Here is a 57529-nt window from a genome sequence, read left to right as displayed (position 1 = left end):
CGCCCGAGAGCGCCGGGGCAATCTCGCCGATGGGCGAGTACACGCGCGTGTCCACCACCAGCCCGCTGGAGAACGTGCTGCCCCCAATGACCACCGCCGTCTGGTACGGCCGCAGGTCGCTGTCCACCAGCACATGGTCATAGGGGCTGTTGCGGCCCGCGTTGGTGTTGGTGTTGCCATTGCGGTCCGCGGGGTACGGGCTCGCGGTGTTGACCACCTGCGACAGGGTGCCGAAGCACGACTCGGAGCGGCTGCCCGTGTTCAGGTCGCCGCCAATCACCAGGTAGTCCCCCGCGGGGATGTTCGCCTGGATGCGGCTGACCAGGCTCTGCGCCTCCGTGTTGCGCGTGCTGGCGTTCGCCGTCAGCAGGTGCACGCTCACCGCCCACAGGTCCTTGGGCCCGGGGATGTCGATGCGCGCCCAGGCGAAGTCGCGGTTGCTGACCTGCGGGTCGTCCCACTCTCCCGAGGCGATGATGGGGTAGCGGCTGATGATGCCGTTGGGAATCTGCGCGCCGGACTCGCGGTAGTACGAGAAGCCCGGCCCGAAGGCGGTGTCCACGAAGCCGCGGAGGTCGGCGGCGGAGTCCGTCTTGTAGTTGAACTCCTGAATCATCACGATGTCCGCGTCCGTGCCCTGGAAGATACGGATGCCGTGGCCCGGGTCGTAGTCCTGCCCGTTGCCACTGGAGAGGTTCGCCGCCATCAGCCGCAGGCGCACGTTGGCCAGCGCGTCACCGCGCTCACCGAGCGACGTCTCCTCCGAGGGCGCGTCCGACACGGGCGCCTCGCCACCGCAGGCGGCGAGTCCCAGGAAGAACACCATGAGCCAGTGGCGCCATGACGACAGCGCGCGCGTCGAGACTGCGAGGGTGTTTCGCACGAGGTCCAGTCCTGCTCCCGCCAGTGGGAGCGGTTGAGGGTCGGCAACGAATGCTGAACGGGTGGGCCAGACAGGCTTCGCCTGGAACCACGGCCTCAACTTACCTTCCGGGACTGACGGAAATACTGGCGAAACACGATTGAAACATGACGAGACGTCGCCCTACAGGGCAGCGGCGGTGGACAGGGCGACGAACGCGTAACGCAGGCCCTTGCCCAGCGTGACGAAGACGACGAACGGCAGGGGCCTGACGCCCACCATGCCGCCGGCGATGACGAACGCGTCGCCGACGATGGGCATCCACGACATCATGAGCGCGGGCGCGCCCCAGGTGCGCAGCCGCGCCTCGACGCGCTCCATGCGCGGGCCCTCCTTCTCACGGCGGCGCGCATACCAGCGCCCCAGCGCTCCGCCTCCGCCGCGCGCCACCCACAGCCCCAACAGGTAGAGCGACACCGCGCCCAGCACGTTGCCCACCGTGGCCACGCCCGTGGCGAGCATCGGCGGAGCGCCGCCATAGATGAGCGCGGCGAGCAGCGCCTCGGAGGGCACCGGCACCACCGAGCCCGCGAGCATCGCGACGAAGAAGAGGCCTGGGAGCCCCCAGGCGGAGAGGAATGAGGCGTCTGGCATGGAGAGGTGGGTGCGAAGGACCCCGGCAGTGTGCCATGTGCACACGCAGGCTCGCAGCCTCCGCGTCCAGCCCGCCTGCCCCCACCGGGGGTGAGCCCCGGGCCCGCAGGAACTGCGTGCCTGCTCCCGGGCGCGCAGGAAATGCACGGCGCGCAGGTGGCTGGCGCCTGGGTCCCCGAGGGAGGACAGGCCTCGGCGCACGCCTTGCTACGGGGAGGGGACATCACCTCACCGTGAAGGAACCCCGTCTCATGAGCAGCAGCGACCATCCCGCATCGGGCTTGAGCAACGACCTGAGAATCGTCCCCGTGGAGATTGCTCCCGAGACGTTCTGGGTGGGCAAGCGGGAGCCGGGCAACATCTTCTACGCCAACCCCTATCTGAGACGCTTCCGTGGGACGGACGTGAAGACGCAGCGGGCCTCGGAGTTCAACCTCCTCATCGACCCGGGCTCGAGCAGCGACTTCTCCACCATCCACACCAAGGTGACGTCGCTCATCGGAGGGATGGAGCGGCTGTCGGCCGTGTTCATCAACCACCAGGACCCGGACGTGGGCTCGTCGGCGAGCATCATCTCCGCGCGCTATGCGCCTCGCGCCGGCATCCTCTGCTCGGAGGACACCTGGCGGCTCATCGTCCACCAGAACCTGCCGCGCAACCGCTTCATCGCCACCGAGAAGTTCTCGCAAGGGCTGAGCGTCCCCACCGGGCACAAGCTGCTGCCGGTGCCCTCGCCCTTCTGTCACTTCCGGGGCGCGGTGATGCTCTACGACCCGCAGACGCGCGTGCTCTTCACGGGGGATTTGTTCGGCGGGCTCACGGACGCCAACGCGAAGGGGCTGTACGCGGACGAGTCCGACTGGGCGGGCATCCGCGCGTTCCATCAAATCTACATGCCGGTGAACGCGGCGCTGGCGCGCACGGTGGCCACCATCCGCAAGCTCACGCCGGCGGTGGAGATCATCGCGCCGCAGCACGGGCGCGTCATCCGGGGGCCGCTGGTGCAGCAGTTCCTGGAGCGGATGGAGCGGCTGCAGGTGGGCCTGGACATCATGGACGAGGCCCAGGACAGGACGCACATCCAGGCCTGGAACGCGGTGGTGGACCGGGTGCTGGCGCTCGCGCGGGGCTACCTGGGCGAGTCGGTGGACGTGAAGCTGGGGGCGAGTGACGAGCTGTCGGACACGTCGACGTTCGAGGGCAACCGGCTGGTGGTGAACCGCCTGGGCAAGTGGACGGTGGAGCACGTGGTGGACGTGCTGTGCAAGGGTGAGCCGCCGGAGATCGCCGGCCCCATCATGGTGGAGGCCACCAGCGCGGCGGCGGAGTACAACCTGCCCACGCCGCACCTGGACATCGAGGGCGCGGGAGCCCCCTCGCACATCTCGCTGCTGGACCCCTGAGCCGCGGCACGGGCCAACGGACACCGAGGGAGGAGCGGTGGGCTCGACGGAAGATGACGCCGGGGGTGTGGTGTACCTCGGCGGCGTGCAGGAGACGAAGGTGACGGCGGGCACGACGCCGGCTCCCGCGCCCGAGCTGTCGTGGGGTCCCGCGCCGACAACGCCTCCGCCCCCGGTGTCCCTGGGCGAGACGCTGCGCGCTTCGACGCCCGTGTCCCCGCACGGGACGCTGCTCCAGGGAATCCCCACGCCCGCGCCGCTCCCCGCGGCGCTGGTGCGAGGGCTGATGCCGGGGCAGGTGGTGGCCCAGCGCTACCGCGTGGAGCGCTGGCTGGGCGCGGGTGGGAGCTCCACGGTGTACGAGGCGCACGACCTGCTCGAGCGGCATCGCGTGGCGCTCAAGGTGCTGGCGACGCCGCACGCGGACGCGGCGACGGTGGCGAGGTTCCGCCAGGAGGTGGAGCACGCCCGGGCGCTGGAGCACGTGAACATCCTGCGCGTCTTCGACGTGGGGATGGATGGGGAGCGGCACTTCCTCACGGTGGAGCTGTTGGACGGAATGGACTTGCGCCAGCGGATGATGGAGCGGCGCCCCACGCTCGCGGAGGCGCTGCGGTGGCTCACGCACGCGGCCGTGGCGCTGGAGCACGCGCATGGACGGGGGGTGCTGCATCGCGACGTGAAGCCGGCGAACCTGTTCATCACGCGCGGTGGGGTGTTGAAGCTGATGGACTTCGGCCTGGCGAAGAGCGCGCATGTGGCCGGGACGACGGCGCAGGGGACGGTGCTGGGGACGCCCGAGTACATGGCGCCCGAGCAGGTGATGGGCAGTCCCCCCGTGTCGTCCGCGACGGACCTGTATGCGCTGGGCATCGTGGCGTACGAGCTGCTCACGGGGCAGCTGCCGTTCCGACATTCGGACCCGGTGCCGCTGATGTTCCTGCACGTGCAGCAGGCGCCGGTGCCGCTGACGACGCTGCGGCCGAACCTGCCGGGGGCGTTCGAGCGGGTGGTGCTGAAGCTGCTGGAGAAGCGCCCCGAGGACCGCTACGCCAGCGCGACGGAGTTACGCTCGGCGCTCGCCAAGCTGTGGCCGTTCGCGCTCAAGGAGTCGCACTGAGGCTCAGGCCTCGCTCGTGGATTTGCCGGGAGCGGCCACGGCGAGCCCCAGGGCGACGACACCGGCCAGCCCGCCCGCGATGGCGAACTGCAAGGCGAAGTGGCCTCGTGCCAGAGCCAGCGCGGCCACCGTGAGCGAGCCTCCCAACAGACGCGTCGCGTAGAGGCTGCTCGTGACGATGCCCCGGTGGTGCCAGGGCGCACGCGACTGCGGGCCGATGAGCGACGTGCTCGCCGCGGGGCCCAGCCCCATGCCCAGCACCGCGAGCGAGGCGAGCGCCGCATACGTGCCCCACCCGTACGCGGCCGTCAGCGCGAGCAGCCCGGCGCCCGTCGCCGCCACGGCGAAGCCCACGCCCGCGCTGAGCCGCATACCGCCTCGCACCAGCAGCTTCACGCCGAACGTCGACCCCACGGACCATCCCAGCAACATGGGCAGCAGCGTCAGTCCGGCGACGATGGGCGTCTGTCCGCCCTGCTCCGTCATCCACAGCGGCACCCACGCGGCCATGCTGTAGAGCAGCGCGCCACCGGCGATGCCTCCCGCGACACCGCTGAGCACCGTGCGGTCCTTCACCAGCTCCATCGGCAGGAGGGGCGCGTGGGATTTGCGCTGCTGGAACACCAGCCCCGCGCCCAGCACCACCGCACCCAGGAGGCACAGCCACCTGAGCTCCGCGTGCCCGGGCTCCAGTGAGAACAGGAGCATCGCGGCGGAGGTGCCCGCGAGCACGGGCCCCCAGCGGTCCAGCTTCACGTCCGTGCGGCGCGGCGGGTCTCGGTACGAGAGATACAGGAGCAGCGCGGCGAACAGGCCCACGGGGACGTTGACCAGGAACACCCACCGCCACGACGCGTGCATCACCAGCCAGCCGCCGATGAGCGGACCCACCGCGTTGCCCGCGCCCCACGCGCCGGTGAACAGGCCCTGCACGGCGGCGCGCTCGCGCAGCGTGTAGAGGTCCGCGCTGATGGTGAGCGTGGTGGGCTGGAGCGCGCCGGCGCCGAGCCCTTGCAGCACCCGGAAGGCGATGAGCGCGTGCACGGAGTCGGCGAGCCCGCACAGCGCGGAGCCGACGAGGAACAACCCCATGCCCGCGAAGAAGACGGGCTTGCGGCCGAGCCGGTCCGCCAGCTTGCCGGAGATGAGCACGCCGACGGTGGAGGCGAAGAGGAACGCGGAGAAGACCCACGAGTAGAGGTGCTGGCCGCCCAGCTCGCGGGTGATGGTGGGCATGGCGCTGGTCACCACCGTGCCCTCGAAGGCGCTGACCACCAGGGCCAGCAGCACCGCCCCGGTGGCCGTCCGCCTCGCCACCCCGGGCCGAGCGGAGGGCACCGGCTCTACCGACACACCGCTTCCATCCATTCCGAACGTGTAACCGGGGGCTGCCCATGCGGAAATCGCAACTTCCGCATAGAGTTCTTGCCGAATCCGCATGACTCGAGACCAGCTCCAGGCCTTTCTCCGAGTGGCACAAGAGGGGCGCCTCTCTCCGGCGGCCAAGGGACTGGGACTGTCCCAGTCCGGACTGTCCCGGCAGCTCCAGGCGCTCGAGGCGGAGCTGGGCACCCGGCTGCTCGTCCGCACGCCCGCTGGCGCGGTGCTCACCGACGCGGGTGAACGCTTCCTGCCCCATGCACGACGTGCACTGGACGCACTGGCCGCGGGCACGTCCGAGCTGGAGCGATTGTCGGGGACGCCTCGCGGCCCCGTGTCACTGGGGACGTTGCACACCGTGGGGGCGTACCTGCTGCCGGACATCATCCCGACGTTCGCGCGGAGATTCCCGGAGGTGCGCCCCCGGCTCAGCGAGGGCATGAGCACGGCCCTCGAGGACAACGTGGTCCGAGGCGTCCTGGACCTGGCCATCGTGTCGTTGCCGGTGCGGCACACGGACCTGGTGGCGCAGAAGCTGTGGGAGGAGGTGCTGGTGCTGGCGGTGCCGCGTGGGCATCGCCTCACGAAGGTCACCCGGCCGCTGTCCTTGGCGGACGTGGTGGAGGAGACGTGGGTGGTCATCCCCAGCATGAGCGGGACGCGGGCGCTGGAGGCCGAGTGCGAGGCGCGCGGGGTGACGCCCAGGCTCGCGCTGGAGACGGACAACGCGGAGGCGATGCGGCGCATGGTCGAGCGCGGCCTGGGCGTGGCGCTCATCCCGGAGCTGATGGCGCGGGACCACCAGTCGCGCGGCTTCGACGTGGTGCCGCTCGTGAAGAGCGGGCTGAAGCGCCAGGTGGCGCTCGTGCATCGGGGCGAGGGCTACCTCACCGCGGCGGCGCGCGAGCTCAAGTCGTTCATCGTGGAGAGCGTGCGAGCGATGCTCGAGCCATGGGGGGCGGGCAGGCGCGCGGGAGCGGCCTCGGGCTCGCGGGTGCGGTAGCTTGGCGAGCCCATTCACGCGCCCTTTGGGCGAGAGAGGAGATTCATGCCGCTGAAGGTGATGACGTTCAACGTGTTGCAGGGAGGCGAGGAGCGGTTCGACGACATCGTCACCTTCCTCGCCCGGAACGCACCGGACGTGCTGGTGCTCCAGGAGTGCCTGGGCTGGGACGACGGCGGGAGGCTGCGTCGGGTGGCCGAGGCGCTGGACGTGCCGCAGGACGAGGCGCACCTGGTGCTGGGACAGTCCCGCTCGCGGCCCAGCGGGCGGTGCTACCACGTCGCCGTGGTGAGCCGCCCTCCCCTGCGCTCGCTGCGCATCCACAATGACCGGCACTTCCTGGGCCACTGCATCGTCGAGTGCGAGCTGGAGGCCAGCGGCCCGGTGACGCTGTTCGGCACACACTTCGACGCGCACCACGAGAAGCTGCGCTACGTGGAGGCGCGATATCTGCGCTCGCTGCTGGACGCGTCCCGGTTCCGCGAGGGGCAATATCTGCTGGTCGGCGACCTCAACTCGCTGTCGCGCAGGGACCCATATCCGGTGGACCTGGAGGACCGGCTGCGGCGGGCGGGCACGGACAAGTACGGCCATCCGCCGCGCTTCGACGTCATCGACGACATCGAGGACTACGGCTGGGTGGACACGCTGCCGACGCGGGCGGCTTCGACGCGTTGGGTGACGGCGCGGCGCAACCGGGGCGGCGTCACCATCGACTACCGCACGGACTATGTCTTCGCCTCGCCGCGCATGGCGGAGCGACTGGTCTCCGCGGAGGTCATGGACGTGGGCGACACGTCGGACCACAACCCGCTGGTGGCGACCTTCCGCTAAGAAGCGGCGCCAGGGAAACGGAGGAACACGGTGGCTCGAATGGACAGCTTCGTGGAGTACACGGTCGAGTTGTTGGAGAAGCTCGGCCCGGTGCAGGCCCGGCGGATGTTCGGCGGCTGGGGGCTGTACTTCGGCGGGCGGATGTTCGGCCTCATCGGCGACGGCCAGCTCTACTTGAAGACGGACGAAATCTCCCGACCGGAGTTCCAGGCCGCGGGCTGCCGTCCCTTCGTCTGGGAAGGCGGGGGCCAGCGCATCGAGATGAGCTACTGGACGCCGCCCGCCGACGCCAGCGATGACGCCTACGCGCTGCTGCCCTGGGCCCGTCGCGGCGTCGACGCGGCGACCCGGGCCGCGCTGAAGAAGGCGCCGAAGAAGAAGGCTGCCGCGAAGAAGACTCCTGCGGAGCCCGCGAAGAAGGCCGCCGCTCCACGCAAGGCCACCAAGACCCCGGCGAAGAAGGCTCCCGCCAAGAAGCCCTCGGCGACGAAGAAGCCCGCCGCGAAGAAGACCTCCACCGCGCGCAAGGCGAAGCCTTCGTCCCGCCGCCGGTGAGCCCGCGCGCCGCTCAGGCGGTCTTGATGTCCGCCGCCGTCTGCAACCCCAGCTCGGCGACGGAGACCTCGCGCATCCGGAACTTCTGCACCTTGCCCGTCACCGTCATCGGGAACGCATCCACGAGCTTCCAGTAGCGCGGAATCTTGAAGCTCGCGATGCGCCCGGTGCAGTGCTTCGTCAGCTCCTCCGTCGTGAGCGCCACGCCCGGCTTCGCCTTCACCCAGGCCATCACCTCCTCGCCGTACTTCACGCTCGGCACGCCGATGACCTGCGCCTCGCTCACGCCCGGGTGCGTGTGCAGGAACTCCTCCACCTCGCGCGGCGAGATGTTCTCCCCGCCCCGGATGATGAGGTCCTTGATGCGGCCCACGATGCGCACGTAGCCGTCCGCGTCCATCGTCGCCAGGTCCCCCGTGTGCATCCACCCCGCGCGGTCCACCGCCTTCGCCGTGGCCTCCTCGTTCGCCCAGTACCCCAGCATCACGCTGTACCCCCGAGTGCACAGCTCCCCCGCCGTCCCGCGCGGCACCACCTCGCCCGTCTCCGCGTGGACGACCTTCACCTCCAGGTGCGGATGCACGCGCCCCACCGTCGACACGCGCTTGTCCAGCGGGTCATCCAGCGAGCTCTGCGTCGACACCGGTGACGTCTCCGTCATTCCGTAGCAGATGGTCACCTCGCGCATGTTCATCTTCGACTGCACCTGCTTCATCACCTCCACCGGACACGGCGAGCCCGCCATGACCCCCGTGCGCAGCGTGGAGAAGTCGAACTCGCCGAAGCGCGGATGGTCCAGCTCCGCGATGAACATCGTCGGCACGCCGTACAGCGACGTGCACTTCTCCGCCTGCACCGCCTGCATCACCGCCAGCGGCTCGAAGGCCTCCCCCGGAATCACCATCGTGGAGCCGTGTGACGTGCAGGCCAGGTTGCCAATCACCATCCCGAAGCAGTGGTAGAACGGCACGGGGATGCACACCCTGTCAGCGGGGCCGTACTTCAGCGACTCCCCGATGAAGTACCCGTTGTTGAGCACGTTGTGGTGCGACAGCGTGGCCCCCTTGGGGAAGCCCGTCGTCCCGGACGTGTACTGGATGTTGATGGGGTCATCGAACTGGAGCGACGCCTCGCGCGCCTCCAGCGTGTGCCCGCTCACGTGCTTCGCGTTGGACAGGAGCAGCTCCCAGTCCTCGTCCAGCACCAGCGCCACGCGCAGCTCGGGACAGCGCGGACGCACCTGCTCCAGCATCGACTTGTAGTCCGTCTGCCGGAACCCCTTGGACAGCAGGAGCACGCTGGTGCCCGACTGGTTGAGCGAGTACTCCAGCTCCGCCGTGCGATAGGCCGGGTTCAGGTTGACCAGGATGGCGCCGATGCGCGCCGTCGCGTACTGCGTCACCACCCACTCGAAGCGATTGGGAGACCAGAGCCCCACCCGGTCCCCCTTCTCCACGCCCATGGCCAGCAGCCCCTTCGCCACCTGCGTCGTGGTGTCCCACAGCTCACGGTACGTCGCCCGGTAGCCCTGGGAGACGACCACGAGCGCCTCGCCGTCCGGGTACCGCTCCACCGTCCGCCGCAGGTTCTGCCCGATAGTCTCTCCGAGCAGCGGAGTGGAACTGGTGCCATGCACGTACGAGGGAGGCAGTGGGCTCATGCCGGCATCGTCACGCCGTCCATCGCGGTGGGCAAGCCTCACCGACCTCGCCTGCACACTCCTCATCGTCGCGCAGGAATTGCGCGGCACCTCACCGGGCCGTCGAGCGGGCGGTCCGCTTCTTCACCTCGCGCCGCGCGTCGCGTCGCTTCTCCTGGACCGCGCGAGCCTTCTTCTTCGCGACCCGAGGTCGAGGCCCCGCGTCGACGCCCTGGCACTCCGCGCAGAAGAACAACCCCCGCGCCGCCAGTTCCCTGCGTCGCACCTTCGCGCCACAGCGAGGACAGGGCTGTCCCTCGCGGCCATACACACAGAAGCGCTCCGCGCGCTTGCGCCCCGCCACACACTCCGGCACCCGCGGCGCTCCCGGCGTGACGATGTGCCCATCCCGCGACGCATCCGCCAAGAGCCGCTGGAGCACGTCCCACAGCCTCGCGAAGTCCGCCTCGCTCAGCGCGCCCGCCGGCAGCAACGGGGGAAGCCTCGCCAGGAACAGCGCCTCCGCCCGGAGGATGTTGCCCACGCCGGACAGCCGCTCCTGGTCCAACAGCGCGAGCGCCAGCGGCATCCGCCCCCGACACAGCTTCTCGCGCGCACGCTCGGGCGACGACTCCGCGCGCAGCGGGTCCTCTCCGAGCCTCGCGCGGAGCTTCGCCTCGTCCTCCGCCGTCAACAGCTCACAGGCCTGCGGCCCGGTCAGGTGCAGCGTGGCGTGGGGCGAGGACAGCCGCAGCCGACAGGCCGGGGACGGCACAGGCGCCTCGCTCCGGAAGTGGCGGATGTTCCCGAACAACCCCAGGTGCACATGCAGCCGGACCTCGCCCTCGAAGCGATAGAAGAGATGCTTGCCGTGCGCCTCCACCGCCTGGAGCACCCGCCCGGACACCACCCGCGCCCCGTCCCCGAAGCGCCCCTGCGGCGAGTCCGCCGTGAAGCGCCGGCCCGACAGCCAGCGGCCATGGACCCGCGCCACCCGGTGGATGATGTTCCCTTCTGGCATCCCCCTGGGTAACCCCCGGCCCTTCCAGGCGCCAAGGCGCCCCTGCCCCCCGCCCGGGGACCGGCCGGGGCGGCGCCCCTGTCCACTGGGCTCCTCCCCACCACCGAATCGGGCGTTCCCCTGATGCGCGCTCACCACGCACCGCATTAAAAGGGGGAGGTTCATGGAAGACTCAAACGCCAGGCTGGTCGCCGCGCTGCTGGAGGCCCGACAGCGCCACTGCTTCCCCCCGGATGTGCGGCGGGCGGCTCCCGAGTTCGTCGGACAGGTGCTCGGACTGCTGTTCCCCCACTTCGCCGAGCGCCTGGAGTGTACCGCCGCCGCCGTGCGCCGGGACGTCACCACCGTGGAGGCCAGCCTCCACCGCCTGCGCGAGACGCTCGCCCCGCTCTACCCCGACATCAACGCCAGCATCCCCACGCGCTTCATGGAGCGGCTGCCGGAGCTCTACGACTGGCTGCGACAGGACTCGCAGGCCATCTTCGAGGCCGACCCCGCCGCGCGCTCCGTGGACGAGGTCATCCTCACGTACCCGGGCTTCCTCGCCATCGCCATCTTCCGCGTGGCCAACGCGCTGCACACGCTCGGCTTCCCGCTGCTGCCGCGCCTGCTCACCGAGCACGCGCACCAGCGCACCGGCGTGGACATCCACCCGGGCGCCACCATCGGCCGCAGGTTCGTCATCGACCACGGCACCGGCGTGGTCATCGGCGAGACGACGCTCATCGGCAACAACGTCACCGTCTACCAGGGCGTCACGCTGGGCGCGCTCATGGTGGAGAAGGCCCTGGCCGACAAGAAGCGCCACCCCACGCTCGAGGACGACGTGGTGGTGTACGCCAACGCCACCATCCTCGGCGGGGAGACGGTGGTGGGGCGCGGAAGCATCGTCGCGGGCAACGCCTGGCTCACCCAGAGCATCCCCCCCAACTCGGTCGTCACCCGCCGCAGCGAGATTCGCCCCCGAGGGGCCGACGGCGCCATGGACGCCATCGAGTTCCACATCTGAACGCTCCCGAAGCACCCACCGCGCAGCCCCCGACGAGGCCCGACATGAAGGCGAACAACATCCTGGAGACCATCGGCAACACGCCGCACGTGCGTATCAACCGGCTGTTTCCGTCTCGCGTCACGGTCCACATGAAGCTCGAGCGCGCCAACCCCGGCGGCAGCATCAAGGACCGCATCGCGCTCTCCATGATTGAGGACGCGGAGAAGCGCGGCATCCTCAAGAAGAACAGCATCATCATCGAGCCCACCAGCGGCAACACCGGCATCGGCCTGGCCATGGTGGCCGCGGTGAAGGGCTACAAGCTGGTGCTGGTGATGCCGGACTCGATGAGCATCGAGCGCCGCCGCCTCATGTCCGCCTACGGCGCCACGTTCGAGCTCACGCCCCGCGCCCAGGGCATGAAGGGCGCCATCGCCCGCGCCAAGGAGCTGGTGGAGCAGGTGCCCGACGCGTGGATGCCCCAGCAGTTCGAGAACGAGGCCAACATCGAGGTGCACAAGCGCACCACCGCGCAGGAAATCCTGAAGGACTTCCCGGACGGGCTCGACTACCTGATTACGGGCGTGGGCACGGGCGGCCACATCACCGGCTGCGCCGAGGTGCTCAAGCAGCACTGGCCCAAGCTGAAGGTGTTCGCGGTGGAGCCCACCAAGTCGCCCGTCATCAGCGGCGGCCAGCCCGGCCCCCACCCCATCCAGGGCATCGGCGCGGGCTTCATCCCGGCGAACCTGCACACCAACGTCCTCGACGGCACCATCCAGGTGAACGAGGAGGACGCGGCCGAGTTCGCCCGCCGCTCCGCGCGCGAGGAGGGCATCTTCGTGGGCATCTCCTCCGGCGCCGCGCTGGCCGCGGTGAACCAGAAGCTGGGCGAGATGGCCGACGGCAGCCGCGTGCTGTGCTTCTGCTACGACACCGGCGAGCGCTACCTCTCCATCGAGACGCTCTTCCCCGCGCAGCAGTAGACGCGGGTTCAGCCGCCGAAGCCCCTCACCAGCTCCACCAGTCGGTCCATCTCCGACGGCAGGTTGTAGAAGTGGGGGGACAGGCGGATGCGGCCCCGGCGCACGGAGTGGGAGACGTGGTGCTCGGACAGGTACGCGCTGAGCGCCCGAACGTTGGCCCCTGGCGGCAGGAAGGTGAGGATGCCCGCGCGAAGCCCGGGCGTGGGCCCCACCTCGCAGCCCAGCTCGACGAGGCCCTTCTCCAGGCGCGCGAGCAACTCCTGGATGCGCGCCTCGATGTTCTCCACGCCCACCTCCTGGAGCAGCTCCAGCGCGGCGCCCAGCGCGTAGAGGCCAGGGTACGCGGCGCTGCCCTCCTCGAACTTGCCCGCGTCCGGACGCAGCTCGAAGTGGGTGCGGTTGAAGTTCCAGGCGTCCGTGGTGCTGCGCCAGCCCACGAGCACGGGGCGCACGCGCGGCAGCACCGCCTTCGCCACGTACAGCACGCCGATGCCGGAGATGCCGAGCATCCACTTGTGGCTGTCCGCGCTGAGGAAGTGGATGCGACACTTCTTCACGTCCACCGGCACACAGCCGACGCTCTGGATGGCATCCACGCAGAACAGGACGCCGGCCTTCTCACACAGCGCGCCCACCGCCTCCAGGTCCGTGCGCACGCCGGTGGCGAACTGCACGGAGGACACCGCCACCAGCTTCGTGCGAGGGGTGAGCGCCCGGGCCACCGCCTCCACCGTGACGCCGCCGGACGGTGCCTCGATTTCGCGCACCACCACGCCCCGGTCCGCCAGGTGCTGCCAGGGATAGACGTTGGAGGGGTACTCCAGCGACGTGGCCACGGCCACCTCGTCCCCGGGCTTCCAGTCGAGCCCCTCCGCGACGAGCCCCAGGCCATGGCTGGTGTTGCGCACGAAGGCCATCTCGCCCGGCTCCGCGTTCAGCAGGCGGGCCGCCAGGGCGCGGATGCGCTCGCAGTGGGCCTCCCATCCCCGCTCGTGCTGGATGCCATGGTGGACCAGGTCCTCCATCCACCCGCGCACGGCCTCGGCGGCGCGCAGGCTGGTGGGGGCCACTCCCGCGTGGTTGAAATAGAGCTGCTCCTGCAGCACGGGGAACAGGGCACGGTAGGACTCGAGAGGGCGCGTCATCCGCGCGAGTCTAGCCAGGAGCCCGGCCAGCCGGGCGGGTGACGTTGACACTCCAAGGAGCTGCCCGTTCACCCGAGAGCAGGAGCCCCCCTCCCGGGACGGTGGGTGGATGGGATAAACATCGGGCCCCGGTTCCAGGAGAGAGGGCAGCACATGCGACGCGAGGTCCGCGGTGTCGTGAGGAGCATGGTGTTGGCGAGCGTGTTGCTGGCCGGATGTGCCGGCACCGTCAAGGCGCCCTATCCCAAGCTCCAGGCGGACACCTCGCCCGCGGCCATCGCGCGCGGCGCCGCCATCTTCCACGCGAGCTGCGAGTCGTGTCACCGCGGCGGTGACAACGAGACGGCCTCCGGCGCGCCCCTGCACGAGCTGCCGTCGTACATGGGGAAGTTCCACGCCTCCAACCTGACGTCCCATCCCACGGCGGGCATCGGCTCCGCGACGGACGAGGAGCTGGCGCGCGTCATCCGGTACGCGGTGAGCCGGGATGGCCGGCTGATGGTGATGCCCAGCTACGGGATGGGGGACAAGGACCTGGCGGCGGTGCTCGGGTTCCTTCGCTCGGGGCATCCGCTCTTCACGCCGGACCCGACGCCCGCGCCCCGCTCCGAGTTCAGCTTCATCGGCGGGCTGGGCTTCCGCATCATCACCGGCAACGAGCCCATTCCCCGTCCGCCGCTGGGAATCCCCGTGCCGGAGAAGGCGGCCACGCTGGAGTACGGCCGCTACATGGCGCATGACGTCTATGATTGCGCGTCCTGTCATACGCCGGGCTTCAGCCCGCGCAAGACCGAGGGCGACGAGGTCTTCTCCGGCGGCATGTCCTTCAAGGACCCCGAGGGACAGGACGTCGAGTCGAGCAACATCACCTTCCACGGGACGGGGCTCGCGCACTGGACGCTGGAGGACTTCACCCGCGCGGTGAAGGACGGCATCGCGCCGGACGGGTCCGCGCTGCGCTCGCCCATGCCCCGCTTCCGTGGAATGGACGCGGTGGAGGCGCAGGCGCTCTATGACTATCTGCGCTCGGTGCCGCCCAAGAAGAACAACGTGGATGGCGCCCGCCCGCGCCTCACCGCCACGTCCGTGCGCCCCACCTGGGTGACGAAGGTCCATGGCGCCGATGACGGTGCGGAGGGCGATGAGGGCGCCGAGTCGACGACCGTGGCGGAGGCGGCGTCTGCCACCACGACCGGTACGGGCACGGCATCCGCTGCGCCGACGACTGGCTCCGTCGCGGGCACGACGCCGCAGGGCCCGGCCACCACCGTGGCGGGCACGGCGACTCAAGGCTCGGCCACCGCGGTGGCCTCGAACACCGTGGCGGGTACGACGTCGCAGGGCCCGGAGACAACGCGCCCCGTCGCAGGCACGCAGCCTCCCGCCACCACGCCCCCCGCGCCCCGCAGACCCCGGCCCGCGGCTCCGAAGGTGGACGCGCCCAAGCTCTTCACGCAGCTGGGCTGCGCGGGCTGCCATGCCCCCGGCGCCCGCTACCACGAGCAGATTGCCCGCGCGTCCCGCCGCTCGGACACCGAGCTGGTGCGCTGGGTGCGCAACCCGGAGCAGTTCCAGCCCGGCACCCCCATGCCCACGTACGCGGACCTGCTCGACGAGCGCACGGCGCTGGCCCTGGTCCGCTGGGTGAAGTCCGGTGGCCCCGCGACGCTGGCCCCTGTCGCCCACTGAGCCCACCGCGACGCACGGCGAAGCCACCTCGCGCCCCGCGTGCCAGCCGCGCGGCATAATTCGCGCGAAATGACCCGAGAAAGCACGCCCCCACGTATCTGGGTTGGAAGTTCCTCGGGGTGTCTTTCGACAACACCGGGGCACGCGCCACCCCGGTGCCATCCGGCCCCTGCCCCGGGGTGGCGTGTGTAATCTTCCGAGTCCTCGCTGCGCTTCCCGGACAGAGGGCTGCGTCCGGGACGCGGCTCGCATAGCGTGGACGCATGACGGAGTGCCTCCTCAACATCGACCTGGGTGAGCTGCCCGACGAGGATGAGCGGCTCTACGCGCTCGCCCACGTGGCCAACATCGCCTGCGGCGCCCACGCGGGCGACGATGCGTCCATGCGCCGCGCGCTCGCCCTGTGCGCACGGCATGGCACCCGCGCCGGCGCGCATCCGTCCTACGAGGACCGGGAAGGCTTCGGACGCCGCGCGCTCGACGTGACCCCCGAGGCGCTCCGTCGACAAGTCGCCCACCAGTGCGCCCGCCTGGCCCGCCTGGCCCGCGAGGAGCGCCTCCCCGTCAGCCATGCCAAGCCCCACGGCGCGCTCTACCACGCGGCCAATGCCTCACCCGCGCTCGCCCGCGCCGTGGTGGAGGGCATCGTCGAAGCGCTGGGCACCGGCGTCACCCTCATCGGCCCGCCCACGGGCGCGCTCGCCGACGCGGCGACCGACGCGGGCCTGTGCCTCGCGCGCGAGGGCTTCGCCGACCGAGGCACCCTCCCGGACGGCTCCCTGATTCCGCGCGGCCAGCCCGGCGCCGTGCTCACCGACCTGGCCAGGGTCCGCGAGAACACCGTGCGGCTGGTGACGGGTGGAGGCGTCGACACCGTCTGCGTCCACGGCGACACGCCCGGCGCGGTGGAGCTGGCCCGAGAGGTGCGCACGACGCTGGAGGCCCTCGCCCTGCCCCTGGAGCCCCTCGGCGACGGCGCGCTGCGCCTCGTGCTCCCCGCCGGAATCGAGCGACGCGCCGCGCGCGACGTGCTGCATGCGCTCGAGGGCGTGGTGGACGCCGTCGTCACCGAGGAGCACGCGTGCGTGTACTTCGACCCCGACAGGCCGCCCGCGGAGCCTCGACTGGCCCTCGCCCGGCTGCTGAGGGGGCCCGTGGCCACGCAAGCCGCCGCGCTCGTCACGCTGCGCGTGCGCTACGACGGCCCCGACCTGGAGAAGGTCTCCGAGCGGACGGGACTCTGCGTCGACGACGTGGCCCGGCTGCACACCGCGCGTGAGTACACGGTGCGCTGCGTGGGCTTCCTGCCCGGCTTCGCGTACCTGGGCGAGCTGGACCCGAGAATCGTCGTGCCCCGACTGCCCACGCCGCGCACGCGCGTGCCGGCGCTCGCGGTGGGCATCGCCGGAGGCCGCACGGGCGTGTACCCGTTCGCGTCCCCCGGCGGCTGGAACCTGATTGGCACGGCGCTGGACTTCACGGCCTTCCACCCGGACCGGGGCGCGGTACTGCAGCTCGGTGACAGGGTGCGCTTCGAGCGGGTGGACTGATGGCGGGCTGGTTGGACATCACGGCGATGCGGGCCCCCGCCACCGTGCAGGACGGCGGCAGGCCCGGACAGATGCACCATGGCGTCCCTCCCGGCGGAGCGGTGGTGCCGGAGCTGCTGGCGCGCGCCAACCGCGCGGTGGGCAACCGCTGGGACGCCGCCGCGCTGGAGTGCCTGGGCGCGCTGGAGCTGCGCGCGCGTGGCGCGCCCCTGCGCGTCTCGGTGGATGGCCATGAGCCCCACGCGCTCGATGAAGGCGAGGTCCTCCGCGTCCCCGCCTCCGAGCGCGCCAGCGTCAGCTACGTCGCGGTGGCCGGCGGCGTGGACGTGCCGGTGGTGCTCGGAGGCCGGGGCACCCTGCTGGTGGCGCGGCTGGGAGGACACGAGGGGCGGGTGCTGCGCCCGGGAGATTCGCTGCCTGTCGCGGACGCGCTCTCGCTCGCGATGCCCGTGGAGGGACCATGGGAGGCGTCGGGCCCCATCCGCCTGACGCTGGGCCCCGACACGCGCCACTTCGACTCGCTGATGGCGGCCTCGCTGCTGGGCGGCACCTTCACGGTGTCCAGCGCGAGCGACCGCGTGGGCATGCGGCTGCAGGGGCCCGCGCTCGCGCACGGCGACGAGGGCGCGAGGACCTCACGCCCCATGGTGCGCGGCGCCATCCAGGTGACGCTGTCGGGCGAGCCCATCATCCTCGGACCGGACCACCCCACCACGGGCGGCTATCCCGTCATCGCCACCGTCATCCGCGCGGACTGGGGACGGCTGGGAGCCCGGCGCGCGGGCACGTCCGTCGAGTTCCAGGCGGTGAGCCCGCGCGAGGCCCGCGAGGCCTGGCGCGAGCACGCGCGGCGCTTCCACGCGGAGAGCTGACATGGAGCTGCGCACCGAGCGGCTCGTCCTCCGGGACTTCCGGCGCGAGGACACCCCGAGCGTCCTCGCGTATCAATCCAAGCCCGCCTACCTGGAGCACTACGGCCACCCGCCGCCCACCGCGGACGACGTGCGCGCCTTCGTGGAGCTGCTGACCCGGTGGGCCCACGAGGTCCCCCGCGCGAAGTACCAGCTCGCCATCACCCTGGAGGGCCGCGTCATCGGCACCTGCGGCGTGCGCAAGGCGTCCGCCGGGGACACCGTCGCGGAGTACGGCTGCGAGCTGGACCCGGCGTTCTGGGGCCACGGCTACGCGCACGAGGCCTCACGGGCGCTCATCACCTTCGGCTTCACCACGCTCGGCCTGCGGCGGCTCTTCGCGCTCACCCGGCCCCAGAACCGCGCCGCCATCCGGCTGGCGCAGGCCCTGGGCTTCCACGGCGTGAGCGACGAGCGCTACGAGCGCGGCCCGGACTGACCCGGCGCGCCCGTGGGGAGCGAGAAGGTGAACGTCGTCCCCAGCCCCAGCTGACTGCGCACGCTGACCGTGCCGCCGTGGGCCTCCACGATGCCCCGGGTGATGGAGAGCCCCAGGCCCACGCCGCTGCCCGGCGCGCGCGTCGTGGGGCGCTGGAACCGGTCGAACAGGACGGGCAGCAGCTCCGGGGAGATGCCCGCGCCGGTGTCCTCGACGCTCACCTCGACGACGTTCTCGCGCACCTGCGCCATCACCGTGATTCGTCCGCCCGCGGGCGTGAAGCGCACGGCGTTGCCCACCAGGTTGGAGAACACCTGGTGGATGCGGTCCGGATCACACCACACGTCGACGTCATGGGTGTGGTGGCGCAGCTCCAGGCCGATGCCCCGCTCCTGCGCCAGGGGCCCCAGCTCCGAGGCCTGCTCCAACAGCCGCGACAGCGCCATCGACTCCTGGCTCACGCGGAAGCCGCCGCCCTCGATGGCCGCGAAGTCCAGCAGGTCATGGATGAGCCGCTCCATGCGCAGCGCGGAGCGGTTGAGCGTGTCCAGGTGATGGCGCGCGCGCCCGTTGAGCGGGGCCAGGAGCGGCGCGAGCAATGACGTCGTCATCGTGATGACGCCCAGCGGGTTGCGCAAGTCGTGGGACACCATCGCCAGGAGCTCACCGCGCAGGCGCGTCTCCGACTCCGCCGCCTTGCGCGCGCGCCGCTCCGCGTCGTACAGCCGCCCGTTGTCCACCGCGACGGCGGCGGAGTCCGCGAGCGCCTGGAGCAACGCCACCTCGCGCGCGCCCGGCATGCGCCGCTCCGCCCAGTACGCGCCGATGGCGCCCACCGGGTCCGTGCGGCGCACGGGCACCATGACCAGGCTCTTCACGAAGGTGGAGCGGTAGACGTCGTGCGGGATGCGCTCGTCCGCGTAGATGTCCTCGATGACCGCCGCCTCGCCATGGAGGATGGCCCAGCCGGAGATGCACGCGTGGATGGGGAAGCGCCGCCCCTTCCACAAGGGCGCGATGGCCTCCTCGTCCGCGTAGTGGACCATGTCCCCTTCGCGCAGCACGAACGTGACGCCGTCCGCGCCACTGAGCTGTCGGGCCGCGCGGCGCACCAGCGCCATCACGTCCTCCAGCTCCCTCAGATGGGACAGCTCCTGCACCACTTCCAACAACACCAGCGCGTCATCGAATGTCAGCGCCTCGAGTGGCAAACGTTCCTGAAACCTTCTCAAGGACGACCTCCCTGGGAGCAAGACTCAGCCAACACCTCCGAAAGGAAGGACGTTCACTCGCTCGCCGCGCCCGCCAGGGAAGCGGCCTGGCGACCTGCCTCCATCCGTCCTGTCTCCACACCCTTCCACACCCCTCGTTCCCGCAGGAACGGAAAAAGTTGCAACCGCGCGCGCCCCTGGAAGGTTCCGCTGCGCCCGTTCAGAAAAGCGAGCACCCGGGTGAGGGGAAAAAAGCGGGGGTTTCGTTCAGGGGACAGGTGCGCATCCCGGCCCGTCATGACGACGACCGGGCGCCCCTTCCGAGAGGCTCCCCGTGTCATCGCATCAGGACGTCGCCCTTCGCCTCCGCCGCTCGGACAGCCCCCATCCCCGCGGTGACGCCCGCACGCGCTGCCGCCGGCACCCCGTGGCGCGGCGCCGCGAGCACCGCCGTGCGCGAGTCTCCGTCACGCTTGCCGCGGGAGGAGCCTTTCGATGACCATGAGCTTTCCCCGGAGGATGGTCCACGTGGAGCCACGACCGAGACCGACCCAGGCCGCGGGCGCCCTGCTCGATGACGAGCTGGAGAAGCTCCGAAGGGATTTGACCCACGCCGTCGCGCGGGTCTGCCCTCCCCGCCTGGCCGAGCGGCGCGACGACCTGGTGCAGACGGCGATGATGCGCGTCATGGAGCTGCAGCGGCGCGAGCCCGAGCGCTCCAAGCTGGCCCCCGCGTACCTGTACCGCGTCGCGTACACCGCGCTGGTGGACGAGCTGCGCGGGGTGCAGCGGCGCAAGGAGGTGGCGCTGGAGGAGGTGGAGTCGCTGCCCGAGTCGCCGGTGGCCTCGGGTGACCCGGAGCGCTCCGCGGGCTCCTCGCAGATTGCCCGCGCGGTGCGCGACTGCCTCAAGCGACTGGTCCAGGACCGACGGCTGGCGGTGACGCTGTACCTGCAGGGCCACACCGTCCCGGAGGCCGCGGAGCTGTTGGGTTGGGATGGGAAGCGTACCGAGAACCTCGTCTACCGCGGACTGGGTGGCCTGCGCGCCTGCCTCTCCGCGAAGGGATTCGAGCCGTGAGCGAGCACCGACGCGACGACACCGTGGTTCCCGAGGAGGCCACCGTCGAGCGCCTGCGCGCCGTGGTGCGCGGCGAGGACGCCCCCGAGGACGCAAGCTCGCCGGTGGACCCGGACCTCATCTGGCGCGCGGTGAGTGGAGAGCTGCCGGCCGAGGAGCGCCGGGCCGTGGTGGAGCGCGTGGCGGCCGACCCCGCCTGGGCCGCGGCGTGGCGGCTGGCGCACGAGCTGAACCGCGCCTCCCGCCGGTCCACCTCCGACGAGCGCGACGACGGCCAGGGCTTTCGGGCCCGGAGGAGCCGTGGCAGGGCGCGCGACGAGCGGCGGTTCCGCTTCGCGTGGAGCCGGCCCATGTGGGGCGCGGTGGCCACCGCGGCGCTGGTGCTGGTGGTGGTGGCCGTCAGGCTCCCGGAGGACGCCGACGCGCCGAACCTGCGGGGCAGGGACACCGCGGGGCTGGTCTCGCGCGTGCCCGAGGACGCGCCGCTGCGAAGGAATGACTGTGTCCTGCGTTGGAGCGGTGGGGTCGAGGGGACGCGCTGGTCGGTGCGGCTGTCCACCGAGGACCTGGGCTGGGTGCACCGCGCGGACTCGCTGGAGCAGAGCGAGTACCGCGTGCCGGAGTCGGTGCTCGCGCCGCTGAAGTCGGGCACGAAGCTGCTGTGGCAGGTGGAGGCGCGGCTGCCGGAGGGTCAGGTGCTCAGGAGCGCCACCTTCGTCAACCGCGTGGAGTGAACTCATGGTGGGGAATCACGAAGGGGGACGCCTCATGAAGACGAAGCATGCGATGACGATGCGAGGATGGATTCGCGGGGGACTGCTGACGCTGGCGCTGGGCCTCTCCGCGCAGGCCTGGGGACAGGCGACGACGTACACGAGCGGGAGGACCCCCTCCATCGCCGGCGAGAGCGGCGACACGGTGGTGTTCTCCGTGGTGGAGAACGCGGTGCGCACCGGGGCGACCCAGTCCGTGGTGCTCCAGGTCGTCGATGCGAGCACGGGCGCGGTGCTCGCGCAGACGCAGGGGTCGGTGGGGCCGGACGCGCCGATGCGGCTGTTCTATCGGCCCTCGGTGAGTGGCCCCGTGTATGGACGCGCCTTCGCGCCCACCACCGGGCCGCAGCTCTCCGTGCCCGTCCTCACCGTGGAGCGCTGGGACCCACGCTCCCCGACGGGGTGGAGCTACCCGCAGACCTGCCACTGGGAGCTGGTCCCCATCATGCCGGAGCCGGACCGCCCCGACGGCCCCACCACGGTTCGCGTCTGCGTTCCCGATGACCCGCCCCCCACCCAGGTCCGCGCGGCCCCGTAGGGATGAGATGAGTCCGACGCGACGGCTCCGGCGCGGCACCGAGCACCTCCTCACCCTCGTGGTGGGGATGCTGCTCGTCGTGTGTCCGGCCGTCGCGTCCGCCGCGGAGGATGGGCGGGCCCCCGCGCCCACCCTCGTCGACTGCCAGGAGCGCTTCGCGGCCCGTCCCGATGAGCAGGCGGCGGTGATGTGCTTCTACGAATGCGCGCAGGTCCCCCAGGCGCGGGACACCGTCCGACGGGCGTTGATCTCGCTGGGGGAGAAGCACCCGTCGAACGGGTGGCTCGCCCTGGTGCTCGGCCACGTGGAGTTCCTGTCGGACCGCAAGGCCGCCGAGGCGGCCTATCTGCGCGCGGCGGACCTCTTCCACGAGCGACAGGACGCGGAGGGCGAGGTGCTGGCGTCCATCAACCTGCGCTCCATCCTGCTCAAGCAGCGGCGCACGGAGGAGGCCCTGTCCTGGACGCACCGCGTGGGAGAGGTGGCGCGCGCCTCGGGCAAGCCCGACCTGCTCGCCCGCGCGCTCATCGTCGAGGCCAGCCACCTGCACGACGTGGAACATGACCTGGGCCGCGCCGTCCGCGTGCTCAAGCGCGCCGAGCCGCTCACCTTCCCCGACGGCGCTCCAGGCTTGCAGAAGCAGTACCTGACGCTGCTCCACTCCATCAGCGAGCGGCTGGGGTGGCTGGAGGAGGCCACCGAGGCCTCGGTGCGGCTGGCGGAGGTGGCGCGCGGCTCACGGGACCTCTTCTCGGAGGCGCGCGCGCGGCACTCCCTCGCCAACCTCATGACGCGCCGGCACCTGCGCGACAGGGCGCCCGAGACGCGCGCCCAGGCGCTGCGCATGGCCCGGGAGGCGCTGGTCGCCGCGCGCAACGCGGGTGTCCAGCAGCTGGAGGCGAAGGCGCTGCGGCTCATCGCCGACCTGCTCGGCGACAGCCCGGAGGAGCAGCGCGAGGCGGAGGCGCTGCTGCGGCAGTGCATGCGCATCGCGGAGGAGCTGGCCTCGGACGAGCGGAAGATTTCGTGCCTGTGGACTCGCGCGGAGCGCAGGGCCCACGACGACCCGGTCGGCGCCATCCAGGACTCGGAGGAGTCCATCCAGCTGGCGCTCGGTGTCCCGGACCCGCTGATTCTCGCCCTGGCCCTGCGGGGGCGCGCGCAGGTGGCGTACCTGACGCAGGCGCTCCCCATGGCGCTGGAGCACGCCGAGCGCGCCCTCGACGCGGTGGAGTCCCTGCGGGCCTCGCAGAGCGACGCCCTCATCCAGGCGGAGCTGTTCGCCAGCTGGGCGAGCGACTACCACCGGCTCGCGGGGTGGACGCTGGAGGCGGGCGGCGCCACGGGGAAGAGCGTGCTGATCAACCCGCGCGAGGCCCTGAGCCGGGCCTTCGCCCTGAGCGAGCGCATGCGGGCCCGCAGCCTGCTGGACGCGCTCGTGGCCTCACACGCGCTCGCGGCCGTGGAGGAGACCCCGAAGCACAAGGCCCAGCGCGACGAGGTGCGCGGGCGGCTGACGGCGGTGCAGCGCAAGCTGCTGGAGCCGACGCGCACCGCGGAGCAGCGGGAGGCGGCGCTGCGCGAGCTCCAGGAGCTGGAGCGCATCGAGCGGGATTTGCGTCCCGCGCCGCGCCAGGGCGCCCGGGAGTTCGCTTCACTGGAGAGCATCGAGCAGGGGCTCGGCGAGGACGAGGCCCTGCTGGCGTTCCTGGTGGGCGACGACACGGACACGCGCGGCGGCTTCGCGGGCGGCGCGTGGGTGCTGGCGGTGACGAGGAGCGGGACGCGCGCGCACCGCATCCCGGAGCGGGCGCTCCTGACGCCGGCCATCGCGCTGTTCTCGGGACTGCTGGAGCGGCGCGACGGCTCCGAGGCGGGCGCGGCGGCGGCCCTGTACACCCAGCTGCTCGGCCCCGCGCTCGCGCAGCTGCCCGCCGGGGTGCGTCGCCTGATGGTGGTGCCGGACGGTCCGCTGCATGACCTGCCCTTCGCCACGCTGAGACAAGGCGCGGACGGGCCACCGCTCGTCTCGCGCTACGAGCTGTCCCTGGTGCCCTCCGCGAGCCTGTGGCGTCACTGGCGCCAGGCCGCCGTGCGCCCCCCGGGAGGCCAGGCCCTGGTGCTCGCGGACCCGGACCGCAGCGTGCGCGTGGCGGACGCGCGCGTGGTCGCCAGGGAGCGCATGACGGTGTTCGCCGAGGCCGCGCGCGTCGGAGCGCTGCCCGAGGCCCGGCGCGAGGGCCGCGCGGTGGTGGAGGCCCTGCAAGGCACGCAGGTGACCCCGGACCTGCGCACGGGCACCGCGGCCTCCGAGCGCGCGCTCAAGCGAGCGGACCTGGAACGGGTGAGGGTGCTGCACGTGGCGGCGCACGCCGTCGTCGACGCCGAGGCCCCCGAGCGCTCGGCGCTGGTGCTCGCCCCGGGCAGCGAGCAGGAGGACGGCATCCTCCAGCCGCGTGAAATCGCGGAGCTGGGCCTCCAGGGCGCGCTGGTGGTGCTGTCGGCATGTCGCAGCGCCTCTGGCGCGGTGCTGCCGGGCGAAGGCGTGCTCAGCCTGTCACGCGCCTTCTTCGAGGCGGGCTCGCGCGCGGTGGTGGCCAGCCTGTGGCCCCTGCGCGACGACGAGGCCGCGGACCTGGTGGCGCGCTTCTACCAATACCTGGCCCAGGGCCTGAGCAGCTCCGCGGCCCTGAGGCGCGCGCAGCTCGACGCCATCGACGACGGCCTGCCCGCGGCGGCCTGGGCGGGGCTGGTGGTGCTGGGGGACGCGTCGCTCACGGTGACGCCGCCGCGCGAGGGTCCCCTGCCCTCCCTCCTCCTGCTGGGAGCCGCTGCGCTCGCCGGGGTGCTCCTGCTGGGCCTCGTCGGGTGGCGGTGGCGCTCCCGCCTGACTCACCGCTGAAGCAGGCGCGCGAGGAACTCACGGGTGCGCGGGTGCTGGGGCTCGCGCAGCACCTGCTGGGGGCTGCCCTCCTCCACCACCTTGCCCGCGTCCATGAACAGCACGCGGTGCGCGACATCCGCCGCGAAGCCCATCTCGTGCGTCACCACGCACATCGTCATCCCCTCTCGCGCGAGCGTGCGCATGACCTCCAGCACCTCGCCCACCAGCTCCGGGTCCAGCGCGCTCGTCGGCTCGTCGAAGAGCATCAGCTCCGGCTTCATCGCCAGCGCCCGCGCGATTGCCACCCGCTGCTGCTGTCCGCCGGAGAGCTGCGCCGGGTACGCCTGTGCGCGCGCGTCCAGGTGCACCATCCCCAGCATGCGGCGGCCGAGCGCCTCGGCGTCCGCGTCCGACAGCCCCAGCACCCTGCGCGGCGCGAGCGTCACGTTGTCCAGCGCGCTCAGGTGGGGAAACAGGTGGAAGCGCTGGAACACCATGCCCACCCGGCGGTGCAGCGCCTGGAGCGAGCGCGGGTCATCGCGCACGGGCGTTCCGCCCACCACGACCTCCCCCTCCGACGGCACCTCCAGTCCACACAGGCAGCGCAGGAGCGTGGACTTGCCACAGCCGGAGGGGCCGACGAAGACGACCACCTCTCCGGGCTGCACCGTGAGGTCCACGCCCTTGAGGACCTCCAGCGCGCCGAAGCGCTTGTGCAGATTGCGAACCTCGACGAGCGCCATGGCCTTCCTCACGCCTGACGGTGGAGGCGCTTCTCCAGCGCCGAGGCCAGCCGCGTCAGCGGCAGCGTGGCCATGAGATAGAACAGCGCCACCAGCGGCCAGACGGCGAGCGGCGCGGCCAGCTGGCTCGCCAGCTCCTGCCCCGCCCGCGTCAGCTCCGCCATGCCGATGATGGACACCAGCGAGGAGTCCTTGAGCAGGGCGATGCCCTCGTTGGTCAGCGGCGGCAGCACGTTGCGCACCGCCTGCGGCAGGATGACGTGGCGCATGACCTGCGCGCGGCTCAGGCCCAGCGCCCGCGCCGCCTCCTCCTGCCCCGGGTCCACCGAGGCGATGCCCGCCCGGAAGATTTCGGCGACATAGGCCGCGCTGTTGAGCGTCAGCGCCAGCACCGCCGCCAGCATCGGCGCCAGGTCCACGCCGAGCAGCTGCGGCAGCGCGTAGTAGATGAAGATGATTTGCACCAGCAGCGGCGTTCCACGAAGCCCCTCGACGTAGGCCGCGCACAGCCACGACAGCGGCTTGAAGCGCACACGCCGCCCCAGCGCCACCGCCAGCCCCAGGGGCAGCCCGGACACGAGCGCCAGCAGCGTGAGCCCCAGCGTCAGCCCCAGCCCCCGCGCCAGCCGCCACGCCACCTTGCCCCAGGGCACCTCCGCTCGCGCGGCCTGGGCCTTCTGCGCCGCCTCGCCGAAGTAGCGCTCCTCCAGCGCGGCGAACCTCCCGTTGTCGCGCAGCCGCTGGAGCGCGCCGTCCACCGCCTCGCGCAGCGCGGTGTCATCCGGCCGCAGCGCGATGCCGTAGTGCTCCTCGGTGAGCAGCCCGCCCGCGGCGCGGAGGCCCTCGAAGCCGTGGGCGAGGAAGTAGCGCAGCGTCGGCCCGTCCCCCACCACGCCCGCGAGGTTGCCGTTGCGCAGGTCCTGGAGCGCCAGGTCGATGCTCGGATACTGCCGCACCTGGATGTCCGGGTACTTCTCCAGCACCAGCGAGGCGCTCGTGTTGATTTGGATGCCCGCCGTCTTGCCTCGCAGCGTCTCGATGCCGGTGACGGACGTGTCGCCCTGGCGCACCACCACCAGCTGGCCCGCCGTGTAGTACGGCGTGGAGAAGCCCAGCCGCTGCTGGCGCTCGGGCGTGATGGTCACCGCCGAAATCACCAGGTCGAACTTGCCGGCCATCAGCGCGGGGAACACGCCGTCAAAGGACGTGTTCGTCCACGCCACCTTCGCGCCGAGCTCCTCGGCGACGAGCGCGCCCAGCTCGATGTCGAAGCCCACCAGCTCGCCGTCCTTCACGGACTCGAACGGCGGGTAGGTCGCGTCCGTGCCGATGCGCAGCGTCTTCCCCGTCCAGTTGCTCCGGTCGGCGGGAGCGTCCTGGCGGCCACAGCCGAGCCCCACGAGCACCAGCAATCCCCAGGCGAGGCAGGACAGGACGCGCCCACGAAGGGGGGCCCAGAGGGAACAGAGGCGGTGGCGCGGCATGGGACGAACCGCTCACATGCACAACATTCCCTGTCGTTTCAAGGACTTCCGCAGGGGCCGGGCCAGCCCTGACAGCCGCGCAACTTCCGCCCTCCTCGGAGCGATACTTCCTCCACATCATGAAGACCCCCATCTCCGGCCCCCGCGTCCAGCCCCGTCCGCTCGAGACCCCCGCAGCGCCCCCGCCTCGCAACGAGGTGAAGCCGCAGGCTCCGGTGGCGCGCGGTGACTCCCGCGACGTGTCCCGCTTCGACGTGGGCACGCCCCAGAAGCCGGTGGTGGCGCTGACCCCGCCCGTCGCGCCCCAGGGCACGCAGGTGGCCCCGGGCAGCTACCCCAGCGTGGCGGACGTGAAGGCCATCTCCTCCATCCAGGACCCGGTGGCGCGCAACTACGCCATCACCCAGGGCTACTCGGACCTGTCCAACGCGCTGGGGCAGATGCTGGGCAAGGAGAACGCCAACTGGTCCACCTTCGCGACCTGGGCCTCGAAGCAGGCGGGCGTGAGCATCCGCAACGAGGACATGCCCAGGTTCCTCACGGACGCGCTGCAGAAGGCCGGGGACTTGGCCGGTCCGCTGAAGAAGGTGGACGACGTGCTGCGCAAGGTGGGCCTGCCCGCGCTGCCGCTGGGTGACATCGCCGCGGCGGGCAAGGAGGCGCTCGACAACGTCAGCGGCTCCATCGCCGAGGGCAACCAGTTCGTCTTCAACGAGGTGGGCCAGGAGTTCGCCCGCTTCATCGAGACCTTCCAGGGCGACACGTCGTACGACGCGGCGAAGGCGCAGAAGTACCTGGACGGCTTCGCGAAGGACAAGCCGGTGCTGAAGGAGGCCTTCGCGCACTACACGAAGGCCATGTTCGAGAAGGACCCGAACAAGAAGGCGGAGCTGATGCTGCTGGCCAACGACAAGATTGGCCTGCACGAGCAGACGCAGCTGCAGGGCTTCGTGGAGAAGGCGCTCAACTCGCCGGTGCACGACACCTTCCGCAACGTGCTCAAGCAGAGCATCGAGTCGGGCATCAACGGGCTGCCCTTCCCGGCGAGGCTCGCGGGCCAGGCCGCGCTGAAGACGGGCCTGGTGGACGCGGCGCTCGGCCCCGTGGTGGACGCGACGGCGACCGTGTTCCGTCGGCTCGCCACCGAGCACATGATGAAGCTGGCGGTGCCGGGTGGCGCGCTGAAGCTGGGCAACGATCTGCCGCCGCCCGCGGGCATGGAGTCGACGCTCTTCCCGCCGCACCTGCGCTCCATCGAGAACCCGGAGCTGCGCGCGCTGCTGGGCAAGCTGGACTCCAGCCCCGACAGCCTCAAGGGCACCGCGGCCAAGGACTGGAGCAAGCTGGACCAGCGGATGGACTACATCATCGACCTGTTCCGCACGCGCCAGTCGGACCCGCACCTGTTCGACGCGCCGTTCGGCAAGACGGGCACCACGTACCCGCTGCCGGCCACGCAGCCGCGCGGCGGCTGAGCCGTCAGACCTCGTCCACCACGAACTGCTCCTGCCGGGCGATGCCGAGCTTCTTCATCCGGCTCTGGAGCGTGGAGGGCTTGAGGCCGAGCAGCGCCGCGGCGCCACCGGCTCCATAGACGCGGCCCCGGGTGAGGGAGAGCACGTGCAGGATGTGCTCTCGCTGGACCGCCGCCAGCGTCAGCACGGAGCCGGGCTTCATCGTCGCGTCCACCCCGCCGGGGACCGCGGAGGCCTCGAGCTGCGGCGCGCTGCTGGTGGCGCCCGCGTGCGAGGTGATGTCGAAGGACGAGGGCCCCAGCTCCGTGCCGGTCGCGAGGATGGTGGCGCGCTCCAGGGCGTTGGCCAGCTCGCGCAGGTTGCCGGGCCACTCGTAGGACGCGAGCCGGGCGAGCCCCGCGGGGGACACGCGCATGCCGCGACGTCCGGTGCGCCGGGCCTGCTCCTCGAGGAGGAACGCGCACAGCTGCGGCAGGTCCTCGCGCCGCTCACGCAAGGGCGGCAGGCGCAGGGGGAAGACGCTCAGTCGGTAGTAGAGGTCCTCGCGGAAGCGCTTCTCGGCGATGGCGCGCTGCAGGTCCACGTGGGTGGCGGCGAGGATGCGCACGTCCGCGCGCACGGTCTTGTCGCTGCCCACGGGCTCGAAGGCCTTCTCCTGGAGGGCGCGCAGGAGCTTGGCCTGGAGCTCGACGGGCAGCTCGCCCACCTCGTCGAGCAGGAGCGTGCCGCCGTGGGCCATCTGGAAGCGGCCCGCGCGGTCCTTGGTGGCGCCGGTGAAGGCGCCCTTCACGTGGCCGAAGAGCTCGCTCTCCAGCAGGCCCGCGGGGATGGCGGCGCAGTTGAGGGTGACGAAGGGCTCGTCCGCGCGGGAGCTCCAGCGGTGGATGGCGCGCGCGAGGCGCTCCTTGCCGGTGCCCGTCTCGCCGGTGATGAGGACGGGGGTGTCCGTCTCGGCCACCTGCCGGGCGCGCCGGGCGAGGTCGCGCATGACGGTGCTGAGGGAGGTCTCCAGGATGCCCTCGGACTCGCCGCCGAGCTGGGCCTCCAGGAGCTTGGCGTGCTCGTGGTCCTGGCGGTGGAGGCGCTCGAAGGTGGCGCGCTGCTCGGCGGCCTGGAGGGCGGTGGCGAGCATCTGACCGTAGACCTCGACCAGGTCCACCACGGGCTGCGGGTAGGTCTCACACTCGGCGCGGTCGAGCGTGAGGACGCCGTAGGAGCGCTCGCCCGCACACAGGGGGACGACCATGCAGGCGTGGCCCGGAGGCAGGTCGAGGACGCCGTCGAACGGGTCTCCGTCGCCGTGGGAGTGGTCCTCCTCGGTGAAGGCGCGGGCGCGGCGGGTCTCCAGGGCCTGGCGCAGGGAGGGGAACTCCGAGAGCGGCAGGGCGTGGTGGCGCACCTTGGCGTTGGCGAGCGGGCCGCGCGCGGCCACGGAGACGAGCTTGCCGTCCCGCAGGAGGAACAGGGTCGCCAGGTCGAAGCGCACCACGCGCGTCAGCCAGTCGAGCCCGCGACGCAGCAGCTCCTCCACCGAGTCCTCGGTGGTCGCCAGCTCCACCAGGTCCCGCGCGTCCTTCACGCCCTCGACTCGGCCCGACAGTTCATCCGCCATGAGGCGATGGATAATAGCGTTCCACCGAAATTGCAGTGCCCGAGGCACCGAGATTTCGTGGCGCGGGCACGGGATGTAGGCCCATCTGCCGAAACGCTTGCAAACCCAACACTCGGCGCGAGGGAGGCGGCTTCGACCTTCCGCACCTGAGGTGAATCGGGCGCGGGCTTCGTTCCTGGCTGGCAGCCACACCGTCAAGCAGGAGTCCACGCACATGAAAGCCTTTGGAATGAAGCCGCTGCTGACAGCCCTGTCAGTGCTGATGGCGTCCCTGGTGGGATGCGGGGTGCCCGAGCAGGAGGCGCCCGCCGCTCCGGAGTCCACGCCCGAGTCCACGTCCCAGCAGGCCCTGGTTGGTCCCTATGACCCCTGGGTCGCCCGCCACAACCTCACCGCCGCCCAATATCAGACGGAGTTCAACACCTGGACGGGGCAAGGCTATCGCCTCTCCTATGTCAGCGGTTACGAGGACGGGGGCAGTGCCCGCTATGCCGCCATCTTCGAGGACACGAGCGGGCCCGCCTGGCGGGCCTCACACGGGCTGACCTCCGCGCAGTACCAGACGGCCGTCGTCAACCAGAACGCGCAGGGCTACCGCCCGGTGATGGTCAACGGCTACAGCGTCGGAGGCGTCGCCTACTTCGCGGTCATCTTCCACGCGGACAATGGCGCCCCGTGGGTGGCCCGCCATGACATGACCGCGGCCCAGTACCAGACGGAGTTCAACACCTGGACGGGCCAGGGCTACCGTCCCGTGCACGTCAGTGGCTACACGTCCGGTGGCGCGGAGCGCTACGCGGCCATCTGGGAGCAGTCGGCCGGGCCGGCCTGGCGAGCCCACCACGGGATGACCGCGGCCCAGTACCAGTCCACCTTCAATACCAATGCGTCCCAGGGCTACCAGCTCGCGAAGGTCAGCAGCTACAACGTGGGCGGCACGGACCGGTACGCGGCCATCTTCCACGCGTCCTCGGGGATTCCGATGGCCGCGCGCCACGGGCTCACCTCGGCCGCGTATCAGCAGGCCGCGACGGACCTCAAGAACCAGGGGTACCGCCCCGTCGTGGTGGCGGCGCACAACAACGGGAGCGCGCCCGAGTTCTCGCTGCTCTGGCAGAACCTGACGTTCAGCGCCGCGGACCTGCAGCACATCGACACCACCGTCCAGCAGGCGATGAACGCCACGAACACCGTCGGCCTGTCGCTGGCCATCACCCGCCGCGGGCGCCTGGTGTTCGCCAAGGGCTATGGCCTGGCCGACCGGAGCAACAACACCCCGGTCCACAGCTCCCACCGCTTCCGCGTCGCCAGCGTCTCCAAGCCGATGACGGCCATCGGCATCATGCGGCTCATCGAGAGCGGCCAGATTCAACTGACGGACCGCGTCTTCGGCCGGGGCGCACTGCTCGGTGAGCTCTACGGCGCGCAGGGCACCTACGCCGACAGCCGCGTCCTGAACATCACGGTCCAGCACCTGCTGGAGCACACCGCGGGCGCCTGGGACAACGACGGCGGCGACGGCACGGGCGACCCGATGTTCATGAACACGGCCATGAACCACGCGCAGCTCATCCAGTGGGTCCTGCAGAACGTGCCGCTCGAGTTCGCGCCGGGGACGCGGTACCAGTATTCGAACTTCGGCTACAGCGTCCTGGGTCGCATCATCGAGCGCGTCACGGGGATGACCTACGACGCCTACATGCAGAGCCGCGTGTTCACGCCCAGCGGCGCCACCAGCTTCGCGGTGGGCGGCGACACCCTGGCCGCGCGGCTGTCCAACGAGGTCGCCTACTACCAGCTCGGCGCGGGGGCGGCCAACCCGTACGGCATGCCGGTGCGCCGCATGGACGCGCACGGCGGCTGGGTCGTCACGCCCATCGACCTGCTGCGCGTCTCCGTGCGCGCGGATGGGTTCTCCACCGTGCCGGACCTGCTGAGCGCGGGTTCGACCACCACGATGACCACGCGCACGACGGCGCCGGACACCGCGGGCAACGCCGTCAACTACGCCAAGGGCTGGTCGGTGAACAGCATCCCCAACTGGTGGCACGGCGGCTACGTCCCGGGCACCCAGGCCTTGTTGGTGCGGACCGATGACCGCTACGGCCCCAGCCGCACCGAGGAGTTCACCTGGTCGGTCATGACCAACTCCGACAACAGCACCAGCTCGGGCGTGCCCGACATCAACCTCGACAGCCTCATGTGGAGCGTGGTGAACGGCGTCAACGCCTGGCCCGCACACGACCTGTTCTAATCCGGCACGTGGGACCGGCGGGACGCGCCAGCGCCTCCGCCGGTCCCTTGCCCTCTCGTCGAATCTCGCTCAACCTTTCGGCCTGACGGCGTTGTTCCATCGGAGGCACCCGAGCTCGGGAGGCACGCGATGCGAATGCACACCAGGAAGGCCCAGGACCCGGTCCGGTCCAGTGCCCCCCGGCCCATGGCGAGGGTCGGCAAGGGCCTCGTGGGGAATGACGCCGAGCATGTGGCCAGCGCGCCCCTGGGGTCATGGAGCATCGGCGACATCCCGCTCTTCCCACCCACCGCGCCCCAAACGAAGCTCTCCATCGGAGAGGCGCAGGGCCCGCTGGAGCGCGAGGCGGACCGCGTCGCCGACCAGGTGCTGCGCATGCCCGAGCGTGTCGGTCCTGTCGGCACCTCCCCGCTGCAGCTCAGCCGCAAATGCACCTCCTGCGAGGAGGAGGACACAATCCAGACGATGGCCGCCGGGTCCCGGCCCTCGAGCTGGTCACGTGACACGGTGAGCGACGTGCTGCGCTCGCCAGGCCAGCCGCTCGATGCGCAGACCCGGGCCTTCTTCGAGCCGCGCTTCGGGCACGACTTCTCCTCCGTGCGCCTGCACACGGACACCCGGGCCGCGCAGTCCGCCCGGAGCCTGAATGCCCATGCCTATACCGTCGGCCACGACGTGGTCTTCGGCCGGGGGCAGTTCGCGCCGGGAACCCACGAAGGGCGGTGCCTGCTTGCCCATGAGCTGACGCATGTGGTGCAGCAGTCCGGCGCGAGGGGGATGCGCTCCGGCAGCCACCAGGACACGCCTCGGGTCTCCGCCGGGGGCGCCTCCAACACGCTCATGAAGAAGGGCTTCGAGAGCACGGTGCAGGTGTGTCACCGGGTCCTCGAATCGCGGAAGTTCGAGGTCACGAACGGCGGCCTGCGCGTCGTGCTGCTCCCTCAGGCCGTGGACCGGGGCGTCCCCAACTGCCGGGACTTCGATTACCACGTCACGTTGACCCGCTCGGTGGACTGGGGGTTCGACCAGGAGATTGGCACCTGCGAGGCCACCACCGGGGGCCCCAGGACCTTCACCTTCGGCAACCTCTCGTCCGGAACGTATTACCTGACGGTCTGGCGCAACTTCGACCATCCCCACTGCTGCCTCGAAGGGGACCTGATGGTCTTCGACGAAGCAGTCTCGGAGGACTCTTCCGGCTGCACACGCCACAAGTCGCTGTCGGCCATGGACATCGTGCATGGCGCATTGGACCTCGCGGGGTTCATCCCAGTCCTGGGAGCCATTCCCGATGGGGTGAACGCTGGCATCTATGCGTTGGAGGGCGACTGGGCCAACGCGGGTCTCTCGGCGGTGGCCATGGTGCCCGCCTGGGGAGATGGCGTGAAGCTCGGGGCCATCGCGGGCAAGGGGGCCATCAAGGTCTCCGAGAAGGCGGCCTTCCGGCTCGGCGAGGAAGGCATCGCCAAGGGCCTGAAGGAGGTCAAGGCCGCGAGCCAGGCGGAGAAGGCCGCCGTGGAGGCCTCGCAAGGCGCGGCCAAGACGGAGAAGGCCGTCGGCAAGGAGGCCGCCGCCCAGGCCGAGAAGAAGGAGGCCAAGGAGGCCGCCCAGGCGGAACAGGCAGGCAAGGACTCGAAGAAGAAGAAGGACAAGGGCTCGGGAGGGAAATGGACCTGCTACGGCCACAGCGCCGTCTTGCAGATCCCCAGCGCATTGCCTGAGCACAAGTGTCCCTACGATGGCACCTACGTCGACGGCCCTCCCGTGAGCGCCGCCAGCGAGGATGCAGCGTGCCTCGCCGCCAAGCATGCCTTCAATGCGATGATGCCGCGTGGCTGCCGCCCCAAGCACCTTGCTTGCAGGTGTTCGAAGCGATGAAACCCGACCGCAAGCTCGCGAAGAAGTTGGACGCCATCGTCCAGGGAACCCTCGTCGATGGACGGGCCCAGACCGAGGCGCTCGTGGCCTCCGTCGTCAGCGCGGGAGGGACATCGGAGCAGCAGCTCGTCAGGATGCTGGGGGACCCGAGCCTCGACCCCGAGCTTCGCGCGGACATCTGTTGGTTGATTCCGCGGCTGGAGCTCGACGGGGCGCAGACACTGCTCGAACCGCTCATGTCCGAGTCCTCGGACAAGCTCCGGGAGGAGGCGGCGGTGGGACTGGGGCTCATCGCGCACGACACCTCCATCGAGGTCCTGCTCAAGGCGATGGAGCAGGATGCCTCCCCATCCGTCCGGCGGGCCGCGCTCCACGCGTTGGGCATCTTCAGTCCACCGCGGGCCGCGCCCCACGTGATGAAGCTCCTGCTGGACCCGAGCGAAGACGAAGAGCTGAGGGCGGACGCCGCGGAGGCCCTGGCCCACTTCAGACATGAGGGCATCGTGGAGGTCCTCATCGACCAGCTGCGGGACGCGTCCGCGAAGGTGCGCTACTCGGCGGCCTACTCGCTCGGACAACAGGGTGATGGAAAGGCCATCGAGCCTCTGCGCGAGGTCTCGCTGAGAGACCATGCCGCCACGCCGTGGGGCAGCGTCTCATCCAGCGCACGGAACGCCCTCGATGAGCTGGAGGGCCGCGACGCCTGAGGCACGTCAGGGGGCGCTCGATGCCTGGACGACCAGGGCATCCAGCTCGATGACATCGCCCACGGTCCCTTCGTCGCCCGTCACCTCCACGGACACCCGCGCCGTTCCCTCCGGAGCCGTCAGCTCGAGCGCGGTCCGCGCCCACTGCCCGGAGAGCACCGGGCTGGTGAGCGTCTGCGCCTGCAGCTCCTCGCCGTCCGAGTCACGCCAGCTGACCTTCATCCGCGCGACGACCGAGCGTGCCGTGGTCCCCCGCGCCCAGAAGGAAGCCCGGTGTGCCCCCGGCGCCGCGGCGAACCCCGGCCAGTTGTCCAGGTGAACACCCCAGCCATACGGCTCTGTCACCTCCACGCGCAGGACCGCCGCACCTACTCTCGCGTCGGTGGATGCTCTCGAAGCGGTGACGCCGTACCACGCGGTCCACACGCCCAGCCCTGTCTCCAGGGAAGCGGTCTCGGCGTCGAGCAGGTTGGAGGCCGGAGCATGGTCGATGACGACCTCACCGCAGGCGGTCAGCGCGACGGCCAGACACAGCAGGCTCCGGCGACTCATCGCTCCCGCCCCTCGCAGGACAGCGTCCCACGCGCACGTTGGACGGCCTCCGCGTAGCGTCCGCGCCGGAACTGCTCTTCATGCCGGGCCCAGTGAGCACAGGCCCGCTGCGCGTCCTGCAGCTGGTACGTCAACAACGATCCCAGCTCGAAGCTGAGGCGCTCGCGCGTCGCCGCCGGCTGCTTGCGCATCGACTCCTCGAGGTACCGCGCCGCTTGCTCGAACTCGTGGCGACCGCGAAGGACCTCCAGCTCTCGCAGGACCTCGTCCACGCTCGGAGCACGCACCGACGTCGCGGGAGGACGAGAGGGAACGACCTTCGGCGCCGGCGGCGGCGCCAGCGTGGGAGGTGGCCTCGTCTCGGGAGGGAGGGCTGGCTTGTTCGGGTCGACCACCGGCCACGCCAACGTCTGCCCTGGCTTCACGGGGACCACCTCGCCACCGAGCCGTCGGAAGGCGATGGACCCTTCATGCAAGGTCACGGTGCCGCTCCCTCCTCGCTCATCCACCGTGAAGCGAGTGCCCATGACCTCGATGGCGCCGCCCGACACGAGCACGACCGCTGGGAGCGCATCTGTCGGCCGATGATTCACCGAGAACTCCGCACGCCCCCGGACCAGCCGCACCCCAGTGGGCTCCCGACGAACAACGAGCGCCCCCTGGTTCCGGAGCGTGATGCCGCGGGACACGTCCAGCAGCGCGGCCTGGCCCCTTTGAATCACCACACCCTCGAAGTCCTCCCGCACCAACAGGTCGGTGCTCATCACGTGAGCGACCTCGAGCCCGCCCACGGAGCGCGCGGCAGGAGTCCCCTTGAAGAACACCACGAGGGCCACCGCCACCGCGACCGCCGACGCGGCGAGCACCCAGGACACCGGACGCCTGTGCCATGCGGTCGGCCCGGGCTCACGTGTGTCCCGCAGCCGCACGTCCAATCGGGCACGGACCGCGGGCGGCATCCCTTGCTCGCGGCGAAGGGCTTCTTCACGCCGCAGCTCTGCGCGGAGGTCACGGGGCGCCATCGTCCACCTTCCATCCCCAGGCCGACAGGCGGCCCTGGGCGCGGCTGATCAACTTCGACACGTAGCCCTCTGACAGCGAGAGGAGCTGGGCAATCTCGCGCTGGCTCAAGTCGTCCAGGAGCTTCAAGGTCATCACCACCCGCTCCTGCCCCGGCAGGCGGTCCAACGTCGCCGTGGCGCTGCTCACCGCTTCCCTGCGTTCGAGGGCCGCATCCGGCGTGGACTCCGGCGGTGTGGAGGACTCCGGAAACAAGAAGCTGGCGATGCGCTGTCGGAACGTCTTCTCGCGACGCAGGGCCGAGAACGCCACGTTCTGCGTGACGCGAAAGAGCCAGCCCCGCACATCCTCCTCGCGCAGCCAGGTCTGGTGCTCCCAGGCCTTCAGGAACACGTCATGCGTGACGTCTTCGGCCCACCCCGTACGGCCCGCCGCGTACCGCATCGCCCACACGTAGACGTCCTCGACGTGCGCCTCGTAGAGCGCGTCGAAGGACACGGGCCGGGCAGGCAGGGCCTTGAAGTGGACAGCACGCGACATCCATCACCTGCGAACCTACGAATGAGGCGGAAGGAACTTTCCTCCGGAAGCTACAGCCCCCACGAGAGCTGCACGCCGGTTTCGAGCCTCGCCCCTCCTCGTGACCACAGTGTCTCGCCCTCGCGCACATGCGTCACGGGCCGCAGCAGCCCCAGGGCCACGCGCACCTCCGCGGCGAGACGCTCGGTGAACCGCCAGCCGAGCTTCAGCCGGACCCAGCCCGCGGGAGAGACCTGGGTACCGCGCGGCTCCGACACCCAGGTGTCCTCGAGCCGGAAGACATGGGCGACGAGGCCCGCGCCCACCGCCGGCTCCAGCCGCAGGCGCTCCGACACGGCGTGTCGATAGCTGACGAACGCACCACCCTGCACCTCGAACACGTTCAGCGCCGGCTCGCGGGACACACCGAGCCCGGTCTCCACATCCAGTCCCAGATCCCCCAGCCCCCACCTGGCCGAGAGCAAGAGGTGTGGAGCAACCCCGGGTCCGCCCCAGAGCGTCCCCAACCCCAAGCCCAGGTCCAACCCGGATGAATGCACCGGGGCAGCAGCCACCTCCACGGAAGGCTGGAGCACCGGCTCGGGCGGGGACGGCTCAGGCTCCGGCTCGGGCTGCACCGCGCGCGTCATCTCCGCGAGCTTCTGCGCGACCTCCAGATGGAGCTCCGCGATGGAGCCCCGGCCCACGCGCACACGTTGTTCCACGCGTTGCCGCGGTCCGACGGCCTCCAGCAACAGTCCATCGGGAGTCCGGCTCGCGCGCAGCCGGAGCTGGGCCGGGCCGCGTGGGGAGACGACCGCGAAGCCCTCCTGAATCAGCCGCAGGGCCACCTTCCGCTCCAGCTCCACGCCGTCCCACCGCCGATAGTCCTGCTCGGGGAGCGCGCGAAGGTCGAAGGAAACAGACACCACCGGGGACTGGGTCAGGACGACGAGGGAGAGCGCGCAGAGCAAGGCGGTCATGCGGTGTCGGCGAGAGTACCGTCGGCCGTGTCCCTTCGGGCAGGAAAGTATTTTCGGCCTCGGGAGTAGCCAGGGACATGACGCTCCTTCGCTCCGTGAGCATCCTTCTTCTTTGCGCTGGCGTGGCCGCCTGTGAGGGCTCCGCGAAGAACAACCACCATGTCGGCGGAGGTGAAGGCGGAGGTGGCGAACCCGAGCCTCCGTCCCCGTCCGACGCCATCCGTCCGGCACCCGCGAAGTTCTCCTGCGACACGAGCGCCGTCCCCACGGAGCTTCCGTTGCCCCGGCTGTCCCGGAAGCAGCTGATGAACTCGCTGCGCTCCGCCGTCGACCGCGCGCTGCCGGAAGAAGCCGATGCCATCTGGACGAAGCTCACCCCCATCCTCGCCCGCTACCCCACGGACCAGCGCACCCCCGCGCCCGGCGACGTGAAGGGCGGCTTCAGCCGGCTGGACCAGTCCATCCAGCAGACCCAGGTCGACGTCATGTACGACCTGGGCAAGGCCGTGGCCCAGGAGCTCACCAGCACCGACGCGCGCCGCGACGCGCTGCTGGGCCACTGCGCCAGCGACAGCCAGACCTCCAACGACCGGGCCTGTCTGGAGTCCTTCCTCCGAGGCTGGGGCGCCCGCGTCCTGCGCCGTCCCTTGTCCACCGCGGAGGTCACCGTCTTCGCGGACATCGCGGGCACCACGCCCGTGGACAGGGCCGCGGTGGCGGACGTCATCACCACCCTGCTGAACTCGCCCGGGTTCCTCTACCGGATCGAGCACGGCACCACCGCCGGCCAGCCCGCGAGTCCCCTCTCCGCGTTCGAGCTGGCCGCGAAGCTGTCCTACCAGTTCTGGCAGGCGCCTCCGGACGACGCGCTCTGGGCCTCGGCGGAGGATGGCTCGCTCCTGACGGAGAGCGGCTTCGAGGCCCAGCTCGACCGGATGCTCCAGAGCCCCCGACTGCGCGGCTCGCTGGACGAGTTCGTCAGCGAGTGGCTGCGCCTGGATGAGCTGCCGTCCCTGGTAGCGCTCCGGAACGACCCCATCTACCGCTCCTTCGTCGGCGCGCAGATGCCCACGGACGCCACGCGCACCGCGATGTTCGAGGACGTCCAGCTCTCCGCGTGGAGCACCCTCGTGTCGGGCGGCTCGGTGAGCGACTTCCTGAACGACCGGCGGTCCTACACGGCCGACCCCTTCCTGGCCGGCATCTACGGTGTCCCCGTCTGGGATGGCTCGGGTCCAGCGCCCGTCATCCCCTCCCAGAATCGCAGCGGCCTGCTCACCCGCGCGGCGCTGCTGGCCACGGGCACCGCGTCGACGCGTCCCATCCACAAGGGCTACCTGGTGCGCAACGCGCTGCTCTGCCAGCAGGTCGGCGCCCCACCGCCCAACGCCAGCGACAGGCCCCCCGCGCCGACGGACCGCATGACGACGCGGCAGGTGGTGACCCAGCTCACCTCCGGAGGCAGCTGCGGGGGATGCCACAACAACTCCATCAATCCCCCGGGCTTCGTGCTGGAGGGGTTCGATGCGCTGGGACGCGAGCGCGGCGTGGAGCGGCTGTTCAACCCGCAGGGCCAGGAGACGGCCGCGCCCGCCGTGGACACCTCCGCGGACGTGTGGCTCTACGACTCCGAGCAGCGGGTCATCTCCAACGCCGCGGAGCTGTCGCGGATGGTCGATGAGAGCCAGCTCTTCGAGTCCTGCGTCGCGCAGCACTACTTCCGCTTCGCGCACGCTCGCGTGGAGTCCACCTCTCGCGATGGCTGCCTGCTCTCGGAGCTGGAGTCCGTCGCGCGCAGCGGCGCGCCGATGGCCGACCTGCTGAAGACCATCGCCCGACACCCCACCTTCAAGCAGAGGAGCTTCCAGTGAGCAACACACCTGTCATCCGATGGGACCGCCGCATGTTCCTGCGCGGCGCGGGCGGCGCCGTGCTGGCGTTGCCGCTGCTCCCCTCGCTCTTGAGTCCCCGCGAGGCGAAGGCCCAGGCCGCTCAGCGCCCGAAGTGCTTCGTGCACTTCCGCACCCCTCACGGCGCCATCTTCGGCGCGAGCATGTGGCCGACGGACGCCGCGCTGACACAGAGCCTGTTCTACGCGGACCACGACGTCCGACGCGGAGACCTGGTCGCGACGGCCAACGCGAGCGGTGACGCGGCCATCAGCCGGGTGCTCACCGCGAGGTCGTCCGTGCTCACGCCCACGCTCGTCTCGAAGATGAACATCCTGCGGGGGCTCGATTACCCCCTGTACATGGGTCACAACTTCGGCGCCCCGCTGGGCTACTACGACTTCGACAAGCAGCGGCCCGGCTCCCCCCGAGCGACCATCGACCAGGTGATGGCCTACTCCCCGGCGTTCTATCCAAGCGTCGCCTCCGTCCGGAAGCGGAGCGTCGCCATCGCCGGCTCGGGCACGTCGACGGGCAGCTGGGGATACAGCACGCCCGGGGTCCGCTCCTCCGGCGTCGCCACGAGCGCCATCGGCGGCACGGAGAGCTCACTCGCCCTCTTCGACACCCTGCTGGCCGGGACGAGCAGCCCCGGCACCACCCGGCCCTCCGTGGTGGACAAGGTCCTGGAGAGCTACCGGCGGCTGCGCAACGGCAACGGTCGGCTCTCGGCCGAGGACAAGCGGCGACTCGACCAGCACATCGACGCCGTCGCCGAGCTGCAGCGCCGCCTGGAGACCACCAGCGCCGGTTGCCAGGTGCCGGCCCGCCCCACCACCGACAACCTGTCGCTGCGAAACTCCAGCGCCTTCGCGGGCGACCCCGCGATGAACGTCGAGTACTTCCGGCTCATCAACGAGGTGCTCGCGGTGGCGATGAACTGCGGCGTCTGCCGCGTCGCCACCCTGAGCATCGACGAGAACAACCAGAACCTGACCTTCACCCCACGCGCGCCGCAGGGAGAGGACTGGCACAACAACGTCGTGCACCCCTCGACGGTGCCCGGGGCCAACCAGGACCTGGTGGTCCAGTTCAACCAGGTCTTCTTCTCGCAGGTGTTCCTCGACCTCGTCTCCCGCTTCGAGCGCTTCTCGAACGGCGCGGGAGGGACGCTGCTGGATGACGCGCTCATCGCGTGGGGCCAGGAGAACGGCAACACGCCGCACTTCTCCTTCTCCGTCCCGGTCGTCACCGCCGGCAGCGCGGGGGGCGCCCTGAAGACAGGCAGCTACTGCGACTACCGGAACATCACGCGCAAGGTGAGCGGCGACTCGAGCACGGGCAGCGAGGGCAGCTTCCTGTGGGCGGGGCTGCTCTACAACCAGTGGCTCGGCACCGCGCTCCAGGCGATGGGCATCCCGAAGTCGGAGTGGAGCGAGACGGACCACCCCGGCTACGGCTGGAAGGCGTCATACCAGTCCACCTACGAGTACCTCTTCACGAACAAGGGCTTCAGCTCGGCGCAGGCCTACCCGGCGTCGATGTGGCAGAAGACCGGAGAGCTCCTGCCGTTCCTCTCGCCCTGAATCAGAGCGACTGGAGGAACCTGAGGAGCGCCGCGCGTTGGGCGGCGCTCGCGGTGCGGAAGGCCTCCTTGGAGGACTCGGCTTCGCCTCCGTGCCACAGGATGGCCTCGGAGAGGCTGCGCGCGCGGCCATCGTGCAGATAGGCCTCGCCGCCGCTGACGCCCGCCGTCAGGCCGATGCCCCAGAGGGGCGGCGTGCGCCACTCCGCGCCCGACGCCCCCTCCTCCGGGAGGTTGTCCGCCAGCCCCGCGCCCAGGTCATGCAACAGCAGGTCCGTGTAGGGGCGAATCACCTGGCTCCGCAGCTCGGCGTAGGGGTGGTACGGGCTGGTCGTCAACGTCGAGACGTGGCACCGCGCGCAGCCCATGCCCCCGAAGAGGCTCTCCCCCTGGAGCGCCTGGGCGTCACCGAGATTGCGGCGCGCGGGGACTCCGAGCAGCGCGATGTAGCGCACCATCTTCTCCAGGTCCGCGTCCGCCAGCTCGGTGCTCGCGCCCGCGCAGGTCTGCTGCGAGCCACAATCCGGCATGGGGAAGACAGACGTGGTGACGCCCATGTCGACATTGAGCGCGTTCGCGACCTGATGTCGGAGCCTCGCCTTGCCCGCCTTCCAGCCGAAGCGCCCCGCGCGCGTCTGCCCCGTCTGCGGGTCCACCACCGTCTGCACGCGGCCGGAGATGCCATCGCCGTTGGCGTCATTCGGGTCAGCGAGGCTGGCCAGCGTGTTCTCATCGATGGCCTCCAACAAACCCAGGCCGACGAGGGGCGGCGTGATGCGAGCCGAGTGGTGCGTGGGAACAGGCCCGGTGAAGGCGTAGACCGGGCGCCGCAGCTGATAGCCCGTGCCGTCGCCATACGTGCCGTTCGTCACCGTCCAGCCCGAGATGCTCACGCTGCCCTCGGGGGTCCCCTGGGTGCTCTGCGGCTGGAGGACCCATCCCAACGCCGGATGCGCCGTCACCGTGGTGCCGACGGCCCCCACCCTGACGGTGTGGCGCAGGGGCGGCGCGACGACGACGTGGCCATGGGGGCTGGCTCCAGTGGAGTCCGCGCCGTTCACCGTGATGCTCACCGGGGACGTGGTGCTCAGCCCTCCCGAGGAATTGCCGATGGTGAAGTGGTACTGCACGACCGAGCCCGCCGGGACGTTGGTGAGCACCTGGGTGTTCGTGCCGGAGCTGTCACGCGCCATCCGGAAGCTCTGCTGCGAGCCCCCGTTGAGCCGGTAGTGCACGTCCGCCCAGGGCGCGGCGTTCACATAGAACCGCACGGTGTACAGGGACGTCGCCGGGTCCGGCGGGAGCGCGCGGCCATTGTTGATGTGGCAGGCCACGCAGCTGCGAGCGATATAGGAGGGGCCCAGCTTGTTCTGCTGCGCGGTGAAGCTCGGGTTGCCAGCCTCCGAGTGGGTGCCGTCCGCGAAGTCGGTGTGATGCAGGCGCCGGCCCTCGACGAACGGCTGGGCATTCACCGGCGCCAGGTTGGTCGCCATCTGCTTGAACAGGTGCGCCGGCTCGTTCGAGTAGTTGTAGCCCAGCGTCGTGCGCCCACCCAGCCACGCCGTCTCCGCGAGGGGGAACGAGTCCAGGTTCGCCCCCCTTCCCTCCCAGGGCACCATGCCGCCCTGGCCCACGATGTAGAGGAACGCCGTGCCGTAGTAGTTGGCGCGCCCCACCACGGGAGGCAGCATGAAGGGGCTGATTTCAATCTCCATGCGGTCGCCCACCTGCAGCCGCCGGTTCTCCTTCGCGTTGTAATTGATGGTGGCCGTGTAGCGCAGGGGGTCCACCTGCGCCATGTCCACGTTGAACCAGTATTGAGAGAGCACCGCCTGGCCTTGGTAGAAGGCTCGGAAGTCCGGCGTGTCCAGGGGCCAGAGCGAGGTGATGTTGACGGTGATGTCGTTGCCGCCCTTGGCCACCCTGTCGATGACCTCGATGCTGTACGTGCGGTACTCGAAGTACAGCGGCAGGTAGTGCTCGTAGCTCTGGAACTGTGACTCCCGCGCGTGGCGATCTCTCGACCGGTCCGCGAGCCGGGTGATGAGCGCCGTGGGTGTATCCACCACCAGCGCGGGCTCCAGCGGAGTGCTGGCGTCGAAGAGCGGGACCACCGGGGCCAGGGGCGCCACGGTGGAGGAGGCTTCCGGCGGCGCTTCCTCCTGATGCGCCTGGGGCGCGTTCCCACAGGCGCCCATGAACAACCCCAGGATGGCCAGACTCCAAGCCGCCGCGCGTGTGCTGGAAGGCTCTCTCATGCCAGGGATTATATCCCGGCGAAATCAGCAATTCGAGAACTCACGGATGGACGTATTGCATCCCTCCCATGTCTGTTTGAAATCAGATATCGGCGGGGCCTCACCGGGCCGCGGCATCCCCCCGTCTGCGTGGAGCTCCGGCGTCCAGGACCACCTGTCCGTCCTTCATCACGAAGCGCACCTGCCTCAGCGCGTGGATGTCCTTCAGCGGGTCGCCCTCTACCGCGACCAGGTCCGCGATCTTGTTCGGCTCCACCGAGCCGAGCTGGTCCTGCAGGCGCAGCAGCTCCGCCGCGTTCAGGGTCGCGGCGCGCAGGGCGAGGCGCGTGGGCACCTCGGGCTCCAGGCCCCATGCCGGAAGAGGAAGGCTCCACCAGAGGAGCGTGCCCATGACAGTCGTCCACTGCCGCCGGGAACGATGGAACAAGGTGTGACGCTCCCGGTGCGCGGTGTCCAGTCACTGTGAGCGCCCGGACCTGTCTGCTGAAGACGGTCACCTCGCGACGCCCCTGGCCATGTATCTTCGCCAGCGCGATACGGCCAGGCCTCCTCGCGCGTCCTCACCCGTCGGGCTCTTCACCGCCGCCGCGCTGGCGTCCAGCGGAGGGGCGCTCGCGGACAATCCGCCGCTGACGGGCTCCGTGCTGTTCAGCGGCGCGGTGTCGAACGCCATCGGCTTCGACTCGTTCCTGTCAAAGCGACTGGAGCGCTCGGGGCGGCGGCTGTCGGGAAGGCCTTCGCGCGCGGCATGGGTTCGCTCCGCGCCGGCGCGACCGGAGGCCTACAGGACGATGGCGGGGATGTAGATGACGCCGCTCGGCAGCCAGATGCGGAACACCATCCCACGAATGAGGTCCTCCAGCGTGGCGGCGCCGGGGGGCTTGCCTCCAATGAGGACCCGCGCCGCAGGGACAGGCCCACCCTCGGGCCTCGTCAGCGAGGTGGTCTCGAACGTCGCGACGACCCGAGCGACCTCCTGCCCCGCCAGGTCGAAGAACCCGACGCTCCCCGAGTACGTGCCCACCTGGATGTCACCCGCCTTCGCCGTGGCCCTCAGCCGGTAGTAGCCCACCGGGATGTTCGAGGAGGGCGAATCCAGGTAGACGAAGGCCACGTCCACGCCCTGGGCGTATTGCAGGGCGGAGACGTTCTCGAGCCCGACGACAGCCCCCGCCGAGGCGACATACAGGTCCGAGGTCGCCGTCGAAATCCGCCCGACATGGATGGGGACTCCCGCCTCCTGCGCCGCCACCGAGAGGGCTCCCGGCAGGTCCGCGCAGGACAGGGATGACTCCGCGAGAGGCGACCCGGAGGCTTGTCCAGGCGCGGCGGCCCAGACGGGATTCGAAGCAAGGAACAGCGTCGCGACAAGCGCCGCGCACTCGAACGTGAGGCTCTTCATGGACATCTCCAATGGAGAACGACTGTGATTGAAACAGCCTCGGGGCACACAACGGCAGTCGCCCCCCACTCGCGAAGTCACCCGGATGCGCCGGACAGCCCTCGCGGTGTGGAGCCCCACCTCGAATCATCCCCTGGAGGTTGAAACCAACGTACGATTCAAATCGTACTTTGTCAACGCGGCGCTCCTCCTCATCCGTCAAGCATCCACGTGGATGAGCCTGGGTGCCGACCATAATGTCGGCACCATGCGCCCCACTCCATCGACGCTTCGCCTCCCGACAGTGTTCCTCGCGCTGGCCCTCCAGGCCTGCGCGGGAGACCCGAGGCCGCTCCCGGAGCCACCCCAGGAGGAGGTGAGCCCGGTGCTGGCCGTCCCGGCAGGGATGGGGCACTACTGCAGCATGCGCTGGCCGGAGCAGGGCTGGGCCTTCGCCTGGGAGCCCACCACGGACTCGGCCCCCTGCGAGCAGCTTCGCGCACAGTCCGCGGGCGGCAGCGTCGTCCGGGCCGGTCTCTACTCCGCCCAGGGACGCAACAACGTCATCTCACGGTGCGCGGACGGAACGGTGGGGCTGTGGAGCGGCCTGGGCGCCTCCCCGCTCCAGTCCGCCCATGCAGACGCCACGAACCACCAGCGCCAGGGCTGCGTGTTCACCGCGGCGCCCGACGCGCTGCCCATCTTCGATGCGCCCTTCTCGTTGCTGACGCGCGTGTTCCACGCGACGGGCTTCGACTTCGCGCAGGACGTCCCCCTGGACGTCGCCGACTTCGGCCAGACGGGCTCGGCGAGCGCGCACATCGTGGACCACCTGGGGCGGGACCAGTCGAATGCCAACTTCGTCAACAACCACGATGGCCATGACTGGGGGATGGTGACCGGCACGCCCATCCTCGCCGTGGCCAACGGCACGGTCCTCCTCGCCAGGGACCGGGAGGTCCCCTGCGCCTCTCCCATCCAGAAGGAGGTCTACGTCCAGCACGACGTCGGTGCGGGTGAGTACCTGGAGCGGTTCGTGAGCTACTACGCCCACTTCAAGTCCTACGTCGTCACGGACGGGCAGGTCGTCAAGAAGGGCCAGGTGCTCGGCTACGCGGGCACCACGGGGTGCTCGTCCGGCCCCCACCTGCACCTGGCCGTGGCGCGCCTGACGAACACCGCGTCGGAGTACCGTCGGGACTACTCGATTCCGAGCACGGACCACCCACCCATGACGAGCAACATCGAAATCTATGGGTGGGCCGCGCCCAGCGGCTTCGACCCGTGGGCGTGGCGCAATCATCCCAGCGGCGCCCTCAGCATCCACCTGTGGAACGAGGGACAGGCGCCCGTGAACCCCAACTTCTGACGGGCGCCCCCGTGCTCACAACGCGATGGTGCGAATACCCCGCGACCTCCCAACCTCGCGGCCCCTTGGACAGGCACAGCGTCGGAACATTCGCCGCTCAGCCCTTCTCCTTCCGGGTGGCGAAGAGCCCGTAGCGCACGAGCGTGAAGAGGAGGAAGTAGCCGAGCGCCATCAGTCAGCAGGGCCCGCGTGAGCCACATTGCGTACTCCACCCGATACGCAATGCCACTGCTGGACCAGGTGTCCACCCCTCCCATCGAAATCACCCTCCATGCTCGAGAGGAGGGGTGGAAATGAATCTTCGTGCGAGAACATGGACGTTTCTCTGGGGGCTCGGTTGCCTGCTCTTCGCGAGCAGCAGCCCTGCCATGGACGAGGCGACAGCGAATCGTGCCCTGCAATTCGCCCAGCAGCAGGCGACCAGGACGGACGCGCTGGTACCCGCGGGCCGCTATCCCCAGGCCACCACGAACGGTGGGTGGACCACCTTCGATGCCGCCGCGCCCATTGAATGGACCCAGGGATTCTTCCCCGGCGAGCTCTGGTATCTCTTCGAGGACTCGGGCATCGCCGCCTTCAAATCCCTGGCGGCCGCCCGGACGGCGCCGCTGAAGGTCCAGCAGACCAACTCGACGACACACGACACGGGCTTCAAGCTCATCACCAGCTTCGGCAACGCGTACCGCCTCACGGGCGACGAGACCCAGCGGCAGGTGCTGCTCACGGGCGCCGCGTCGCTGGCCAAGCGCTACAACGCCAGGCTGGGCGTCATCGTGTGTTGCGATTGGAACCGGCCCGTGTGGCTGGCGCCCATCTTCGTGGACACGATGATGGACCTCGAGCTGCTCCTCTGGGGCGCCGCGCACGGGGGGCAGGCCGCCTGGCGGGACATGGCCGTCAACCACGCGCTCAAGACGCTCAGCGTGCTCGTCCGCTCGGACGGCAGCTCCTTCCACATGGCGGACTTCGACCCGAACACGGGCGCCATGCGCCTGCGCGGCACGTTCCAGGGCGCCTCGAACTCCTCCACCTGGGCCCGAGGGCAGACCTGGCTCATGTATGGCTACACCATGGTGTACCGCTACACGCGCGACACGCGCATGCTGGCCGCGGCCCAGAAGACCACCGACTGGTACCTGAGCCACCTGCCCGCGGACATGGTTCCCATCTGGGACTTCAATGCTCCGGCGAGCCAGCAGTACAAGGACACCTCCGCGGCCGCCGTCGCCGCCTCGGCCCTGTTGGAATTGAGCAACTACGTCACGGACACGGCCACCCGGCAGCGCTATCGGGACGCGGCCCTCCGCATGCTCGATGCGCTCAGCGCCGCGCCCTACCTCGCCAGCGGGACGAGCAAGGCCAGCGTCCTCCAGCACGCCGTGGGAAACCTGCCCGCGGGCAAGGAGATTGACGTGGGCCTCATCTACGGGGACTACTATTTCGTCGAGGCCCTCCAGCGCTTCAAGCAACAGGACCGCCTGCTGGCGGGCTGGGGCGCGCGCACCAGCTTCCCGGCGGGGGTCCATGACCTGGGGACCCAGAACACCGGCGTCGTCACGGTGGAGTTCGACGTGACGCCACGGCGCTACCCCATCGATGGCGTCATCGGCTACGCCGACACGTCCACCACCGTCACGGGCTTCTCCAGCATGGCCATGGGCATCCGGATGAACACGGACGGCCGCTTCGACGTGCGCAATGGAGGGGGCTACGCCGCGCTCACCCCAGTGCCCTACGCGTTCGACACCACGTACCACGTACGCATGGTGACGAACCTCGACACCAGGCGCTACAGCGTCTGGGTACGTCCGCCGGGCGGCGCCGAAGTCCAGCTCGCCAGCAACTACGCCTTCCGCTCGGACGCGCCCGCCACGGATGACCTCGGCAAGGTGGTGCTCAACAGCACCACCGCGAACGACGCGTACACGGTGACCCGTCACACGGTGTCAGGTGCCTCTTCGATGGCCTGGCCCTCGCGGGTCGATTTCTCGGCGGCCGTGCATGGGTTGGGGACGAGCAACACCGGCACGGTGACGACCGAGTTCGACGTGACGCCGGCCCTCAGCCTCATGGATGGCGTCATCGGCTACGCCGACACCTCCACCACCATCACGTCGTTCTCCAGCTCCGCCATGCTCATCCGGATGAGCACGGACGGCCGCTTCGACGCGCGCGACGGAGACCGCTACGCCGCGCTCACCACCGTCCCCTACACCGCCAACGCGACGTACCACGTGCGGATGGTGACGGACCTCGACGCCAGACGTTACAGCGTCTGGGTGCGCCCGCCGGGCGGCGCCGAAATCCAGATCGCGAACAACTACGCCTTCCGCTCGAACGCCCCTTCGACGAATGACCTGGGGAAGGTGACGCTCAATGGCACGACGGGCAATGACACCTATGTCGTGAGGAACCACGTCGTCAGGAGCGGGGCGGCCGCCGAGCCCACGCCCGACGCCGAGGCCCTCGGTGAGGTGCTCCCGCCCGAGGACTCACCGCAGGTACAGGGGGGCTGCGCCGCCAGCCCCGGCCCCGGGGCGCTGGCCCTCTGCGGCGTGGTGCTATGGCTGACGCGTCGGCGCGGGCGCTCACGCATCGCGGCCTGAGGGCACCCCGCCAGGTTGACGCTCGCCTCGGGCCACGGCCCGAGGCGGGCGTCGCCGTTGCACGTCGATGGCATGCGCCTGAGGTTTGTCGTGAGGTGGACCCGAGGCACATCCCGCCGGGGGGGAATCATGCGAGCAACCGTCTTTCGAGGCGTCGGGGACTTCGGTCTCGAGGAAGTCGAGCAACCCCGGGCTGGAGCGGGCGAAGCCGTGGTCCGCGTGACGTCGACGACCATCTGCGGCACGGACCTGCACATCGTCCGAGGCGAGTACGCCGTGAAGCCGGGCCTCACGCTCGGCCACGAAATGGTGGGGGTCATCGAGGAGCTGGGCTCCGGAGTGCATGGCTTCCAACCGGGCGAGCGCGTCCTCGTCGGCGCCATCACGCCGTGCGGGCAATGCAACGCCTGCCTGTCCGGACACCTGTCCCAGTGCGGACATGGGACGGGATACGAGGCGATGGGCGGCTGGAGGCTGGGCAACACCCTGGATGGGGCCCAGGCCGAGTACGTCCGGATTCCCTCCGCGCAGGCCAACCTGGCGCCGGTGCCCGCGGGGCTCTCGGACGAACAGGTGCTCTTGCTGGCGGACATCGCCTCCACGGGATTCAGCGGCGCCGAGTCGGGCGGCGTGCGCATCGGCGACACCGTGGTCGTCCTCGCCCAGGGCCCCATCGGACTGTGTGCCTCCCTGGGCGCCCGGTTGATGGGCGCCGCGCGGGTCATCGGGGTCGACGGGGACGAGTCCCGGCGGGCCTTCGCCCGGCGGATGGGCGTGGACGTGGTGCTGGACCCTCGAAGCCAGGACGTCGTGGCGGAGGTCAAGCGGCTGACGGGGAGCGGCGCGGACGTGGCCATCGAGGCCCTGGGCGCCCAGGAGACGTTCGAGACGGCCCTGCGCTCGCTGCGTCCGGGCGGCACCCTCTCCAGCCTGGGGGTCTATTCGGGCAAGCTGCAGCTGCCCTACGACGCGTTCGCCGCGGGGCTGGGGGACCACCGCGTCGTCACCACCCTGTGCCCGGGTGGCAAGGAGCGCATGCGCCGGCTGATGGCCGTCGTCCAGTCGGGACGGGTCGACCTGACGCCCCTGCTCACCCACCACTTCGCGCTGAAGGACATCCGGGACGCGTACGAGCTCTTCGGCCAGCGCCGCGACGGCGTCATCAAGGTCGTCATCCACCCGTGAGTGACGCCCCCCTCCGCCTGAACCGGAGCCCCCATGCTCAAGCCCTTCGAGGTGCACGTCCCGGCGGAACCCCTCACCCGCTTCGAGCACGAGCTGGACGAGCAGGGATGGAACGCACTGCGGACGCTCGCACAGCAGACGCAGGCCCGCATGGCCGGTCGCACGTTCTGGAACATCAGCTCCACGGCGAGGGGCGGCGGCGTGGCGGAGATGCTCCCACGCCTCATCGCCTACGCGCGCGGCACGGGCGTGGACGCGCGCTGGCTCGTGCTCACCGGCACCCCGGAGTTCTTCCACATCACCAAGCGGCTGCACCATGCACTGCATGGCTCCCCCGGTGACGGCTCCGGGCTGGGGACGTCCGAGCACGACTGCTACGACGAGGTCCTCCGCGACAACGCGGAGGAGATCCTCGTCCTGGTGAAGCCCGGGGACGTGGTCCTGCTGCACGACCCGCAGACCGTGGGGCTCGGCCCCGCCCTGTCCTCCGCGGGCGCCCACGTGGCCTGGCGCTGCCATATCGGCCGGGACACGCCGAACGCGGAGGTGGAGCGGGCGTGGGAGTTCCTCGCGCCGGGCCTGGCCGCCGCCCGGCTCACGGTCTTCAGCCGGGCCGCGTATGCGCCCCCCCAGTGCGCGGGCCGGGCGCTCGTCATCCAGCCCTCCATCGACATCTTCGCGGTGAAGAACCAGCCCATGGCGCCCGAGGTCGCGCGCGCCATCCTCGCGACCACCGGTCTGCTGCGCGAGACGCCGGACACGGCGGCGCCCGTCTTCACGCGCGCCGACGGCGTGACGGGGCGCGTGTCGCGGGGCGTGGACGTCATCCGGCTGGGCGCGGGGCCCACCGCCGAAGTTCCCCTCGTGGTGCAGGTGTCCCGGTGGGATCCGCTGAAGGACCCGGCGGGCGTGCTGCTCGGGTTCGCGAGGATGCTGCGCAAGGCGCCCCACGTGCACGCGGAGCTGGTGCTCGCGGGGCCCGCCGTCACGTCCGTGGCCGATGACCCCGACGCGGCGGCGACCCTCGAGGACGTCCACGCGCTGTGGCGACAGCAATCGCGCTTCGTCCGCCAGCATGTCCATCTGGCGTGCCTGCCCATGGCCGACAGCGAGGAGAACGCCGCCATCGTCAACGCGCTGCAACGCCACGCGAGCGTGGTGACGCAGAAGAGCCTCCAGGAGGGCTTCGGGCTCACCCTCACCGAGGCCATGTGGAAGCAGCGCGCCGTGGTGGCGAGCGCGGTGGGCGGACTCCAGGACCAGGTCGTCACCGGGGAGAACGGCCTGCTCATCCGGGAGGCCGGGGACACGGAGGCGTTCGCGGGCGCGGTGCGCTCGCTCCTGGAGGACCCGGCGCGGGCCGCCGCGCTGGGGCGCCGTGCCCGTGAGACGGTCCGCGCCCGCTTCACCGCCCCTCGTCACCTCACGGACCTCGCGCGCCTCATCGAACGACTGGACGCGCGCTGACACAGGAGATGGAAGCATGGACCCTTCCCATGAGAGCCAGCAGCCCGTCCGGCCCGACGCGCCCGGCGCCACCCCAGACCTCATCCGCTGGTTCGACTCGCTGTCGCGAGAGGACGTCAGCGTGGCGGGAGGCAAGGGCGCCAATCTCGGGGAGCTGACCCACGCCAGCCTCCCCGTACCGCCGGGGTTCGTGGTCACCGCCGCCGCCTTCCAGGAGGCCATGGCGCCCGTGCGCCCCCGGCTCCGCGAGCTCTGGCAGCGCGTCGACCCGGAGGACCCGCAGTCCCTGGCGGAGGTCACCGAGGCGCTGCGAGCCACGGTGCGCCAGGTCCCCGTGCCCGAGCGCCTGCGCTCCGCCCTGCTCGGCGCCTATCACCAGTTGGGCGAGCAGGGGGCCGTGGCCGTCCGCTCCTCGGCGACCTCCGAGGACACCGGCGCCACGTCCTTCGCGGGCATGCACGAGACGTACACCAACGTCGTGGGTGACGAGGCGCTGCTCGACAAGCTGCGCGCGTGCTGGGCCTCGGCCTATGGACAGCGCGTGGTGGCCTACCGGAAGGCCCAGGGCCTCACCGAGGAGCCGGCCATCGCCGTCGTCGTGCAGCGCATGGTGGACTCGACTCGCGCGGGGGTCATGTTCACCGCGGACCCGGCCACCGGGGACCTCCACCGCGTCATCATCGAGGCCGCCTACGGCCTGGGCGAGGTGGTGGTGAGCGGCCAGGTGGAGCCGGACACGTACGTGGTGGCCAAGCAGGGGCCGCGTCTGCTGGAGGTGCGCGTCGGGGAGAAGTCCTTCCAGCGGGTGCGCGATGGCGTGGGCCAGGAGCGGCGCGAAGCGCTCTCCCCCGCGCAGGCCCACCAGCGCGTGCTCCAGGACGTGGAGGTGTTGGAGCTGGCGCGCCTGGGCCTGCGCGTGGAGCGCCACTATGGCGCGCCGCAGGACATCGAATGGGCACAGGCCGGTGGCAGGCTCTATCTCGTCCAGTCGCGTCCGGTGACGACGCTGGGCGGGGCATCGAAAGAGGAGCGCGGGGACGCGCGGCCCGGGCGCCCCCGGGTGTCCGGGCTGGGCGCCTCTCCAGGGGTCGCGACGGGGCGCGTGCGCGTGCTGCGAAGCCCCGAGGAGGGCCGGCGGCTCCAGACAGGCGAGGTCCTGGTGGCGCCGATGACCTCTCCGGACTGGGTGCCGACGCTCCGGCGCGCGGCCGCGGTGGTGACCGACAGCGGCGGGATGACCTGCCATGCCGCCATCGTCAGCCGGGAGCTGCGCAAGCCCTGCGTGGTGGGCACGCGCACGGCGACCCGGCGGCTCCAGGACGGCGAGGAGGTGACGGTGGATGGCTCCGCGGGCACGGTCCTGGAAGGCCGGGTGGAGCAGCAAGCCCCCGGGGTCGTCTCGTCCGAGCCGCGGAGGCCGAGCGGCCTGGCCTCCGCTGGAACCGCCACGCCCGAAGTGCTCGCCACGCGCCTCTACGTCAATCTGGCCCTCCCCCAGCAGGCCCGCGACGCGGCGGCGCTCCCCGTGGACGGCGTGGGGCTGCTGCGCGCCGAGTTCATGCTCACCGAGGCGCTGGGCGGGGTCCACCCACGCAAGCTCATCGCCGAGGGGCGCGGCCGCGAGTTCGTCGAGCGGATGTCCGACGCGCTGCTCCAGGTCACCCGCGCCTTCGGGAGACGGCCGGTGGTGTACCGCACCACGGACTTCCGGACGAACGAGTTCCGGGGCCTGGAGGGCGGCGCCGAGTTCGAGCCCGCCGAGTCCAACCCCATGATGGGCTTTCGTGGCTGCTACCGATACATCCGCGAGCCGGAGGTGTTCAGGCTCGAGCTGGAGGCGGTCGCCCGCGTGCGGGAGCAGACCCCCAACCTGCACGTGATGATTCCCTTCGTGCGCACCACGTGGGAGCTGGCCGCCTGCCTCGAGGCCCTGGACGCAAGCCCCCTGGGCCGCCACCGCGGGCTGGAGCGCTGGGTGATGGCGGAGGTGCCCTCGGTCGTCTACCGCATCCCCGAGTACGCGCGGCTGGGCATCAGCGGCGTGTCCATCGGCTCCAACGACCTCACGCAGCTGATGCTCGGGGTCGACCGGGACTCCGAGTCGTGCGCGGAGCTGTTCGATGAAGCGGACGCGGCGGTGCTGGACGCCATCGTCCGCATCATCCGGGCCAGCCGTGAAGCCGGCATCACCTGCTCCCTCTGCGGTCAGGCCCCCTCCAACCGCCCCGAGTTCGCCGAGCACCTGGTGCGCGCGGGAATCACGTCCATCTCCGTGGACCCCGCGGCGGCCTGGGCCACACGCGAGGTCATCGCGGCGGCGGAGCGACGGCTGTTGCTCGAGGCCGCGCGAGCGCGGTGATGCGTCGCATGCGACGGACAGCGCCACGAGCGCCCTCCTTCTGGGCCCGCCTGCGCCTGCCGCGGCTGCGCCAGGCGAGGCGCTCCCGAGCCGCGCTGGAGAAGTCGCTCCGGCTGGCGGAGGCGCGCCTGTCCGGGCTCATCGCCACCACGGTCGACGCCATCATCTCCGTCGACACGCGGCAGCGAATCACCCTCTTCAACGAGGGGGCGGAGCACATCTTCGGGTACTCCGCAGGGGACGCGGTGGGTCAGCCCCTGGACATCCTGCTCCCGGAGCGCTACCGAGGGGCCCACCAGCACCACGTCCAGCGATTCGCGGCGGGCTCCCGGCTCTCCCGACAGATGGGCGAGCGGAGCACCATCATCGGCCGGCGCAGCAATGGCGAGGAGTTCCCCGCGGAGGCCAGCATCTCCAAGGTGGAGCAGGAGGGCACGCTCGTGCTCACCGTCATCCTGCGCGACATCTCGACCCGCAGACAGGCGGAGGAGGTGCTCCGGACCAGCGAGGAGCGCTTCCGCACGGCGTTCGCGAACGCGCCGACCGGCATGGCCCTGGTCGGGCTGGATGACCGGTTCCTGAGCGTGAACTCCGCCATGTGCGACATCGTTGGCTACACGCCGGAGGAGCTCCTCGCCCGGACCTTCCGGGACATCACCTGGCCCGGGGACCTGGAGGTGACGCTCCAGAACAGACAGCGACTGCTGCGGGGGGAGGTCCACACCTATCAACTGGAGAAGCGCTACCTGCACAAGCAGGGGCACACCGTGAGCATCCTGCTCACCGCCTCGTTGGTCCGTGACTCCCGGGGGCAGCCGCTCCACTTCATCGCGCAGGTGCAGGACATCTCCGAGCGCCAGGAGCTGGAGCGGGCCCAACATTTCCTGGCGGAAGCGGGGCCACGACTGGCGGGCTCGCTGGACTCCCGGACGACGATGGCCGCCGTCACGGGGCTCGCGGTCCCCGCGCTGGCCGACGGGTGCATCGTCGGCCTGGTGGATGAGCACGGGCAGGTCCGGGCGGTGCAAGCCGCGGCGGTCTCCCCCGAGAAGTCCAGGCGCCTGGACGCGCTGCTCGCCCACCACCCGTGCCTCCCCTCCCTCCAGGGGGAGCTCGTCGCGGGTGTGCTCCGAACGGGGCGCTCCGTGGTCCTGCCGGAGTCCTCCGGAGCGGAGACACCGCGGGAGGACGGCTGCCCGCTGGACCTGCTGCGCGGCCTCGGGTCCGTCTCGGGACTCATCGTGCCGCTGCGGGCCCGGGAGCAGACCCTGGGCGCGGTCATGCTGTGGACGGCCGAGTCCGGGCGCCGCTACGGCGAGCAGGACCTGGCGCTGGCGGAGGCCCTGGCCAACCGCGCGGCGCTCGCCATCGACAACGCCCGCCTCCACGAGCGGTCCGAGCAGGCGACCCGCTTGCGGGACGAAGTCCTGCGCGTCGTCGCCCACGACCTCCGCACGCCCCTGAACGTCGTCGCGCTGTGCACGGAGTCCCTCGGCAGGAGGCCCCCCGGCCAGCGGCCTCCCACCCAGACGCTCGAGACCCTCCGCAAGGCGGTGGAGCGGGCCCAACGGCTCATCCAGGACCTGCTGGATGTCGCCCGGATGGAGTCCGGGCACCTGCTCGTCGAGCGTGCGCGGGTGGATGGCGCGTTGCTCGTCCAGGAAGCGCTCGACCTGCACCGCGCGCTCGCCGAGGAGAAATCCATCCAGCTCTCCAGTGACATCCCCCTGCACGCCCCGGCGCTCCTCGCCGACCATGCCCGGGTGGTCCAAATCCTCTCCAACCTGCTCGGCAACGCCATCAAGTTCACGCCCGCCGGCGGACACGTCCACCTCCAGGCCGTCCCCGAGGGAGCCATGATGAGGTTCTCCGTCCGGGACTCAGGGCCCGGGATTGCACCGGAACACCTCTCGCATGTCTTCGAGCCCTTCTGGCAGGCGCAGGCGGGGAGGAAGGAGGGCGCGGGACTCGGGCTCGCCATCGTGAAGGGGCTCGTCGACGCGCATGGCGGCAAGCTCTGGGTGGACAGCCGCCCCGGACAGGGAAGCACCTTCTGCTTCACCCTCCCCACGCAAGCGTCGGCCGACCAGCCACACCCACCTCACGCGTGAGTCCACGGCGGCAGGCCGCACGCTCGCCGAGGCCGGGCACGGGGGCAGGTCTGTCGTGGCGGTCCGAGAGGAAGCCCCAACACGGGCAGGGCGGCGATGGCCTCCGCGTCCGGGGCCCAGCACACCTTGCGCGCTCCGAGGCCCCCCTTACCCTTCAAGAGGGAGCCAGAGGCCTGGCACGCATGGCGCGCGCCGGTCAGCCCCAAGGAGGTCATGAACCATGGCAATGCTTCCCGTCCGACGCGCGAAGAGGCTCGCGAGCAGCGAGCAATCCTGGGACCCCTTCGCTCAGATGCGGGAGTTGCTCCAGGCAGCCCCCACGGAGTCACTGCGAGGGCTGGTGCCGGGAGCCAGGGAGGACTGGACGCTCTCCCCCGACTTCGACGTCAAGGAGACGCAGGACGCCTACGTCTTCAAGGCGGACCTGCCGGGCATCCAGCAGGAGGACGTGGAGATTTCCGTCACCGGGCAGCGGCTCACCATCAGCGGCAAGCGCGAAGAGGAGAAGCGCGAGGAGGGCGAGCGCTATTTCACGTACGAGCGCAGCCACGGCAGCTTCGCCCGGACCTTCACCGTGCCGGAGGGCGTGGACCTGGACAACGTCAACGCGGAGCTGAAGGAGGGCGTGCTCACCCTGAACATCCCCAAGCGCCCGGAGGGCAGGTCCAGGCGCATCCCCATCGGCAGTGGCCCGGCCAAGGGCAAGGCGTGAGCCTCGTCCCGCCAGGAGCCGGCCCCGCACCGCGGGGGACGCGGCCCGCGCCCGAGGCGCCTCCGCGGAGGCGCCCGGTGGGGCGGCTGGGAGTGTCCGCGCATGCTTCATCGCAGCATGGACAGACACCGCCGCGAGCCTCCCCCCCGGGCTGAGCGCGGGGCGGGGCCGCGGCCCCGGATGGAGTGGCGCAGGTGGGGCTTCGGACTCGCGCTGCTGGCGTCCGTCGTCCTGGTCGCCACGCGATGGACGGAGGAGCGGGACTTCGCCTTGATGCTGCGTCGGGCGGCGCCCTCCTGGCTGCTGCTCGCCGCGCTGCTGCAGGCGGCGACGTACCTGTCCCAGTCCGCGGTGTGGAGCGCCGTGCTGGCGAGGACGCCCTTCCGCGTCCCGCGAGGCGCGCTCTATTCGATGAGCGTCGCCAAGCTCTTCATCGACCAGGCCCTCCCCTCCGCGGGCATCAGCGGCTCGGTGCTCATCGTCCAGGGGATGACCCGGCGGGGGGTCGGCCGAGGGGCCGTGATGGCGTGTGTGGTGGTCGAGACGATGACCAACCAGGCCGCGCTCATCCTGGGACTGTTGCTCGCGCTCGGGACGGAGGGCTGGGTCGGCGAGGCGCGCGCGCTGGTGTGGCTCGCCACGGGGGTGCTCATCGTCCTCACCGGCGCGCTCATCGGCCTGCTCCTGCGACTGTCCCGAAGGGGGCGCGGCG

Annotated in this window: 47 protein-coding genes (2 of these 47 only partly in view); 30 read left to right on the top strand and 17 right to left on the bottom strand. The window is 70.8% G+C overall.

Going from position 1 to position 57529, the window contains the following annotated elements:
* Positions 1-826, bottom strand: the beginning of a protein-coding gene (locus tag K8625_RS29160) for a lamin tail domain-containing protein (protein WP_223784636.1). The gene continues 836 nt to the left of window position 1, outside the view; the window shows 826 of its 1662 coding nt (coding positions 1-826); its start codon is at positions 824-826; its stop codon lies off the left edge, out of view.
* A gap of 219 nt (positions 827-1045) precedes the next feature.
* The gene (locus K8625_RS29155; protein WP_223784534.1) at positions 1046-1516 is read right to left on the bottom strand and encodes a YqaA family protein; all 471 of its coding nucleotides are present in this window, start codon (positions 1514-1516) and stop codon (positions 1046-1048) included.
* A gap of 251 nt (positions 1517-1767) precedes the next feature.
* Between K8625_RS29155 and K8625_RS29150 the strand changes: the two genes are divergently transcribed.
* Both K8625_RS29150 and K8625_RS29145 read left to right on the top strand, forming a co-directional pair.
* Positions 1768-2919: a hypothetical protein gene (locus tag K8625_RS29150; RefSeq protein WP_223747897.1), complete on the top strand. Its 1152-nt coding sequence runs from the start codon at positions 1768-1770 to the stop codon at positions 2917-2919.
* 37 nt (positions 2920-2956) lie between these two features.
* Complete coding sequence (locus tag K8625_RS29145) at positions 2957-4039, top strand: serine/threonine-protein kinase (protein ID WP_223747896.1); 1083 nt, start codon at positions 2957-2959, stop codon at positions 4037-4039.
* A 3-nt stretch (positions 4040-4042) separates the two neighbouring features.
* Here K8625_RS29145 and K8625_RS29140 read toward each other — a convergent pair whose 3' ends face one another.
* A complete protein-coding gene (locus K8625_RS29140) occupies positions 4043-5407 on the bottom strand; it encodes an MFS transporter (RefSeq protein ID WP_223747895.1) in 1365 nt (454 codons plus the stop codon).
* A 70-nt stretch (positions 5408-5477) separates the two neighbouring features.
* On the opposite strand from K8625_RS29140, the gene K8625_RS29135 reads away from it, so the two are divergent.
* The 3 genes from K8625_RS29135 to K8625_RS29125 are packed head-to-tail and all read left to right on the top strand — an operon-like array spanning position 5478 to position 7811.
* A complete protein-coding gene (locus tag K8625_RS29135) occupies positions 5478-6422 on the top strand; it encodes a LysR family transcriptional regulator (protein WP_223784532.1) in 945 nt (314 codons plus the stop codon).
* A gap of 45 nt (positions 6423-6467) precedes the next feature.
* Positions 6468-7256 carry an endonuclease/exonuclease/phosphatase family protein gene (locus K8625_RS29130; RefSeq protein ID WP_223747893.1) on the top strand — a complete coding sequence of 263 codons (789 nt, stop codon included), beginning with the start codon at positions 6468-6470 and terminating at the stop codon, positions 7254-7256.
* Between the two features lie 39 nt (positions 7257-7295).
* Complete coding sequence (locus K8625_RS29125) at positions 7296-7811, top strand: TfoX/Sxy family protein (RefSeq protein ID WP_223748027.1); 516 nt, start codon at positions 7296-7298, stop codon at positions 7809-7811.
* A gap of 13 nt (positions 7812-7824) precedes the next feature.
* On the opposite strand, the gene K8625_RS29120 is transcribed toward K8625_RS29125, so the two are convergent.
* Both K8625_RS29120 and K8625_RS29115 read right to left on the bottom strand, forming a co-directional pair.
* Positions 7825-9471 (bottom strand): AMP-binding protein, encoded by a 1647-nt coding sequence (locus tag K8625_RS29120; RefSeq protein ID WP_223747892.1) that lies wholly within the window; start codon positions 9469-9471, stop codon positions 7825-7827.
* A gap of 91 nt (positions 9472-9562) precedes the next feature.
* The gene (locus tag K8625_RS29115) at positions 9563-10471 is read right to left on the bottom strand and encodes an Fpg/Nei family DNA glycosylase (RefSeq protein ID WP_223747891.1); all 909 of its coding nucleotides are present in this window, start codon (positions 10469-10471) and stop codon (positions 9563-9565) included.
* Between the two features lie 163 nt (positions 10472-10634).
* Here K8625_RS29115 and K8625_RS29110 point away from each other — a divergent pair, with 163 nt between their 5' ends.
* Positions 10635-11480: a serine O-acetyltransferase gene (locus K8625_RS29110; protein ID WP_223747890.1), complete on the top strand. Its 846-nt coding sequence runs from the start codon at positions 10635-10637 to the stop codon at positions 11478-11480.
* Positions 11481-11524: 44 nt separating this feature from the next.
* Positions 11525-12448: a cysteine synthase A gene (gene cysK / locus K8625_RS29105; protein WP_223784531.1), complete on the top strand. Its 924-nt coding sequence runs from the start codon at positions 11525-11527 to the stop codon at positions 12446-12448.
* Between the two features lie 8 nt (positions 12449-12456).
* Here cysK and K8625_RS29100 read toward each other — a convergent pair whose 3' ends face one another.
* On the bottom strand, positions 12457-13593 hold the full coding sequence (locus K8625_RS29100; protein ID WP_223784530.1) for an aminotransferase class V-fold PLP-dependent enzyme: 1137 nt from the start codon (positions 13591-13593) through the stop codon (positions 12457-12459).
* Positions 13594-13746: 153 nt separating this feature from the next.
* On the opposite strand from K8625_RS29100, the gene K8625_RS29095 reads away from it, so the two are divergent.
* From K8625_RS29095 to K8625_RS29080, 4 genes are all read left to right on the top strand, one after another.
* Complete coding sequence (locus K8625_RS29095) at positions 13747-15282, top strand: cytochrome c (protein ID WP_223784529.1); 1536 nt, start codon at positions 13747-13749, stop codon at positions 15280-15282.
* A gap of 263 nt (positions 15283-15545) precedes the next feature.
* Positions 15546-16832: a LamB/YcsF family protein gene (locus K8625_RS29090; protein ID WP_223784528.1), complete on the top strand. Its 1287-nt coding sequence runs from the start codon at positions 15546-15548 to the stop codon at positions 16830-16832.
* Entirely contained in the window at positions 16832-17704 is an 873-nt protein-coding gene (locus tag K8625_RS29085; protein WP_223784527.1) for a biotin-dependent carboxyltransferase family protein, read from the top strand. The genes K8625_RS29090 and K8625_RS29085 overlap by 1 nt, the downstream gene beginning before the upstream one ends.
* 1 nt (position 17705) lies before the next feature.
* Positions 17706-18182: a GNAT family N-acetyltransferase gene (locus tag K8625_RS29080; RefSeq protein WP_223747884.1), complete on the top strand. Its 477-nt coding sequence runs from the start codon at positions 17706-17708 to the stop codon at positions 18180-18182.
* Here K8625_RS29080 and K8625_RS29075 read toward each other — a convergent pair.
* Complete coding sequence (locus K8625_RS29075; protein ID WP_223784526.1) at positions 18161-19414, bottom strand: GAF domain-containing sensor histidine kinase; 1254 nt, start codon at positions 19412-19414, stop codon at positions 18161-18163. The genes K8625_RS29080 and K8625_RS29075 overlap by 22 nt on opposite strands.
* 498 nt (positions 19415-19912) lie before the next feature.
* Here K8625_RS29075 and K8625_RS29070 point away from each other — a divergent pair, with 498 nt between their 5' ends.
* Genes K8625_RS29070 through K8625_RS29055 form a run of 4 tightly spaced genes read left to right on the top strand, consistent with a single transcriptional unit; the run spans position 19913 to position 24686 of the window.
* On the top strand, positions 19913-20473 hold the full coding sequence (locus K8625_RS29070; protein ID WP_223748026.1) for an RNA polymerase sigma factor: 561 nt from the start codon (positions 19913-19915) through the stop codon (positions 20471-20473).
* The gene (locus K8625_RS29065; RefSeq protein ID WP_223747882.1) at positions 20470-21207 is read left to right on the top strand and encodes a hypothetical protein; all 738 of its coding nucleotides are present in this window, start codon (positions 20470-20472) and stop codon (positions 21205-21207) included. The genes K8625_RS29070 and K8625_RS29065 overlap by 4 nt, the downstream gene beginning before the upstream one ends.
* Before the next feature lie 34 nt (positions 21208-21241).
* Positions 21242-21784 carry a hypothetical protein gene (locus K8625_RS29060; protein WP_223784525.1) on the top strand — a complete coding sequence of 181 codons (543 nt, stop codon included), beginning with the start codon at positions 21242-21244 and terminating at the stop codon, positions 21782-21784.
* Between the two features lie 7 nt (positions 21785-21791).
* Positions 21792-24686, top strand: a complete 2895-nt coding sequence (locus tag K8625_RS29055; protein ID WP_223784524.1) for a CHAT domain-containing protein — start codon at positions 21792-21794, stop codon at positions 24684-24686.
* On the opposite strand, the gene K8625_RS29050 is transcribed toward K8625_RS29055, so the two are convergent.
* Positions 24677-25411, bottom strand: coding sequence for an amino acid ABC transporter ATP-binding protein (locus K8625_RS29050; protein ID WP_223784523.1), 735 nt, complete (start codon positions 25409-25411; stop codon positions 24677-24679). The genes K8625_RS29055 and K8625_RS29050 overlap by 10 nt on opposite strands.
* Positions 25412-25419: 8 nt before the next feature.
* Positions 25420-26895, bottom strand: coding sequence for an ABC transporter permease subunit (locus tag K8625_RS29045; RefSeq protein WP_223784522.1), 1476 nt, complete (start codon positions 26893-26895; stop codon positions 25420-25422).
* Positions 26896-27014: 119 nt separating this feature from the next.
* Between K8625_RS29045 and K8625_RS29040 the strand changes: the two genes are divergently transcribed.
* Positions 27015-28370, top strand: a complete 1356-nt coding sequence (locus tag K8625_RS29040) for a hypothetical protein (protein WP_223747877.1) — start codon at positions 27015-27017, stop codon at positions 28368-28370.
* 4 nt (positions 28371-28374) lie between these two features.
* On the opposite strand, the gene K8625_RS29035 is transcribed toward K8625_RS29040, so the two are convergent.
* Entirely contained in the window at positions 28375-29982 is a 1608-nt protein-coding gene (locus K8625_RS29035) for a sigma 54-interacting transcriptional regulator (RefSeq protein WP_223747876.1), read from the bottom strand.
* A gap of 214 nt (positions 29983-30196) precedes the next feature.
* On the opposite strand from K8625_RS29035, the gene K8625_RS29030 reads away from it, so the two are divergent.
* The 3 genes from K8625_RS29030 to K8625_RS29020 all read left to right on the top strand — a co-directional run bounded on the left by K8625_RS29030 (position 30197) and on the right by K8625_RS29020 (position 34821).
* Entirely contained in the window at positions 30197-32236 is a 2040-nt protein-coding gene (locus tag K8625_RS29030; protein ID WP_223784521.1) for a serine hydrolase, read from the top strand.
* Positions 32237-32365: 129 nt separating this feature from the next.
* On the top strand, positions 32366-34114 hold the full coding sequence (locus K8625_RS29025) for a DUF4157 domain-containing protein (RefSeq protein ID WP_223784520.1): 1749 nt from the start codon (positions 32366-32368) through the stop codon (positions 34112-34114).
* Positions 34111-34821 (top strand): HEAT repeat domain-containing protein, encoded by a 711-nt coding sequence (locus tag K8625_RS29020; protein WP_223784519.1) that lies wholly within the window; start codon positions 34111-34113, stop codon positions 34819-34821. The genes K8625_RS29025 and K8625_RS29020 overlap by 4 nt, the downstream gene beginning before the upstream one ends.
* 6 nt (positions 34822-34827) lie before the next feature.
* Here the strand turns inward: K8625_RS29020 and K8625_RS29015 are convergent, their stop codons facing one another.
* The 4 genes from K8625_RS29015 to K8625_RS29000 all read right to left on the bottom strand — a co-directional run bounded on the left by K8625_RS29015 (position 34828) and on the right by K8625_RS29000 (position 37895).
* Positions 34828-35373, bottom strand: a complete 546-nt coding sequence (locus tag K8625_RS29015; RefSeq protein ID WP_223784518.1) for a hypothetical protein — start codon at positions 35371-35373, stop codon at positions 34828-34830.
* Complete coding sequence (locus K8625_RS29010) at positions 35370-36248, bottom strand: FecR domain-containing protein (protein ID WP_223784517.1); 879 nt, start codon at positions 36246-36248, stop codon at positions 35370-35372. Before K8625_RS29010 ends, K8625_RS29015 begins: the two co-directional genes overlap by 4 nt.
* A gap of 133 nt (positions 36249-36381) precedes the next feature.
* Positions 36382-36933 carry an RNA polymerase sigma factor gene (locus K8625_RS29005; protein WP_223747870.1) on the bottom strand — a complete coding sequence of 184 codons (552 nt, stop codon included), beginning with the start codon at positions 36931-36933 and terminating at the stop codon, positions 36382-36384.
* A 50-nt stretch (positions 36934-36983) separates the two neighbouring features.
* Complete coding sequence (locus K8625_RS29000; protein ID WP_223784516.1) at positions 36984-37895, bottom strand: hypothetical protein; 912 nt, start codon at positions 37893-37895, stop codon at positions 36984-36986.
* Between the two features lie 77 nt (positions 37896-37972).
* Between K8625_RS29000 and K8625_RS28995 the strand changes: the two genes are divergently transcribed.
* Together K8625_RS28995 and K8625_RS28990 are read left to right on the top strand one after the other, a co-directional pair.
* Complete coding sequence (locus K8625_RS28995; protein WP_223784515.1) at positions 37973-39766, top strand: DUF1592 domain-containing protein; 1794 nt, start codon at positions 37973-37975, stop codon at positions 39764-39766.
* Positions 39763-41370 carry a DUF1552 domain-containing protein gene (locus K8625_RS28990; protein ID WP_223784514.1) on the top strand — a complete coding sequence of 536 codons (1608 nt, stop codon included), beginning with the start codon at positions 39763-39765 and terminating at the stop codon, positions 41368-41370. Before K8625_RS28995 ends, K8625_RS28990 begins: the two co-directional genes overlap by 4 nt.
* A 1-nt stretch (position 41371) precedes the next feature.
* Here K8625_RS28990 and K8625_RS28985 read toward each other — a convergent pair whose 3' ends face one another.
* The gene (locus K8625_RS28985) at positions 41372-43627 is read right to left on the bottom strand and encodes a di-heme oxidoredictase family protein (protein WP_223784513.1); all 2256 of its coding nucleotides are present in this window, start codon (positions 43625-43627) and stop codon (positions 41372-41374) included.
* A gap of 100 nt (positions 43628-43727) precedes the next feature.
* Positions 43728-44018 (bottom strand): amidohydrolase family protein, encoded by a 291-nt coding sequence (locus tag K8625_RS28980; protein ID WP_223747865.1) that lies wholly within the window; start codon positions 44016-44018, stop codon positions 43728-43730.
* 124 nt (positions 44019-44142) lie between these two features.
* Between K8625_RS28980 and K8625_RS28975 the strand changes: the two genes are divergently transcribed.
* Positions 44143-44433, top strand: coding sequence for a hypothetical protein (locus K8625_RS28975; RefSeq protein WP_223784512.1), 291 nt, complete (start codon positions 44143-44145; stop codon positions 44431-44433).
* Here K8625_RS28975 and K8625_RS28970 read toward each other — a convergent pair.
* Entirely contained in the window at positions 44409-45029 is a 621-nt protein-coding gene (locus tag K8625_RS28970; protein ID WP_223784511.1) for a hypothetical protein, read from the bottom strand. The two genes, K8625_RS28975 and K8625_RS28970, sit on opposite strands and share 25 nt — an antisense overlap.
* 247 nt (positions 45030-45276) lie before the next feature.
* On the opposite strand from K8625_RS28970, the gene K8625_RS28965 reads away from it, so the two are divergent.
* From K8625_RS28965 to mgtA, 8 genes are all read left to right on the top strand, one after another.
* Positions 45277-46377: a M23 family metallopeptidase gene (locus K8625_RS28965; RefSeq protein ID WP_305070926.1), complete on the top strand. Its 1101-nt coding sequence runs from the start codon at positions 45277-45279 to the stop codon at positions 46375-46377.
* Between the two features lie 368 nt (positions 46378-46745).
* Positions 46746-48983 carry a glycoside hydrolase family 88 protein gene (locus K8625_RS28960; protein ID WP_223784510.1) on the top strand — a complete coding sequence of 746 codons (2238 nt, stop codon included), beginning with the start codon at positions 46746-46748 and terminating at the stop codon, positions 48981-48983.
* Positions 48984-49112: 129 nt separating this feature from the next.
* Positions 49113-50168: an alcohol dehydrogenase catalytic domain-containing protein gene (locus K8625_RS28955; RefSeq protein WP_223747860.1), complete on the top strand. Its 1056-nt coding sequence runs from the start codon at positions 49113-49115 to the stop codon at positions 50166-50168.
* A 33-nt stretch (positions 50169-50201) separates the two neighbouring features.
* Positions 50202-51635 carry a glycosyltransferase gene (locus K8625_RS28950; protein WP_223784509.1) on the top strand — a complete coding sequence of 478 codons (1434 nt, stop codon included), beginning with the start codon at positions 50202-50204 and terminating at the stop codon, positions 51633-51635.
* 16 nt (positions 51636-51651) lie between these two features.
* Entirely contained in the window at positions 51652-53994 is a 2343-nt protein-coding gene (gene ppsA, locus K8625_RS28945) for a phosphoenolpyruvate synthase (protein WP_223784508.1), read from the top strand.
* Positions 53995-54002: 8 nt separating this feature from the next.
* On the top strand, positions 54003-56105 hold the full coding sequence (locus tag K8625_RS28940) for a PAS domain S-box protein (RefSeq protein ID WP_223784507.1): 2103 nt from the start codon (positions 54003-54005) through the stop codon (positions 56103-56105).
* Between the two features lie 220 nt (positions 56106-56325).
* Entirely contained in the window at positions 56326-56817 is a 492-nt protein-coding gene (locus K8625_RS28935) for an Hsp20/alpha crystallin family protein (protein ID WP_141324781.1), read from the top strand.
* Positions 56818-56997: 180 nt separating this feature from the next.
* Positions 56998-57529: the 5' portion of a magnesium-translocating P-type ATPase gene (gene mgtA, locus K8625_RS28930; RefSeq protein ID WP_223784506.1), read on the top strand. The gene runs 2957 nt beyond the window's last position; the window shows 532 of its 3489 coding nt (coding positions 1-532); the start codon lies at positions 56998-57000; its stop codon lies beyond the right edge, outside the window.

The organism is Myxococcus sp. AS-1-15, assembly GCF_020037055.1.
Lineage (GTDB): Bacteria > Myxococcota > Myxococcia > Myxococcales > Myxococcaceae > Myxococcus > Myxococcus fulvus.
Note: the sequence above shows the minus strand (reverse complement) of the source record. Positions and strands in the feature narration are given on the sequence as shown.

Excerpts from the sequence above, each read along its gene's own strand:
- K8625_RS29040 (WP_223747877.1), top strand. The coding sequence starts at position 27,015 with ATGAAGACCCCCATCTCCGGCCCCCGCGTCCAGCCCCGTCCGCTCGAG.
- K8625_RS29125 (WP_223748027.1), top strand. The coding sequence starts at position 7,296 with ATGGACAGCTTCGTGGAGTACACGGTCGAGTTGTTGGAGAAGCTCGGC.
- K8625_RS28995 (WP_223784515.1), top strand. The coding sequence starts at position 37,973 with ATGACGCTCCTTCGCTCCGTGAGCATCCTTCTTCTTTGCGCTGGCGTG.
- K8625_RS29005 (WP_223747870.1), bottom strand. The coding sequence starts at position 36,933 with ATGTCGCGTGCTGTCCACTTCAAGGCCCTGCCTGCCCGGCCCGTGTCC.
- K8625_RS29130 (WP_223747893.1), top strand. The coding sequence starts at position 6,468 with ATGCCGCTGAAGGTGATGACGTTCAACGTGTTGCAGGGAGGCGAGGAG.
- K8625_RS28965 (WP_305070926.1), top strand. The coding sequence starts at position 45,277 with ATGCGCCCCACTCCATCGACGCTTCGCCTCCCGACAGTGTTCCTCGCG.
- K8625_RS29070 (WP_223748026.1), top strand. The coding sequence starts at position 19,913 with ATGGTCCACGTGGAGCCACGACCGAGACCGACCCAGGCCGCGGGCGCC.
- K8625_RS29035 (WP_223747876.1), bottom strand. The coding sequence starts at position 29,982 with ATGGCGGATGAACTGTCGGGCCGAGTCGAGGGCGTGAAGGACGCGCGG.
- K8625_RS29140 (WP_223747895.1), bottom strand. The coding sequence starts at position 5,407 with ATGGATGGAAGCGGTGTGTCGGTAGAGCCGGTGCCCTCCGCTCGGCCC.
- K8625_RS29015 (WP_223784518.1), bottom strand. The coding sequence starts at position 35,373 with ATGAGTCGCCGGAGCCTGCTGTGTCTGGCCGTCGCGCTGACCGCCTGC.
- K8625_RS29050 (WP_223784523.1), bottom strand. The coding sequence starts at position 25,411 with ATGGCGCTCGTCGAGGTTCGCAATCTGCACAAGCGCTTCGGCGCGCTG.
- K8625_RS28950 (WP_223784509.1), top strand. The coding sequence starts at position 50,202 with ATGCTCAAGCCCTTCGAGGTGCACGTCCCGGCGGAACCCCTCACCCGC.
- K8625_RS28935 (WP_141324781.1), top strand. The coding sequence starts at position 56,326 with ATGGCAATGCTTCCCGTCCGACGCGCGAAGAGGCTCGCGAGCAGCGAG.
- K8625_RS29055 (WP_223784524.1), top strand. The coding sequence starts at position 21,792 with ATGAGTCCGACGCGACGGCTCCGGCGCGGCACCGAGCACCTCCTCACC.
- K8625_RS29150 (WP_223747897.1), top strand. The coding sequence starts at position 1,768 with ATGAGCAGCAGCGACCATCCCGCATCGGGCTTGAGCAACGACCTGAGA.
- K8625_RS29115 (WP_223747891.1), bottom strand. The coding sequence starts at position 10,471 with ATGCCAGAAGGGAACATCATCCACCGGGTGGCGCGGGTCCATGGCCGC.
- K8625_RS29155 (WP_223784534.1), bottom strand. The coding sequence starts at position 1,516 with ATGCCAGACGCCTCATTCCTCTCCGCCTGGGGGCTCCCAGGCCTCTTC.
- K8625_RS28980 (WP_223747865.1), bottom strand. The coding sequence starts at position 44,018 with ATGGGCACGCTCCTCTGGTGGAGCCTTCCTCTTCCGGCATGGGGCCTG.
- K8625_RS29095 (WP_223784529.1), top strand. The coding sequence starts at position 13,747 with ATGCGACGCGAGGTCCGCGGTGTCGTGAGGAGCATGGTGTTGGCGAGC.
- K8625_RS28960 (WP_223784510.1), top strand. The coding sequence starts at position 46,746 with ATGGACGAGGCGACAGCGAATCGTGCCCTGCAATTCGCCCAGCAGCAG.
- K8625_RS29030 (WP_223784521.1), top strand. The coding sequence starts at position 30,197 with ATGAAAGCCTTTGGAATGAAGCCGCTGCTGACAGCCCTGTCAGTGCTG.
- K8625_RS28955 (WP_223747860.1), top strand. The coding sequence starts at position 49,113 with ATGCGAGCAACCGTCTTTCGAGGCGTCGGGGACTTCGGTCTCGAGGAA.
- K8625_RS29080 (WP_223747884.1), top strand. The coding sequence starts at position 17,706 with ATGGAGCTGCGCACCGAGCGGCTCGTCCTCCGGGACTTCCGGCGCGAG.
- K8625_RS29060 (WP_223784525.1), top strand. The coding sequence starts at position 21,242 with ATGAAGACGAAGCATGCGATGACGATGCGAGGATGGATTCGCGGGGGA.
- K8625_RS29090 (WP_223784528.1), top strand. The coding sequence starts at position 15,546 with ATGACGGAGTGCCTCCTCAACATCGACCTGGGTGAGCTGCCCGACGAG.
- K8625_RS29085 (WP_223784527.1), top strand. The coding sequence starts at position 16,832 with ATGGCGGGCTGGTTGGACATCACGGCGATGCGGGCCCCCGCCACCGTG.
- K8625_RS29120 (WP_223747892.1), bottom strand. The coding sequence starts at position 9,471 with ATGAGCCCACTGCCTCCCTCGTACGTGCATGGCACCAGTTCCACTCCG.
- K8625_RS28985 (WP_223784513.1), bottom strand. The coding sequence starts at position 43,627 with ATGAGAGAGCCTTCCAGCACACGCGCGGCGGCTTGGAGTCTGGCCATC.
- K8625_RS29135 (WP_223784532.1), top strand. The coding sequence starts at position 5,478 with ATGACTCGAGACCAGCTCCAGGCCTTTCTCCGAGTGGCACAAGAGGGG.
- K8625_RS29025 (WP_223784520.1), top strand. The coding sequence starts at position 32,366 with ATGCGAATGCACACCAGGAAGGCCCAGGACCCGGTCCGGTCCAGTGCC.
- K8625_RS28975 (WP_223784512.1), top strand. The coding sequence starts at position 44,143 with ATGTATCTTCGCCAGCGCGATACGGCCAGGCCTCCTCGCGCGTCCTCA.
- K8625_RS29000 (WP_223784516.1), bottom strand. The coding sequence starts at position 37,895 with ATGACCGCCTTGCTCTGCGCGCTCTCCCTCGTCGTCCTGACCCAGTCC.
- K8625_RS29110 (WP_223747890.1), top strand. The coding sequence starts at position 10,635 with ATGGAAGACTCAAACGCCAGGCTGGTCGCCGCGCTGCTGGAGGCCCGA.
- K8625_RS28940 (WP_223784507.1), top strand. The coding sequence starts at position 54,003 with ATGCGACGGACAGCGCCACGAGCGCCCTCCTTCTGGGCCCGCCTGCGC.
- K8625_RS28970 (WP_223784511.1), bottom strand. The coding sequence starts at position 45,029 with ATGAAGAGCCTCACGTTCGAGTGCGCGGCGCTTGTCGCGACGCTGTTC.
- ppsA (WP_223784508.1), top strand. The coding sequence starts at position 51,652 with ATGGACCCTTCCCATGAGAGCCAGCAGCCCGTCCGGCCCGACGCGCCC.
- cysK (WP_223784531.1), top strand. The coding sequence starts at position 11,525 with ATGAAGGCGAACAACATCCTGGAGACCATCGGCAACACGCCGCACGTG.
- K8625_RS29020 (WP_223784519.1), top strand. The coding sequence starts at position 34,111 with ATGAAACCCGACCGCAAGCTCGCGAAGAAGTTGGACGCCATCGTCCAG.
- K8625_RS29100 (WP_223784530.1), bottom strand. The coding sequence starts at position 13,593 with ATGACGCGCCCTCTCGAGTCCTACCGTGCCCTGTTCCCCGTGCTGCAG.
- K8625_RS29045 (WP_223784522.1), bottom strand. The coding sequence starts at position 26,895 with ATGCCGCGCCACCGCCTCTGTTCCCTCTGGGCCCCCCTTCGTGGGCGC.